40 protein-coding genes, 3 tRNA genes and 1 pseudogene (2 of these 44 running past the window's edge) are annotated in these 57,671 nt (G+C 59.7%); 20 read left to right on the top strand and 24 right to left on the bottom strand.

Going from position 1 to position 57,671, the window contains the following annotated elements; genetic code table 11:
* Positions 1 to 321, top strand: the 3' end of a protein-coding gene (locus ACAX43_RS20070; protein WP_370710163.1) for an AsmA family protein. 2,160 nt of this gene lie to the left of the window's left edge; only the last 321 of its 2,481 coding nucleotides appear in the window; its start codon lies off the left edge, out of view; the stop codon is at positions 319 to 321.
* A 92-nt stretch (positions 322 to 413) separates the two neighbouring features.
* Here the strand turns inward: ACAX43_RS20070 and ACAX43_RS20065 are convergent, their stop codons facing one another.
* A complete protein-coding gene (locus tag ACAX43_RS20065; protein ID WP_168793740.1) occupies positions 414 to 908 on the bottom strand; it encodes a hypothetical protein in 495 nt (164 codons plus the stop codon).
* Positions 909 to 1,300: 392 nt separating this feature from the next.
* On the opposite strand from ACAX43_RS20065, the gene ACAX43_RS20060 reads away from it, so the two are divergent.
* The 3 genes from ACAX43_RS20060 to ACAX43_RS20050 all read left to right on the top strand — a co-directional run bounded on the left by ACAX43_RS20060 (position 1,301) and on the right by ACAX43_RS20050 (position 5,520).
* Positions 1,301 to 2,911: an ATP-binding protein gene (locus tag ACAX43_RS20060; RefSeq protein ID WP_370710162.1), complete on the top strand. Its 1,611-nt coding sequence runs from the start codon at positions 1,301 to 1,303 to the stop codon at positions 2,909 to 2,911.
* Positions 2,912 to 2,989: 78 nt separating this feature from the next.
* Complete coding sequence (locus ACAX43_RS20055; RefSeq protein WP_370710161.1) at positions 2,990 to 3,481, top strand: response regulator; 492 nt, start codon at positions 2,990 to 2,992, stop codon at positions 3,479 to 3,481.
* 62 nt (positions 3,482 to 3,543) lie between these two features.
* Complete coding sequence (locus ACAX43_RS20050; protein ID WP_370710160.1) at positions 3,544 to 5,520, top strand: response regulator; 1,977 nt, start codon at positions 3,544 to 3,546, stop codon at positions 5,518 to 5,520.
* Between the two features lie 97 nt (positions 5,521 to 5,617).
* On the opposite strand, the gene mscL is transcribed toward ACAX43_RS20050, so the two are convergent.
* The 4 genes from mscL to mfd form a co-directional block, all read right to left on the bottom strand.
* On the bottom strand, positions 5,618 to 6,064 hold the full coding sequence (gene mscL, locus ACAX43_RS20045; RefSeq protein ID WP_370710159.1) for a large conductance mechanosensitive channel protein MscL: 447 nt from the start codon (positions 6,062 to 6,064) through the stop codon (positions 5,618 to 5,620).
* 99 nt (positions 6,065 to 6,163) lie between these two features.
* Positions 6,164 to 7,186 (bottom strand): pyridoxal-phosphate dependent enzyme, encoded by a 1,023-nt coding sequence (locus ACAX43_RS20040; RefSeq protein ID WP_370710158.1) that lies wholly within the window; start codon positions 7,184 to 7,186, stop codon positions 6,164 to 6,166.
* Positions 7,187 to 7,274: 88 nt separating this feature from the next.
* Positions 7,275 to 8,507: an acetylornithine deacetylase gene (argE, locus tag ACAX43_RS20035; RefSeq protein WP_370710157.1), complete on the bottom strand. Its 1,233-nt coding sequence runs from the start codon at positions 8,505 to 8,507 to the stop codon at positions 7,275 to 7,277.
* A gap of 176 nt (positions 8,508 to 8,683) precedes the next feature.
* Positions 8,684 to 12,166 carry a transcription-repair coupling factor gene (gene mfd, locus ACAX43_RS20030; protein WP_370710156.1) on the bottom strand — a complete coding sequence of 1,161 codons (3,483 nt, stop codon included), beginning with the start codon at positions 12,164 to 12,166 and terminating at the stop codon, positions 8,684 to 8,686.
* A gap of 121 nt (positions 12,167 to 12,287) precedes the next feature.
* On the opposite strand from mfd, the gene ispD reads away from it, so the two are divergent.
* Together ispD and ispF are read left to right on the top strand one after the other, a co-directional pair.
* The gene (ispD, locus tag ACAX43_RS20025) at positions 12,288 to 13,001 is read left to right on the top strand and encodes a 2-C-methyl-D-erythritol 4-phosphate cytidylyltransferase (RefSeq protein WP_370710155.1); all 714 of its coding nucleotides are present in this window, start codon (positions 12,288 to 12,290) and stop codon (positions 12,999 to 13,001) included.
* A 45-nt stretch (positions 13,002 to 13,046) separates the two neighbouring features.
* Entirely contained in the window at positions 13,047 to 13,526 is a 480-nt protein-coding gene (gene ispF / locus ACAX43_RS20020) for a 2-C-methyl-D-erythritol 2,4-cyclodiphosphate synthase (RefSeq protein WP_370710154.1), read from the top strand.
* Positions 13,527 to 13,606: 80 nt separating this feature from the next.
* Here the strand turns inward: ispF and ACAX43_RS20015 are convergent, their stop codons facing one another.
* The 4 genes from ACAX43_RS20015 to ompR form a co-directional block, all read right to left on the bottom strand.
* A complete protein-coding gene (locus tag ACAX43_RS20015; RefSeq protein ID WP_370710153.1) occupies positions 13,607 to 14,131 on the bottom strand; it encodes a carboxymuconolactone decarboxylase family protein in 525 nt (174 codons plus the stop codon).
* Between the two features lie 74 nt (positions 14,132 to 14,205).
* A complete protein-coding gene (locus ACAX43_RS20010) occupies positions 14,206 to 14,754 on the bottom strand; it encodes a peroxiredoxin (protein ID WP_370710152.1) in 549 nt (182 codons plus the stop codon).
* A gap of 196 nt (positions 14,755 to 14,950) precedes the next feature.
* Positions 14,951 to 16,300: an ATP-binding protein gene (locus ACAX43_RS20005; RefSeq protein WP_370710151.1), complete on the bottom strand. Its 1,350-nt coding sequence runs from the start codon at positions 16,298 to 16,300 to the stop codon at positions 14,951 to 14,953.
* A gap of 44 nt (positions 16,301 to 16,344) precedes the next feature.
* Positions 16,345 to 17,079 carry a two-component system response regulator OmpR gene (gene ompR, locus ACAX43_RS20000; RefSeq protein ID WP_006048917.1) on the bottom strand — a complete coding sequence of 245 codons (735 nt, stop codon included), beginning with the start codon at positions 17,077 to 17,079 and terminating at the stop codon, positions 16,345 to 16,347.
* A 229-nt stretch (positions 17,080 to 17,308) separates the two neighbouring features.
* On the opposite strand from ompR, the gene ACAX43_RS19995 reads away from it, so the two are divergent.
* The 3 genes and pseudogenes from ACAX43_RS19995 (at position 17,309) to ACAX43_RS19985 (ending at position 19,397) form a co-directional block, all read left to right on the top strand.
* Positions 17,309 to 17,635 (top strand): hypothetical protein, encoded by a 327-nt coding sequence (locus ACAX43_RS19995; protein ID WP_370710150.1) that lies wholly within the window; start codon positions 17,309 to 17,311, stop codon positions 17,633 to 17,635.
* Positions 17,607 to 18,109: pseudogene (locus ACAX43_RS19990) on the top strand (DUF1800 family protein); the annotation flags it as partial. The gene ACAX43_RS19995 and the pseudogene ACAX43_RS19990, both read left to right, overlap by 29 nt.
* Positions 18,110 to 18,152: 43 nt before the next feature.
* Positions 18,153 to 19,397, top strand: coding sequence for a DUF1501 domain-containing protein (locus ACAX43_RS19985; protein ID WP_370710149.1), 1,245 nt, complete (start codon positions 18,153 to 18,155; stop codon positions 19,395 to 19,397).
* A gap of 49 nt (positions 19,398 to 19,446) precedes the next feature.
* Here the strand turns inward: ACAX43_RS19985 and ACAX43_RS19980 are convergent, their stop codons facing one another.
* Entirely contained in the window at positions 19,447 to 20,271 is an 825-nt protein-coding gene (locus ACAX43_RS19980) for a squalene/phytoene synthase family protein (protein WP_370710148.1), read from the bottom strand.
* A 220-nt stretch (positions 20,272 to 20,491) separates the two neighbouring features.
* Here ACAX43_RS19980 and ACAX43_RS19975 point away from each other — a divergent pair.
* Positions 20,492 to 20,578: transfer RNA gene (locus tag ACAX43_RS19975), tRNA-Leu, on the top strand.
* Positions 20,579 to 20,673: 95 nt separating this feature from the next.
* On the opposite strand, the gene ACAX43_RS19970 is transcribed toward ACAX43_RS19975, so the two are convergent.
* The 3 genes from ACAX43_RS19970 to ACAX43_RS19960 all read right to left on the bottom strand — a co-directional run bounded on the left by ACAX43_RS19970 (position 20,674) and on the right by ACAX43_RS19960 (position 22,975).
* Positions 20,674 to 20,967, bottom strand: a complete 294-nt coding sequence (locus ACAX43_RS19970) for a hypothetical protein (protein WP_370710147.1) — start codon at positions 20,965 to 20,967, stop codon at positions 20,674 to 20,676.
* Positions 20,968 to 21,313: 346 nt separating this feature from the next.
* On the bottom strand, positions 21,314 to 21,766 hold the full coding sequence (locus ACAX43_RS19965) for a MarR family winged helix-turn-helix transcriptional regulator (protein ID WP_370710146.1): 453 nt from the start codon (positions 21,764 to 21,766) through the stop codon (positions 21,314 to 21,316).
* A 63-nt stretch (positions 21,767 to 21,829) separates the two neighbouring features.
* Positions 21,830 to 22,975 (bottom strand): glycerate kinase, encoded by a 1,146-nt coding sequence (locus ACAX43_RS19960; RefSeq protein WP_370710145.1) that lies wholly within the window; start codon positions 22,973 to 22,975, stop codon positions 21,830 to 21,832.
* A 525-nt stretch (positions 22,976 to 23,500) separates the two neighbouring features.
* On the opposite strand from ACAX43_RS19960, the gene tig reads away from it, so the two are divergent.
* From tig to ACAX43_RS19920, 8 genes are all read left to right on the top strand, one after another.
* The gene (gene tig, locus ACAX43_RS19955) at positions 23,501 to 24,847 is read left to right on the top strand and encodes a trigger factor (RefSeq protein WP_370710144.1); all 1,347 of its coding nucleotides are present in this window, start codon (positions 23,501 to 23,503) and stop codon (positions 24,845 to 24,847) included.
* A 193-nt stretch (positions 24,848 to 25,040) separates the two neighbouring features.
* Entirely contained in the window at positions 25,041 to 25,694 is a 654-nt protein-coding gene (gene clpP, locus ACAX43_RS19950) for an ATP-dependent Clp endopeptidase proteolytic subunit ClpP (RefSeq protein ID WP_007182010.1), read from the top strand.
* 183 nt (positions 25,695 to 25,877) lie between these two features.
* Positions 25,878 to 27,149, top strand: a complete 1,272-nt coding sequence (clpX, locus tag ACAX43_RS19945) for an ATP-dependent Clp protease ATP-binding subunit ClpX (protein ID WP_370710143.1) — start codon at positions 25,878 to 25,880, stop codon at positions 27,147 to 27,149.
* A 203-nt stretch (positions 27,150 to 27,352) separates the two neighbouring features.
* Positions 27,353 to 29,779: an endopeptidase La gene (gene lon, locus ACAX43_RS19940; protein ID WP_370710142.1), complete on the top strand. Its 2,427-nt coding sequence runs from the start codon at positions 27,353 to 27,355 to the stop codon at positions 29,777 to 29,779.
* Positions 29,780 to 30,111: 332 nt separating this feature from the next.
* Entirely contained in the window at positions 30,112 to 30,384 is a 273-nt protein-coding gene (locus tag ACAX43_RS19935; protein ID WP_115099896.1) for an HU family DNA-binding protein, read from the top strand.
* A gap of 123 nt (positions 30,385 to 30,507) precedes the next feature.
* Positions 30,508 to 30,583: transfer RNA gene (locus ACAX43_RS19930), tRNA-Val, on the top strand.
* A gap of 34 nt (positions 30,584 to 30,617) precedes the next feature.
* Positions 30,618 to 30,694, top strand: a tRNA-Asp gene (locus ACAX43_RS19925).
* A gap of 86 nt (positions 30,695 to 30,780) precedes the next feature.
* Entirely contained in the window at positions 30,781 to 32,718 is a 1,938-nt protein-coding gene (locus tag ACAX43_RS19920; protein ID WP_370710141.1) for a SurA N-terminal domain-containing protein, read from the top strand.
* A gap of 138 nt (positions 32,719 to 32,856) precedes the next feature.
* Here the strand turns inward: ACAX43_RS19920 and ACAX43_RS19915 are convergent, their stop codons facing one another.
* Both ACAX43_RS19915 and ACAX43_RS19910 read right to left on the bottom strand, forming a co-directional pair.
* Positions 32,857 to 33,198, bottom strand: a complete 342-nt coding sequence (locus ACAX43_RS19915) for a hypothetical protein (protein WP_370710140.1) — start codon at positions 33,196 to 33,198, stop codon at positions 32,857 to 32,859.
* A 118-nt stretch (positions 33,199 to 33,316) separates the two neighbouring features.
* A complete protein-coding gene (locus tag ACAX43_RS19910; protein ID WP_370710139.1) occupies positions 33,317 to 34,021 on the bottom strand; it encodes a GDSL-type esterase/lipase family protein in 705 nt (234 codons plus the stop codon).
* On the opposite strand from ACAX43_RS19910, the gene ACAX43_RS19905 reads away from it, so the two are divergent.
* Positions 34,020 to 34,706 (top strand): ABC transporter ATP-binding protein, encoded by a 687-nt coding sequence (locus ACAX43_RS19905; protein WP_370710138.1) that lies wholly within the window; start codon positions 34,020 to 34,022, stop codon positions 34,704 to 34,706. The genes ACAX43_RS19910 and ACAX43_RS19905 overlap by 2 nt on opposite strands.
* An 89-nt stretch (positions 34,707 to 34,795) precedes the next feature.
* Here the strand turns inward: ACAX43_RS19905 and pgi are convergent, their stop codons facing one another.
* The 3 genes from pgi to ACAX43_RS19890 all read right to left on the bottom strand — a co-directional run bounded on the left by pgi (position 34,796) and on the right by ACAX43_RS19890 (position 39,829).
* A complete protein-coding gene (gene pgi, locus ACAX43_RS19900; protein WP_370710137.1) occupies positions 34,796 to 36,418 on the bottom strand; it encodes a glucose-6-phosphate isomerase in 1,623 nt (540 codons plus the stop codon).
* A 314-nt stretch (positions 36,419 to 36,732) separates the two neighbouring features.
* Complete coding sequence (locus tag ACAX43_RS19895; protein ID WP_370710136.1) at positions 36,733 to 38,337, bottom strand: NAD(P)H-hydrate dehydratase; 1,605 nt, start codon at positions 38,335 to 38,337, stop codon at positions 36,733 to 36,735.
* Positions 38,338 to 38,530: 193 nt separating this feature from the next.
* Positions 38,531 to 39,829, bottom strand: coding sequence for an FAD-dependent oxidoreductase (locus ACAX43_RS19890; RefSeq protein WP_370710135.1), 1,299 nt, complete (start codon positions 39,827 to 39,829; stop codon positions 38,531 to 38,533).
* Positions 39,830 to 40,191: 362 nt separating this feature from the next.
* On the opposite strand from ACAX43_RS19890, the gene purL reads away from it, so the two are divergent.
* Positions 40,192 to 44,277, top strand: a complete 4,086-nt coding sequence (gene purL, locus ACAX43_RS19885) for a phosphoribosylformylglycinamidine synthase (protein ID WP_370710134.1) — start codon at positions 40,192 to 40,194, stop codon at positions 44,275 to 44,277.
* 227 nt (positions 44,278 to 44,504) lie between these two features.
* On the opposite strand, the gene ACAX43_RS19880 is transcribed toward purL, so the two are convergent.
* From ACAX43_RS19880 to ACAX43_RS19855, 6 genes are all read right to left on the bottom strand, one after another.
* Positions 44,505 to 54,647 (bottom strand): cytotoxic necrotizing factor Rho-activating domain-containing protein, encoded by a 10,143-nt coding sequence (locus tag ACAX43_RS19880; RefSeq protein WP_370710133.1) that lies wholly within the window; start codon positions 54,645 to 54,647, stop codon positions 44,505 to 44,507.
* 541 nt (positions 54,648 to 55,188) lie between these two features.
* Entirely contained in the window at positions 55,189 to 55,968 is a 780-nt protein-coding gene (locus ACAX43_RS19875; protein ID WP_370710132.1) for a peptidylprolyl isomerase, read from the bottom strand.
* Positions 55,969 to 55,979: 11 nt separating this feature from the next.
* A complete protein-coding gene (locus ACAX43_RS19870; RefSeq protein ID WP_370710131.1) occupies positions 55,980 to 56,294 on the bottom strand; it encodes a BolA family protein in 315 nt (104 codons plus the stop codon).
* A gap of 1 nt (position 56,295) precedes the next feature.
* Positions 56,296 to 56,826 (bottom strand): septation protein A, encoded by a 531-nt coding sequence (locus tag ACAX43_RS19865; RefSeq protein ID WP_370710130.1) that lies wholly within the window; start codon positions 56,824 to 56,826, stop codon positions 56,296 to 56,298.
* Between the two features lie 243 nt (positions 56,827 to 57,069).
* The gene (msrB, locus tag ACAX43_RS19860) at positions 57,070 to 57,492 is read right to left on the bottom strand and encodes a peptide-methionine (R)-S-oxide reductase MsrB (RefSeq protein ID WP_370710129.1); all 423 of its coding nucleotides are present in this window, start codon (positions 57,490 to 57,492) and stop codon (positions 57,070 to 57,072) included.
* Positions 57,493 to 57,530: 38 nt separating this feature from the next.
* Positions 57,531 to 57,671: the end of a YdiU family protein gene (locus ACAX43_RS19855; RefSeq protein ID WP_370710128.1), read on the bottom strand. 1,416 nt of this gene lie beyond the right edge of the window; only the last 141 of its 1,557 coding nucleotides appear in the window; its start codon lies beyond the right edge, outside the window; its stop codon occupies positions 57,531 to 57,533.

The following is a 57,671-nucleotide window of genomic DNA, read 5'->3' as shown; positions in this document are numbered from 1 at the left end:
GACGTGGGCGTGAATGCAGCCGCGCTGGCGCTACGGGGCGGTGCCGCGATTGGGCTGGGATTGATCAATCCGTTGGCGGCGCTGATTCCGTTGCTCGCGCCTAGCAATAACAAGTCGCTGCCGTGCGGGCAGTTGCTGTCGCAGGTTCGTCAAGCGCCGACTGCGCCGCCGCCGGGCGTTAAGGAGCGGCCCAAAGCTGCCATTTCTCTCGACGGTGCGCCGGTGAATAAGTCTTCGGCCGGCGCTTCGTCGCCGGCCGCGTCTGAGAAGAAGCCAGCCGTGATGTCACCGGCTAGTGCGGCTGAATATAAGGGGAGTTGATGTCGCGCAGCCGAAAGAAAATCGACGGCTGCCCAACGCCGCAGGCGCGCACACAACGGGGCTGCCAAATAAAACCAGACGAAGCGAAAGACCTACCTCAATGAGCGCGGAGCGGCATCCCCAGCCGCATCCTGCCGGCGAACCCCACGCCTCGCGCCGCCGATCCGGGTGGCACCAAACTCCGTCAGGATTTTGCCTCTAGCCCGGCTGGCAAAGACCAAAAAACCAAACCCGTCGGCCTCATACCAATAGCCGCCATTTTCGAGCCCGTCGAGCGGCTGTTCCAACGCATTCGTGATGGATTCGATACAACGCCGCCGCAATTCAGCGGGGGCGGGATAAGGTGGCTGCGCCCCCCGCACACTGCAGAGGAGCACATCGAGTCCTGGCAGCACATGCGCATAGAGCACCGGTTCGTCCTGGGCGCGAGCGCGCGCAATTTTGGTGTCGAGCTGACTGAACGGCTTGAAATGCCGTAGTACCGCGAGGAACGACTCATCGCCGTCCACCTTCGCGCGTCTACGCTTTTTCGGGAAGGACATAAAAATTCGCCTGAAAAAGAATTGCAAGAAACGCAGCGTCCTCATGCGACAACTCCCGGCTTCGCGCGCCGCACGTCGATCTTTTATAGCATACGACAGGGCCGGATTCACGGTGATTCGACGCCTGCGCCGCCCCACCGCCTCCCGCACGAATCATGCCGAACCGCCTCGCCGCGCGCTTTCGCTTCCCAGCACATCTGTCTCCATCATAGACGCACGCGTCGACGAAAAAACACCTCGTACCAATAAAAAAGTCTTTTTTATGTGGGCGGGCGCATCTTGTCGCTACGTTGAAATATCCTACGTTCACGTCGATAATGGCCCGTCCGGCTGCGCTGCGGCTTGCTCGTCTGTCCGGCGCCGCAACCGCCCGCCTGCATGGCGAACGCGACCGGACCGTGCGTGCCGCCGAGGCTTGAACGACCCTTCGGGCCAACATGAAACTATTCACCAAGGGTCTGCTGCTGATTGCAGTGCCGAGCGTGGTCGAGCTGGCGCTTCTGGGCGTCGTCTTCGATACCCAGGAGCAAACAGCGCAGGCCGCGCAGTGGGTCAGCAACAGCAAGCAGATCCTCTATCAGTCGTCGGCCATTGTCGATCCGATGCTGCGTCAGGCCGCGCGGGTTCGCACGGGTATGATCGTCGGCGATCCGTCGTTTATCGACCGCCGTACCGTGTGGGTCGATCTCGGCGACCGGCTTTCGAATCTTGAAACGCTGGTGGCGGACACGCCGCCGCAGGTCGAGCGCGTGCGCGAGATGCAACGGGCGATCGACGCCTATCGCGCGCAGGCCGCCACGATCTCGCAGGCGTTGCATGAAGGACGCAACCTGAAGTCGTTTGCCGCGCTGGAAACCGGGGCGCTGCCACAGCAGATCGCGCTGTTTCGCGATGAGCTCGCTGCGTTCGGTAACGAGGCGTTGCGGCTCGACGCCGAACGCGGCACGGCTCTGGCACGGCGCCGTGAACGCCAGCAATACGCGCTGATCGCGGCAGTGTTGGGCTCGATGCTGATCTGGGCGGCCACCGCGGTAGTGTTTGCGCGCAGCATTGGCAGGCGGCTGGAAGTGTTGACGGGCAACGCGGAGCGTCTAGGCAGCGGGCGACAGCTCGCGGTGCCGCTGTCCGGTAACGACGAAATCGCCGCGCTCGATGCGGTGCTGCATCACACAGGCGCACGCCTGCGCGAAGCCGAAGGCGAGCAGGCCATGCTGAAAGCGCGGCTCGAAGCGCGCGCGCGGGAACTGGCGGGCGTCAACGAGGCGCTGCGTCAGGAGACACAAGACAACGAAATGTTCATCTACAGCGTGTCGCACGATTTGCGCTCGCCGTTGGTGAATCTGCAAGGTTTTTCGAAAGAATTGCAGGTATCGTGCGACGAACTGGACAGCATCGTCGAGGCCGCCAAACTGCCGCAGGCCGAGCATCGACGCATGGTGCATATCCTCGACGGCGACGTGCGCGAGTCTCTGCAATATCTGCGCACCGCGGTGACGCGGGCAGCGGCGATCATCGACGCCCTATTGCGGATTTCGCGGGCGGGCCGGCTCGAATACCAGTGGCAGCGAGTGAGCGTCGGACGGGTGGTGGGCCGGGTGGTCGACGCGTTGCAGGACGCGATCCGGCAACGCGCGGTGGTGGTTACTGTCCGCGATTTGCCGCCCGCATGGGGCGACCCGGGCGCGATCGAACAGATTTTCAGCAACCTGGTCGGCAACGCGCTTAATTATCTCGATCCGGCGCGCAATGGCTGGATCGAGATTGGCGCGCTGGCGCCGGAACCGGGCGACGAGACGGAGCCGCGCGCGTTGCGCACGCGCACTTATTACGTGCGCGACAATGGCCTCGGGATTCCCGCCGCATATATGTCGAAGGTGTTCCGGGCGTTTCAGCGCCTGCACGGCGACGTCGCAAACGGCGAAGGCATTGGTCTCGCGGTGGTGCGGCGTATGGTAGAGCGGCACGGCGGCCGCGTGTGGGTCGAGTCGGCGGAAGGCGCGGGGTCGACCTTTTTTGTCGTGTTGCCGGAACAGTCTGCGCGAAATTGAGCTGAATTAATCGCGAGAGGCAACGGTTTGGGCAGCCGTAAGCGCGATGAAAAAACGACGTGTCAGCATGGAGGGCATATGAGTCAGGAAGAAACGGTCAGTATCGTGCTGATCGAAGATGACGACGGCCACGCCACGCTCGTCGAGCGTAATCTGCGCCGTGCCGGTCTTTCGAACGGTTTCGTGCGCTTTCGCGACGGCCAGCAGGCACTCGATTACTTTTTCGGCCCGACGCCCACGGACGCTACCGGCAGTCCTGCCGCCACCCCTCATCCTTCTCGCGAAGATCTGACGAATTTCGTCGTGCTGCTCGATCTGAAAATGCCGCGCGTGGATGGCTTCGAGGTGTTGCGGCGCCTGAAGGATTCGCCACAGACAGCCGCAGTCCCGGTGATCGTGCTGACCACGACCGACGACCCGCGCGAAATCGCGCGCTGTTACGAACTCGGCTGCAACGTCTACATCACCAAGCCGGTCGAATATGAGGCGTTCATCGAAGCCGTGCGCCGTCTCGGCTTTTTCCTGCAGGTGGTCAAGCTGCCGTCTGGCCCCCGTCTGGCAGCGCCGTGACGCAGGGCTCATGTGACGGTATTCCGAAGCCCATGACGAGATAGCCACAGAGAAGACTCCGCATGAACGAAGACGTATCCCCGCAGCCCGCCGCGTATGTGCTGGTCGTCGATGACGACGAAGGCATCCTGCGGCTCGCGCGCAAGTCGCTCGAGCGCGCCGGCTGCCGGGTGGCGATCTGCGCGGGCGTCGAAGCGGCGCGGGAGCGGCTCGCCGTGGGCGCCCCCGACCTGCTGGTACTCGACTACCAACTCAACGGGCCGGAGACCGGCCTCGACTTCTTTCGCCGCCTGCGCTCGGAAGGCGTGCGGATTCCCGCCATCCTCGTGACCGGTTTCACCGACGAATCCCGCGTGATCGAAGCGTTGCGCGCGGGCGTGTCCGACGTGGTGCCGAAATCCGGTGACTACCTCGACTACTTGCCCGAAGCTGTCGAGCGGGTACGCTCGCAGGTGCGTTTGCAGAAAGCGTCAGACGAAGCCTTGCTGCTGCGGGATCGCGAACAGCATTACCGGACGCTGTCGGAGGCGTTGCCGCACCTGGTGCTGACCTGCAACGCGGCGGGTGATTGCGATTTCCTTTCGAAGCAGTGGTTCGACTACACGGGGTTGGCGGAAAGCAGTTCGTACGGTCTCGCATGGCTCGAAGCCGTGCATCCCGACGACCGCGAGGAAATCCGTCGCACGTGGCTCAAGGCCGTCAATAGCGGCGCGGGCGACTATCGGCACGACATGCGGATTCGCCGCCACGATGGCGAATACCGCTGGTTCGACGCCCGCGCAGTCGCCATGCGCGACGCCGAAGGCAACGTCAGCAAATGGTTCGGCAGTTGCACCGACATTCATGCGCAGCGTGAAGCGATCGAGGAGCGCGAACGGCTGCTCGCCTCGGAGCAGGCCGCTCGCCAGATCGCTGAAGAAGCCAACCGTGCGAAAGATCGCTTCCTCGCCATGCTGTCACACGAATTGCGCACGCCGCTCACACCTGTGTTGGCCGGCGCCGCCGTGCTGGAGATGATCCCGGGTCTGCCCGACCAGGCGCGCGCCAGCGTGCGGATGATCCGCCGCAACGTCGAACTCGAAGCACGGCTGATCGACGATCTGCTCGATCTCACGCGAGTGGCGAATGGCAAACTGCGTTTGTCGCTGGAAACCGTCGACGTGCATGACGTGATGGATAGCGTGCTCGAACTCTTCCGCAGCGAGATTCAGGTCAAGCAGCAGGACGTGCACGTCTACAAGAACGCGCAGCACCACTATGTGCTCGCCGACCGCGCGCGGCTGCAACAGATGCTGTGGAATCTGATTCGCAACGCCGCCAAGTTCACGCCGGACGGCGGCCATATCTATGTGCGCACGCGCGACGAACGCATGCACGTGCAGATATCGGTCGAGGATACGGGTATCGGCATCGAGCCCGACCAGATCGGCAAGCTTTTCAACGCGTTCGAACAAGGCAACCAGAACATGACGCGGCAATTCGGCGGTTTGGGCCTCGGCCTCGCGATCACGAAGGCACTGACCGATGTGCACGGGGGCACCGTGACCGCGCAAAGCCCGGGCGCGCACTGCGGCGCAACCTTCACGATCACGTTGCCGACCGCCGCGGAGCCTGCGGAAACGTCGTCCGTTGCCGCGCCTGATGAGGTGCATCCTCCCGGCCTGCTGGCCATTTTGCTGATCGAAGACCACGTGGATACCGCCGAGGTGATGGCGCAGCTGATTCGCAGCCTCGGTCACGACGTCACGGTGGTGGGCCGTGTGGACGATGCATTGGCCGCCACCCAGTTGCAGACTTTCGATCTGGTGATCAGCGATGTGGGCTTGCCCGACGGCACCGGCCTCGATTTCGTCAAAGCGTTCCGCGAGCATTCGGATGCGCCGGCGGTTGCATTGACCGGCTTCGGGACTGACGAAGACGTGCGCCGTTGCCTGAGCGCCGGCTTTACTTCGCATCTGACCAAGCCTGTCAATTTCGGACAGCTCGAGACGATGATCGAAAGCGCCGTGAATCTGAAGGCGGAGAAGGGCGCACAATAATGCGTCGGCGCATGTTGTGCGCGGCATAAAAAAGCCTGTTGCGATTTTCAGCAACAGGCTTTTTTATTGACCCCGGCTTAGGTGCCGGCTTGAACGCTTATCGCGGTGAGCTCTTCAGCGAATCGCGGATTTCGCGCAGCAACAGAACATCTTCCGGCGTTGGCGGCGGCACGTCCGACGCGGCTTCAGCCGGCTTGCGCAGATTATTGATGAACTTGACCATCAGGAAAATAATGAACGCGAGGATCACGAAGTTGATGGCCACGGTGATGAACGAGCCATAACCGAATACCGCGACGCCCGCTGTCTGCAAGTCTTTGTACGATTCGGGACTGCCTTTGAAGCTAGCGGGAATATCGCCGAGGCGAACGAATTTATTGGAGAAATCGAGGCCGCCGGTGGCAACGCCGACAACCGGCATGATCAGGTCTTTAACAATCGAATTGACGATGGTGGAAAACGCGCCGCCGATAATCACCCCGACTGCAAGATCCATTACGTTGCCCTTGAGGGCAAATTCCTTGAATTCCTTAATCATGCTCATCTATGTGCCTCCCAGAAGTCGATAATCGAATCATACCAACCTCAGAAGGATAGGCTAGTCTTTTGGCCGACAAAGAGAGGATGAGCTTTATTCTGGAAACTATGCCTGGCTATGGCGCGCGCGTTCTATGTGTGCAGCAAAAGTGACCGGATCGGTATTCGTGCCGCACAGTAGAACCCCGACGCGTTTGCCTTGGAGCGTTTCGCGCAGCGGGCCGAGCAGCGCTGCCGTGGCGGCGGCGCAGGCCGGTTCCACGGCGAGCTTAAGTTGTCCGAACAAGGTCAGCATGGCTGCACGCAACTGGTCGTCGGACACGGTGACGAGCTGGTCGATATGACGGCGGCATAACTCGTAGCTGTATTCCTCGGTGTGCGGGGCCATCAGCGAATCGGCGATACCGTGCATGTGGCCCATCTTGACCGTGTGGTTGGCCGCGAAGCTCTTGCCCATCGCATCCGATCCTTCCGGTTCGACACCGTACACATGCACGAGCGGATTGGCGAGCCGCATGGCAGTCGCGACGCCCGCGGCGAGACCGCCGCCGCCGATCGGCACGATCACCGCTTCGAGATCGGGCGTTTGCGTGGCCCATTCATAGCCGAGCGTGGCCGAGCCCAGCACCGTGCGATAACCGTTGTAGGGATGCACGAAATAACGGCCCTCCTCGGCCTCGATACGGCGCACCAGTTCGAATGCTTCGGCGAGGTTTTCCGCGAACACGATGTCGGCGCGATACTGCCGGCACAATGCGACACGTGCCGGATTGGCCGCGCGAAACAGCACGACCTTCGCGCTGATGCCAAGACGCATGGCCGCATAGGCCACCGCCACCGCATGATTGCCGCCCGATACACAGGTGACGCCCGCGCTGCGTTGCGCTTCGTCGAGCGCGAGCAGGTTGGTGAACGCGCCGCGCGCCTTGAAGCTGCCGCCCGCTTGCAGCAGCTCGAACTTGAAGTTCACCACCGTGCCTTCCAGCGACGGAAAGTCGAGCCGGTCGAACACGGGCGTTCGTGTGACCCACGGCGTCAACGCAAAATGCTGCGTGGCGATGTCGTCGAGAGTCGGGATCGGCTCACCGTCGATCGTATGGTCGGTGTGCTGCGGCGTGGCGGTTGACATGGCGTGGGCGGGTTTTTCCTTGATATAAGTAAGACTATTTTTGCGTCAAACGGTTTCAGCGCGCGTGCGCGTCCCTCAACGGGACTTCCTATAAGGCGTCGACCGACATGCTGTGGATGAATTTCTGCAGGAAGTGCTCGCACGCCACAAGCTGATCGAGCGCGACGAATTCGTTGGCTTTGTGCGCTTGCTGGATGTCGCCGGGGCCGCACACAATGCTCGGAATGCCTGCCAGCGAGAACAGCCCGGCCTCCGTGCCGTACGCGACCTTGCGCTTGTCCTGGTCGGCGGTCAAGGCGCGCACGAGTTGCGTGATGGCGGCTTGTTCAGACGAATCGAGCCCGGGCGCCGCGGCGATCCTGGTGATCTCGATGGCCGCCGATGGATGCTCGCGCAACATTTTCGGCAGCAGCGTCTCGCGCGCGTATTGATCGATGCGCGCGAAGATCGGTTCGGGATCGAGCGTGGGCAGATTGCGGAATTCGAACTGGAACTTGCATTCGGCCGGCACGGTGTTGATCGCATTGCCGCCGATGATCGTGCTGGTCTGTGAAGTGGTGAAGGGCACGTCGTACAGTTCGTCGAATGGCCCTTGCTCGCGGAATTGATCGGCCATGTCGCGGATGTAGCAGATCAGACGCGCGGCATATTCAATGGCGTTCAAGCCCTTCGGCGTGAGCGACGAATGGGCCGCCTGACCACGTACGCAACACTGATACGCGTTGATGCCCTTGTGTGCCACGATCGGGCGCATGCTGGTCGGCTCGCCGACAATGCAGCCGTCCGGCTTGACGCCGCGCTTCATCAGGTCGGCAATCAGGAGCGGTGCGCCGACACACCCCACTTCTTCGTCGAACGACAACGCAAAGTGAATCGGCTTGGCAAGTTTGGTCCGCTGCATGTCGGGCACGAGCGCAAGCGCCGCGCCGATGAAGCCTTTCATGTCGCAAGTGCCGCGGCCGTACAACTTATCGCCGCGAATTTCCGGCTTGAACGGATCGCTGTCCCATTGCTGACCGTCCACGGGCACGACATCCGTATGGCCCGACAACACGACGCCGCCATTGGTCTCGCCATCGTGCGCGGGAATCGTTGCGAACAGATTGGCCCATTTGCCGCTTTTGTCGTGAGTGAGCGTCGCTTCGATCCCGACCGCGCGCAATTCGTCACGTACGGTTTCGATCAGACCGAGATTCGGATTGCGGCTCACGGTGTCCATCGACACGAGACGAGTGACCCAGGGAAGCGAAGCAGGAGAGGGAGAATTCGATGCAGAGGCGGGCGTTTGCGGGGATTGCGCTGATTCAGCGACGTGAGACATGACAAGACTCCAGCATTTAAGTCTTTCGATCATACCCAAAAAAAAACCGCCCGTATGCTGCGGCGCGCGTTTGCGCACCGCAGCATGAACAAAAAACGACTAGACGTACCGCGTTTTCCTGGCGGTGTCGATATTTGCACCGACCCTGGTGCCAGCTTTGGCGCAGTACCGGCGCACTATCGCGCAGCGACGGCGGCCGCCGTGCCGCGGCTCGGCGACCCGAGTGCGCGCAACGTCTCTTTCACCGTCGCAACACGAACCGCGAGGTCCGGCGTGCGTGTTTCGATACGCAACTTGTCCTGGCCCGCAAGCTTGATGTGCTTGTGTTTCTGTACCATTTCGATGATCCGCATCGCGTCGATCGGCGGATTAGGGATGAACTGCAAGCCGATCACGGTCTCGCCTGCATCGATCTTCGAAATGCCCAGCGGCTTGGCCGCCAGCCGCAGGCGATGCGTTTCCACCAGCGCATGCGCCTGCGGCGGCAATTTGCCGAAGCGGTCGATCAATTCTTCGTGAATGCTGTCGATCGAATCGTTGTGTTCGCAATTTGCGAGCCGCTTGTAGAGCGACAGACGTTCCTGCACATCGCCGCAGTAGTCCGCGGGCAGAATGGCCGGCGCGTGCAGATTGATCTCGGTGGTCGCGGCGAGCGGTGCCGTGAGGTCCGGCTCCTTGCCTTCCTTGAGCGCCTTCACGGCGTCGTTCAGCATGTCCGTATAAAGCTGGAAACCGATCTCCTGAATCTCGCCCGACTGCTTGTCGCCGAGCACTTCGCCCGTGCCGCGAATTTCGAGGTCGTGCATCGCGAGATAGAAGCCCGAACCGAGTTCCTCCATCTGCTGAATCGCTTCAAGACGCCGTTGTGCCTGCTTCGTCAAACCTTGCGGATCGTGCACCAGCAGATACGAATACGCCTGGTGGTGCGAGCGGCCCACGCGGCCACGCAACTGATGCAATTGAGCGAGGCCGAACTTGTCGGAGCGGTGAATCAGGATCGTATTGGCGCTCGGCACGTCGATGCCCGTTTCGATAATCGTCGTGCACAGCAGGACGTTCGCGCGTTGCGCAACGAAGTCGCGCATCACCCGTTCGAGTTCGCGCTCATGCATCTGTCCATGCGCGACCGCGATGCGCGCTTCGGGCACGAGCGCTTCGAGCATCTGCCGGCGATTCTCGATCGTCTCGACTTCGTTGTGCAGGAAGTAGACCTGGCCGCCACGCTTTAGCTCGCGCAACATCGCTTCGCGAATCACGCTGTCTTCTTCGCGGCGCACGAAGGTTTTGATCGCGAGGCGCTTTTGCGGCGCCGTGGCGATCACCGAGAAATCGCGCAGGCCTTCGAGCGCCATGCCGAGCGTACGCGGGATCGGCGTGGCGGTGAGCGTGAGTACGTCGACTTCGGCTCTGAGCGCTTTCAGCGCTTCTTTCTGACGCACGCCGAAACGGTGTTCCTCGTCGATGATCACGAGCCCCAGCCGCTTGAACTGCACATCCGAGGACAGCAGCTTGTGCGTACCGATCACGATATCGACTGTGCCTTCGTTGATCTGCTGGATCGACGCGTTGACTTCCTTGGTCGATTTGAAGCGCGACAGTTCGGCGATCCGCACCGGCCAGTCGGAGAAACGGTCGGTGAATGTTTGCGTGTGCTGTTCGGCGAGCAGCGTGGTGGGCGAGAGCAGTGCCACCTGCTTGCCGCCCATCACCGCGATGAACGCCGCGCGCAACGCCACTTCGGTCTTGCCGAAGCCGACGTCGCCGCAGACGAGACGGTCCATCGGTTTGCCGCTCGTCATGTCGCCGATCACCGCCGCGATGGCCGCGGCCTGGTCCGGTGTTTCCTCGAAGCCGAAGCTCTCGGCGAACTTCACGTAGTCTTTCGGTTCGAGTGAGAATGCATGGCCTTCGCGCGCGGCACGACGGGCGTATAGATTCAGCAGCTCGGCAGCGGTGTCGCGAATCTGCTGCGCCGCCTTGCGTTTGGCCTTTTCCCATTGACCCGAACCGAGCGAATGCAATGGCGCGCTTTCCGGATCCGCGCCGCTATAGCGCGAGATCACGTGCAATTGTGCGACCGGCACATAGAGCTTGCTGTCGCCGGAATATTCGAGGTGCAGGAACTCGGTTTCGCCTTCGCCGAGGTCCATCGTCACGAGGCCCATGTAGCGGCCGATGCCATGCTGCGAATGCACGACCGGGTCGCCGATCTTCAGCTCGGACAGATCGCGCACCATCGAATCGACGTTGCTTGCCTGTTCCTGACGGCGGCGTCCCGAGCGGCGCGCGAGCGGACCGTAAAGCTCGGTCTCGGTGATGATCGCGATGCCGTCGAGCGGGACGGCAAAGCCGTTGGCAAGGGGCGAAACGCCCAGCGAAAAACGCGCGTCGCCGATGAGCCAGTCCTGGAAGCTGTCGCTCGACGAGGGCTTCAGATGATTGTCGGCGAGCAGTTGCAACAGCGTTTCGCGCCGGCCGGCCGATTCAGTGGCGAATAGCACGCGGTTCGGCGTGGTGTCGAGATAGGCGCGCAGTGCGGAGACCGGATCGTCCGCGTGGCGGTCGATCGCGAGGTTCGGCAACGGCACGGACCAACCGCCGCCCGCGTTGGCGGGCAGGACGAGCCGCGCGAACGGCTTCGCGAAGGTGAAGAAGTCCTCGTCCGACAGGAACAGACGCTGCGGCTCCAGAATGGGCCGGTCGCGATCGTGCGACAGAAAGTTGTAGCGTTGCCTGGTGTCGTTGGTGAAGCGCTTGATCGCCGCATCCAGATCGCCCACGAACGCCAGTTGCGCGCCTTCGGGCAGGTAATGGAACAGCGTTGCCGTTTCGTCGAAGAAGAGCGGCAGATAGTATTCGATGCCCGCCGACGGCACGGCGTTGCCGATGTCCTTGTAAATCGACGCGCGGCTCGGGTCGCCCTCGAAGGTCTCGCGCCAGCGGCTGCGGAAGGCGGTGCGTGCGGCTTCGTCGAAGGGGAATTCACGGCCCGGCAGCAAACGCACGTCTTTCACCGGATAGAGGCTGCGCTGCGTGTCAGGGTCGAACGCGCGGATCGAGTCGACCTGGTCGTCGAACAGATCTATCCGGTACGGCAAGGGCGAGCCCATCGGGAAGAGGTCGAGCAGCGAGCCGCGCACGCAGTATTCGCCGGGACGCACCACCTGGCTCACGTGTTCATAGCCGGCGAGCGTCAGTTGCGCTTTGAGCCTGGCTTCGTTCAGGCGCTCGCCCTGCGCGAAGGAGAACGTGTAGCCCGCCATGAACGAAGCAGGCGGCATCCGGTAAAGAGCCGTGGTGGCAGGCACCAGCAGGATGTCACAGCGGCCTTCACCGAGATCGTGCAGTGTGGCGAGGCGCTCGGAGACCAGGTCCTGATGCGGCGAGAAGGTGTCGTAAGGCAGCGTTTCCCAGTCGGGCAGCAAGCGCACGCGCGCCTCGGGCGCGAAAAAGCCGATTTCCTGCGACAGACGCTGCGCGTCGACGGCGCTTTCGCACACAACGGCCAATAGTGGCACCTTCTCGCGATAGGCGAGATGGTAGCGGGCGATCAGCAGCGCGTCGGACGAACCGTGCGTGCCGTCGAAGGCGAAACGCTGGCCGGCCTTGACGAGCGCGACGGGCGGGGAGTACTGCGATGATGCGGCGATGTCTGACATAGAAGAGAAAAGGCGGCCTCAGGCTCACACGTGATCGGCAAGTTTACGCGTGTCGGGGCGTGGATGCGAAGGACCTATTATAAAATCCGTCGTTTACTTACACTTCGCGGCGTCCGCACTCGTGACTTCCCGTCTATTTGCCCTGATTCCGTGCGCTGGCACCGGCAGCCGTTCCGGCGCCGCGATGCCCAAACAATATCGCACTGTCGCTGGCCGCGACATGTTGCATTACTCGCTGGCGGCTTTCGACGCCTGCAGCGAGTTTGCGCAAACCCTTGTCGTGATTGCCGCCGACGACCAGCATTTCGACGCGCGCCGCTTCAGCGGCTTGCGTTTCGCCGTGCGCCGCGCCGGCGGGACTTCGCGCCAGGCGTCGGTGCTGAACGGGCTGCATGCGCTGGCCGAGTTCGGCGCGCGCGACGACGACTGGGTGCTGGTGCACGATGCCGCGCGGCCGGGGATTACGCCGGCATTGATCCGCGCGCTGATCGGCGCGCTGAAGGACGACGCGGTGGGCGGGATCATGGCGTTGCCCGTTGCGGATACCTTGAAGCGGATCGACGCCGGTTCGTCCGACGGGCGGATTGCCCGCACCGAAGCGCGCGATGGTTTGTGGCAAGCGCAAACGCCGCAGATGTTCCGCATCGGCATGTTGCGCGAGGCGATTGTGCGCGCGCAGGCGGACGGTCACGACCTGACCGACGAAGCGAGTGCGATCGAATGGCTGGGGCACGCGCCCAAACTGGTACAGGGGAGTTTGCGCAATTTCAAGGTGACGTATCCGGAAGACTTCGATCTGGCCGAGGCGATTCTGTGCCGGCCTTCGGCTTCCTGATTTGACGATTTCAATTGAGTTAACGGGCTTGAGGACTTGACGCATATGGATTTCAGAATTGGGCAAGGGTATGACGTGCATGCGTTGGTGCCGGGGCGTCCGTTGATTATCGGCGGCGTGACGATTCCCTATGAGCGCGGACTGCTCGGTCATTCGGATGCCGATGTGCTGTTGCATGCGATTACCGATGCGATCTTTGGCGCTGCCGCGATGGGAGATATTGGGCGGCATTTCTCTGATACGGATGCCAGGTTCGCCGGCGCGGATAGCCGGGTTTTGCTGCGGGAGTGCTTTGCTCGTGTGACAGCGGCTGGGTTTTCTATCGCTAACGTCGATAGCAGTGTGGTTGCGCAGGCGCCCAAGCTGGCGCCGCATATCGAGGGGATGCGGGCTAATATCGCTGCCGATCTTAACTTGCCGATCGAGCGGGTTAATGTGAAGGCGAAAACGAATGAGAAGCTTGGTTACCTTGGGCGCGGCGAGGGCATTGAAGCTCAGGCTGCCGTTTTGCTCATCAAGAACTGATAGGGTTTGTTTAACCCGCTAGGCGTAAAAATCGACGCGCGCAGCAGCAGAATCACGGTCGCGCTGCGCGCGACAAACAACTATTTACCTTCCGCGGCAATGCACTGCGCGGTAGCGTTAATCACTGCCGCGATGCGGCCCACGTCGCGCAGCTGAGTGGAACTCATTCCCTCGGCGACCAGCGTGTCAAAGTGCGATTTCACACAAAAATGGCATTTGCCAATAATGGACGCCGCCAACGCGTACATCTCGAACCGCCGCTTATCCACGCCGCCATGTGACGCATAAGCATTCATCCGCAATTGCGCCGGCTGCGATTTCAAATCTGCGTTATCCGTCATCTCGACGTACGGGTACCAGACGTTATTCATCCCCATCAGCGCAGCGGCCGTCAGCGCGCCGTTCGTCTCCTCGGGCGACAAAACCCCGGCATTGCGAATCGCATCGATAATTACCGTGCTTTTCGCGGCGAACGCCGCCGCCAATGCCACCCCGACCGCGTCATGTCCCTCCAGCGACGAACGAGCTATCGTTCCGTCCAGATTCAGCCGAATGTCTTTGGCGTAGTCGGGCACGCATGCTTTAATCGAAGACAAGAATTCCATTGATATCTCCTATCGGTTTGTCGATAAAAAAGCCCGCTGCTCTTTCAAGCTTTGCGGGCTTCTGACAGCATTGCTTACAGCGTCGCGCCGCCGACTGCGCGATTGCACGGACACAGTTCGTCCGTTTGCAATCCGTCCAGAATGCGCAGCACTTCTTCCGGGTTACGGCCGACGTTCAGGTTGTTCACCGAAACGTGTTGAATCGTATTGTCCGGATCGACGATGAACGTGGCACGCAGCGCCACGCCGGCTTCCTTGTCGCGCACGCCGAGCTGGTCGATCAGTTCGCCCTTCACATCGCCGAACGCGTAGTGGTTCAGCTTGCTCAGGTCCTTGTGCTCACGGCGCCATGCCAGCTTCACGAATTCGTTGTCTACGCTGCCACCCAGCAGCACCGCGTCGCGCTCTTCAAAATCCTTGACCAGCTTGCCGAACTCGACGATTTCCGTCGGGCACACGAACGTGAAATCCTTCGGGTAGAAATAGATGATCTTCCACTTGCCCGGGAACGACTGCTCCGTGATCTCTTCGAATGCCGACACGCCGTTTTCTTCGTGATTGTTGAAGCCCGGCTTGGCCGCAGTGACGGTGAACGCTTCGACTTTATCGCCAACGGTTTTCATGCGAATGCTCCTTCGTGTGATGGAAAAACAGCATGTTGAGGCTACCAGCTCGCCGTAACGAGCACGTTACACGCTTTCGACTATAGCTCTATTGAACTTGTCGTTCAATAGTTTTTAACTAACAATTCGGATGGCTGTTATTCAACGCGGCCGACGGTCGCAGGAAGGGGGCAACGCCCATTCCGACCAGACGCCATCATGCGCCTTTTGCGAGCGGGAACTCGATTGTGACCTCGAGTCCCGGTCCTGGCGTGCGATTGCGCAGGCGCAGTGCGCCGCGGTAACGGCCCACCAGCCGCTGCACAATGGCCATGCCAAGGCCTGTGCCGTTCGCCTGGGTGCGCGCTGAATTCACACGATAGAACGGCCGCGTGACAAGCGCCAGTTGGTCCTCTGGAATTCCGGGCCCTTCGTCGACCACGGACAATTCCACTCGCGAGTGTGACACCCGCGTTTCCAGAATCACATGCGGTATGCCGTCGCCATCGCTCAAGCCGTACTTGCGTGCGTTCTCCAGCAGATTGCCGACCACGCGCCGCATATCGGTCTCGTCGGCCTCGATCACCGCCGAGGGCGCGAGCCGCGTGATCAGCCGCATGCTGTCTTCGCTCGCCATGCGCGCGGCCAATTCTCCCGCGATCACGGAAAGGTCGACCGGTTCTGGCACTCGCTGCACCGGTCGAGCGTAGTCGAGGAATCGGCCGATGATCATGTCCATCTGCTCGATGTCGTCGACCATTGCGTCTTTGGTGGCCTGGTCGGACGGGCTCATTTCGGTTTCGAGCCGCAGCCGCGCGAGCGGGGTGCGCAGATCGTGCGAAATACCGGCGAGCATCAGCGCGCGGTCGGCCTCGAGCTGTTCGAGGTCCTGCACCATCTGGTTGAAACTGCGATTGGTTTCGGCAGCCACGCCCATGCCGCGCTCGGGCAGCGGCTCCGGTGATTGACCTGAGCCGACCTTGCGCGCGGCCATCGCGAGCCGGGCGAATGGTCGGTTCACGAGACTCGTGATGAACGCCGCGCCGAACAGCGACAGCGCCAGCGCGAACACGCCCCAGCCGGCCCATTGCAAGCCGGTCGCGTTGTCCAGCTGATCGCGGTCGAGCGCGACCCAGTAGTCGTCGTCGTCAATCTTGAAGCTGATCCAGACGCCGGGGATGTCGTTGACGCTCTGGGCGATGACCGTGTCGTCGCCGAGGCGGCCGCGAATGTCGTGTTCGATCAGCCGGTTCAGCGACTCGTCAGGCTGCAGTTTGTATTTATCGGTGGTTTCGCGCGGGTACACGCGCACCCCTTCATTGCTCTCCAGATCCTGCAGCAGGGCGCGCCGCAGATCGGGATCGGAATAGAGGAGTGCGGTGCGCGTGAGCTTGACGATGGCAACCAGTTGCAAAGCCACGCGCTGCGCGCGCGGCTCGCGTTCGATCACCCGGAAGCTCTGGAACCACGCGGCGAGACTCACTGCGATCAACAGCGCGATCAACAGAAAGGTCCGCCAGAAAAGGCCGCCGAACGCGAGCGTCAGGAGGCGCCGGTCGATCCGCATGGGCCCTTCTTATCGGAAATCAAAAACGGAAGACGAGAACAAACTCAGGCCGCACCGTCGGGAATAAACACGTAACCCAGACCCCAAACGGTCTGAATGAAACGCGGGCTGCCCGGATCAGGTTCGATCAGCTTGCGCAGACGTGAGATCTGCACGTCGAGACTGCGGTCGAACACTTCGTATTCACGGCCGCGCGCCAATTCCATCAGCTTTTCACGCGACAGCGGCTGACGCGGGTGACGCGCAAATACCTTCAGCACCGAGAACTCACCCGTGGTGAGCGGAATTTCCTGGCCGGCCTTGGTGAGCGTGCGGGTGGCGAGATTCAGCGCGAATTCGCCGAACTCGAAGACCTCGGTGGTTTCGGACGGCGCACCCGGCAGCTCCGATGGCGACTGACGGCGCAGCACCGCGTGAATCCGCGCGACCAGTTCGCGCGGGTTGAATGGCTTGGGCAGGTAGTCGTCGGCACCCATTTCAAGGCCGACGATACGATCGACGTCTTCCCCCTTGGCCGTCAGCATGATGATCGGCGTACGGTCGTTGCTCCCGCGCAGGCGGCGGCAGATCGACAGGCCGTCCTCGCCGGGCAGCATCAGATCGAGCACCAGCAAGTCGAAGCGCTCCCGCACCCACAGCTTGTTCATGGACGGCGCGTTCTCGGCAACATAGACATTGAAGCCCTGTTCACCGAGGTAGCGGCGCAGCAGATCGCGCAGGCGTGGATCGTCGTCTACGACGAGGATTTTTGAAGGGTTTTTAGTTTCCATGGTCGGCATCTTAGCGCGATTAGAAAGCGACGCGCGGTTGCATCATTTATCGGGTTACAGTCAGTTACAAAATTTACCCGCACTGTGGCACGACGTAAAGCACGGGCAGGTAGACTCCTTTACTGAATGCGGCTGTTCGGTGGATACTTCACTCGACTAAAACTCTCGCACCCGGCTCGCTACCGGGGTTTGTATACGCATTTGAGGTAGCCGGTTGCCGCGCCACGAAGGGAACAACATGAAGGGAGGGGTTTGGCCGAATGTGCGCCTAAGCGTGATTGCGCTGTCGGTAGCGGGTACGCTCGCAGGCACACTGGGACCCACGCTCGCCCACGCCCAGCCTTCCACCAACAGAGCGGCGAGCGAGCGCGCGTCCAGGTCGCCTAATTCCAAAGCGAACCGCCGCAATTCGAACCACGACCTCCCCGCATCAGATGTGATGTTGCGCACTGCAGTCCCCCCCGATCTTGATCAGCGTCGTCGTGATGGTCATATGACGCCCGACGAACGGCACCTGTTGCGGCAGCACATCGAAGATGCTGTCCGGGAACTCTATAAACGGTAGCTATTTTCGTGCCTGCTCCGGGCGCGCTCCTCGCGCTGCCGTCGAGCGTGAAAGATTTCGTTGCACTTCCCCCGTCAATTTTGTTCCGCTTGCCGTTGACGACGGCGACAAGACCGTGCTCGGTCAAACCGGCCGGTTCGACGGCGATCAGGTGCTGGACATCTTCCTTGCGCGACCCGAAACCGCGATCTTCGTCACGACCTCGCTCTGGCGCGAGTTCGTTTCCGACACGCCGGACCCTGCTCGCATTGCGCCGATCGCCACGCAGTTTCGCGCGAGTCACTCCGATATCAAGGTCCCGCTGCGCAGATTCGCACGCTTGGGGAGAACCTGTTCTACCCGCCGAACGTCAAAGGATGGCCGGGTGGCACGACGTGGATCAACAGTTCGACGTTGCTTGCACGTAAGCAATTCGTCGAGCAACTGTTTTCCGCGACAGAAGCCGGCGGCCCGCGGCGCATGAGCAATCCGATGTGTGCAAAAGTTGCGGCGCCAGGGCAATCGAACGAGGTGCAGGATGAAACGACGCAGCTTTCTCTCGATAGGCGCAGCCGCCGGCGCGACGTTCTGGTTGCCACGCGCCTTCGGTGCGCAAGCAGCGGCGCAAGGTGAACCGATGAATCGCGGCTACGGCAACCTGCTGATTCTCGTCGAGCTGAAGGGCGGCAACGACGGGTTGAATACCGTGATTCCGTTTGCCGATCCCACTTACTACCAGCTGCGCAAGAACATCGGCATCAAACGTGAGCAGGCGATTCAGCTCGATGAGCGCACCGCACTGCATCCGTCGTTGCAGCCGCTGATGCCGCTTTGGCGGAGCCGCCAACTGGCGATCGTGCAAGGCGTCAGTTATGCGCAGCCGAACCTGTCGCATTTCCGCTCGATTGAGATCTGGGACACCGCGTCGCGTTCGGACCAGTATCTGCGCGAAGGCTGGCTTACGCGTGCGTTCGCGCAGGCGCCGGTGCCCCCCGATTTTGCCGCCGACGGCGTGGTGATCGGCAGCGCCGAGATGGGACCCCTCGCAAACGGCGCCCGCGCGATCGCGCTTGTCAATTCCGCACAATTCGTCAAAGCTTCGCACCTCGCCACGCCTGTATCGCTGCACGAGCGCAATCCGGAGTTGGCGCACATTCTTGACGTCGAGAACGACGTTGTGAAAGCTGCCGACCGTCTGCGTCCCGCACAAGGTCAGGCGCAGTTGAGGACGGTGTTTCCAGGCGGTGCGTTCGGCAGTTCGATCAAGACTGCGATGCAGGTACTTGCCGCCGGCGACGCCCCGAAGGAAGTCCCCTTTGGGGGCACGCCACCAGGACAGCCTCGCAGCGGGCAGGGCGTGGCGGTGATCCGTTTGACGCTGAACGGTTTCGATACGCATCAGAACCAGCCCGGTCAGCAGGCCACGCTGCTCATGCAATTGGCCGAAGGGTTCGCGTCAATGAAGTCGGCGCTCGTCGAACTCGGACGCTGGAACGAAACGCTGGTGATGACCTATGCCGAGTTCGGGCGTCGTCCGCGCGAGAATCAGAGCAACGGCACCGACCATGGCACCGTTGCGCCGCATTTCGTGATGGGCGGGCGCGTGCGCGGTGGGCTTTATGGTGTGCCGCCGGTGCTTGCGCGGCTCGACGGCAATGGCAACTTGCCGGTCGGCGTCGAGTTCCAGCAACTCTACGCCACCGTGCTTGGGCCGTGGTGGGGACTCGACGCGTCCGCGATCCTGCAACAGCGGTTCGAGCCACTGCCGTTGCTACGCGTCTGACGATGGCTTGGGCCTGGTTGGGGCGTGTGGCTGCTGTTGCGTCGCTCGCCTATCTGGCGCGCCATGCGATCCACAGCTTGCGGATCGGCGTCAATGCGATGCGCTGATGCAGCACGTGATAGCCGTCGCGTTCGATTTCATCCAGCAGCGCGAACGCGAGTGCCGCCTGCGCCACCAGGGTGCGCTGAGAGCGGCGCTCATTCGCGGGCACGGCGGCGAGCGCCGCTTGCAACGCATCGCGGGCGCGCTTCGTCTCGAAGCGCATGAGTTCGGCAAACGCGTCGGTATATTTTCGATTGATCAGATCCGCTGCGGTGACCTTAAAGCGCTGCATTTCGTCGATCGGAACATAGATGCGGCCGTGACGCGCATCATGACCGGTTTCGACGACGAACTGCGCAAGCAGCAGCGCTTCGCCGAGCGGTGCGGACCAACGCGACGCCTGTGTGCTGTTTTTCGCCGTGACCCGCGCGACCAGCGAAGCGAAGGTGCCCCCGACGCCTTGCACATAGCGACGCAGATTCGGGTAGTCGAGGTAACGCGCCTGGTCGAGGTCCATTTCGAAACCGGCAAGCAATGTCTGCAACGCCGGATATTCGGCCTTCACGTCGGGCAGATAAGCTGCTAGCGCCTTTGAAACCGGATGCGACGGCGAACCTGAAGCCAGCGCTGCGAGCTCGTTTTGCCACCACGCGAGTTTGGTGCGGCCGATGGCCGGATCGCTAGTCTCCTGAACGGTTTCCTCGAACTCGCGGCGCAGCGCGAACAGCGCGGTCAGGAGTGGTTGGCTTGCTGCGGGCGCCTGCCGAAGCGCGTAGTAAGTGCTCGATCCGGGCGGCGCCGCTTTCTGCTGGCAATATTCGTCGAAATTCACGGGATTGGAGTGTGGGGAAGGGCGGGCGAAGAGGGGCACGGCGTGCGTGTGTTTAGCCAAAAATTGTAGCATCGACGCTTCTCGAACAGATGCGGGGCAAATGCAGACAAGCGCGAACCAATCGGTTAGAATCTCGCGCTTACGCTTTCGGGCGCGTGTATTTTTGTGCGGTCGTGAGCATGCAGGACATCGGGCGGGGCGCATAGCGGCTTGCCCGGCTGCGAGGGTGGCGAAATTGGTAGACGCACCAGGTTTAGGTCCTGACGCCCGCAAGGGTGTAGGGGTTCGAGTCCCCTTCCTCGCACCAATTATGTGTAGCAGAAAACCCCGTTAAGTCTTCGGACTGACGGGGTTTTTTGTTGTCGGTGCGACTTGTTTCGGGCCTCGCTTGGCCCGCAGCGTTCAGGCACCCGGCGCCTGCGATTGCTGTTCCGCTTGTGTGCCGGGCAACTCGGCTTGCGTGGCGCCTTCAAGAAAGCGGCGGGTCGATTCGAACGCCTGCAGCATCGGGTCGGGCCACGGTGTTTGCAGCATGACCGCCTGGTGGTTTTCGAATGCCGACGACAACAGCTTTGCCAGTTCAGGCGAACGCAGATGACGCAGCAGCACGCTGACGGCAATCGCCGTCGCCTGGCTCGCGCCGGCGGTTTGAAGTTCTGAGGCCGTGAGGGCTGCTACCTGTTTGTTGATGTCCACTGAAACTTCCTTGGATGAATGTGGGAGATTGAAGGCTCGGTGGCCGATCCCGAATTTTGACATGGTTGGCGGGTTGCAGCGAACGCGGCCGCTTGGGCGGGCCCGATGCGCTCGGAGTGCTTGATGGCGATCCGGTCAATCGAAGGCGCCGCGATCACTTGGCTCGGCGTACGTTAGCTGCGCCTGAGCGCGTTCAGAGGGGGAGGTACAATTGCGGGGATCACGCAGCGTGACGGGTCGCGCTGCGTGAGGGATCGCATAGGCATCAGTGATCGCACGGGCATCAAGGATCACCCAGCCCCGAGCGATCGCATAGCACGTGCGACTCACCCACGCGCGCCGTTGCTTACTTCTCGCGCGCCGTCATCGTGTTGATGATCTTGTCCAGCGCGTGACCGAATGCGAGCTTCTCCTGTTCGTCGAGGCAGTCGAACATATCGCCGTTCCACTTACGCGCGATCGGCATCACCTTCCGATAGAGCGCTCGGCCCTCTGGAGTCAGCGACACCAGCACGACGCGGCCGTCTTCAGCGCTCGGCTCCCGCTTCACGAGCCCCTGCTTGATCAACGCCTCGGCCGCGCGGCTCGCCTGACTCTTGTCGAGGTTGGCGTGCCGGGCCAGTTCCATGATCGAGAACGGTCCGAACGAGCCCACCGCCGCAATCACCCGCGCCTCAGGCAACGTTACGCCGAGCTTGTCCTGATAGCGTTCGCCGATGCCGCGCTCGGCGAACTTGTTCAGGACGTGAAGACGGTACGTGAGGAACTGTTCGAGTCCGGCTTTGGCGGAGGCCTTCATGGTCTTCCCGTGATGAGTGGAGCGGTCGTGGCGCTGTGATTGTTGCCGCAACGGTCCCGCCGGTCAACGCGCGCCGTATTTCAGGCGTGTCAACTGTTCCGCCTCGTCGGCGAGCAAACGTGCCGCGTCACGAATCGCGACCTCGAGGGTGATCGGCCCGGGGGCCGGCGAGAAGCAGCCGCTGAAGTATTCGGCGAGGCGCGGCAGGGCGGCGGAGTCCACCGCGCCGGAGAGCAGCGTGGCCGGCACGCCCGCTGCCCGCGCATGACGGCAGGCGATAAACGGCGCTTTGCCGTGCAGCGTTTGCACGTCCGAACGCCCCTCGCCGGTGATCAGCCAATTCGCGCCTTCGAGCGCCGCGTCCAAACCGATTTGCCGCGCGACAGTTTCTGCGCCCGGCTCGAACTGCGCGCCCAGCATATGCAGCGCGAAGCCGAGACCACCGGCCGCACCCGCGCCGGGTTGGTCGCGCGCCGTGCGGCCGAGCGTCGCCTCGAGCAGGTCGGCAAAGTGAGCGAGGGCGGCGTCGATCGGGGCGATCTGTTCCGGTTTCACGCCTTTTTGCGGGCCGAACACGGCGGTCGCGCCATGATCGCCGGTAAGCGGGTTGTCCACGTCCGACATGCCGATGAATTGAGTGTCCGCCAGACGGGCGTCGAGCTGCGACACGTCGAGGCGCGCCACGCGGGCGAGTTGCTCAGGCGTCGCATCGAGTTCCTTGTCCTGCGCGTCGAAAAGTTTCAGGCCGAGACCGACCAGCAAGCCGGCGCCTCCGTCGTTCGTGCTGCTGCCGCCGAGCGCGACAAAAAAACGCCGCACGCCCGCGTCGAGCAGTGCTTGAATCGCTTCTCCCATGCCGCGTGTGCTGCGCGCCTCGACCGGTACGCCCATGCCGACCGGATCGGTAATGCCGACAATTTCAGCCGTTTCGATGATCGCGCTGCCATCCGCGAGCAGGCCGGTGAGTGCTTCGCGCACCGGGCCGGCCGCGCCGCGCACGCTCAGCGTGCGGCGTTCGCCACCGCTGGTGAGCATGGCGTCGAGCGTGCCTTCGCCGCCGTCGGCCATCGGACAGATGCGCACGCTGGCGTCGGGCCGGGCGCGCTGGATGCCGGCCGCAATCGCCTGCGCGACCTGTTCCGCGCTAAGCGAGCCTTTGAAGGAATCGGGAGCAATGACGACGACAGGCGAGGACGGCAGATTCGGCATGATGTCTCTGAATGGTTGAAATCGTTGCGAGGGCGGGTGATATGAACAAATGCAGGCGCAGCCCCGAGCGCGTCCGCTAGCTTATCAGCATGGGCGCGCGGACTGAATATGTCGAATGGCATAGCCGGAATCGTCAGCGAGGAAGAGCGGGGACGGAGCGGCAGAAGAAGGCGCGACGGTAGGAAGCGGCACGCGCCGCGCATTGCGCCAGCCGGCTCTGAAGCGCGGGCGCGAAGCCGGCGTAACTTGCCGGGAAACAGGTGAGAAACACGACTGAAAGAGCGTGGAAAGCGGCCCGAACACCGATAAAAACGCACGCAATCATCGAATCCCGGCTAGGCGCGCCAATAGTTTGCTAAAATATTCGGCTCTTTGGACCCAACCGTGCTGCCGGCGGCCTGCAAGCCCGCGGCGCAGGCGCGCAATCGATGCTAAGCGGCGCTAACCGACGCAAACGCGACATCGAAAAAAGCGGCACGGAGAAGATAACTGATTCGCTCGAATAATTTTAGGACGATTGAAGCCATGGCTAACGTTGTTGAAAACCTCGGCAAGCTCGAACGCCGCGTAACGATTTCCCTGCCGAAGGACGCCGTGCAGAAGGAAGTGGACTCGCGCATCCGTCAACTCGCGAAGAACGTGCGCATGCCGGGTTTCCGCCCGGGCAAGGTGCCGCTCAAGATGGTGACGCAACAGTATTCGGGCCAGGTGGAAGCCGAAGTGCTGAGCGACAAGGTCGGCAAGGAATTTTTCGACATCAGCCGCGCCGAAAACCTGCGCGTTGCCGGCCAGCCGAGCTTCGCGCCGAAGGCCGACGCTGCTGAAGGCGACTACGCGTTCGACGCAACCTTCGAAGTTTATCCGGAAGTGAAGCTGGGCGATGTCGCCGCGGCTGAAATCGAACGCACCACCACCACCATCAGCGAAGCGGAAATCGACCGCACGCTGGACATCCTGCGCAAACAGCGCGTGCACTTCCACGCTCGCGGCGAAGCCGGCGAACATGGTGACGGCGGCGCGGACACGGCAGCTAAAGACGGCGACCGCGTGACGGTCGACTTCGTCGGCAAGATCGACGGTGAAGTGTTCCAGGGCGGCAGCGCTGAAGACTTCGCCTTCGTGCTGGGCGAAGGCCGCATGCTGCCGGAATTTGAAAAGGCAGCGTTGGGCCTCGTGGTCGGCGCGTCGAAGGAATTCGATCTGGCGTTCCCGGCGGACTACCACGGCAAGGAAGTGGCAGGCAAAACCGCGCAATTCACGATCACGATGAAGAAGATCGAGTGGCCGCATCTGCCGGAAATCGACGGCGAATTTGCGAAGTCGCTCGGCATTGAAGACGGTGATCTGACCAAGATGCGCGCCGAGATCAAAGACAATCTGGAACGTGAGGCGAAGCGCCGCACGCAAGCTATCGTCAAGAACCAGGTGATGGACGCGCTGCTGAAAATTTCGGAACTCGACGTGCCGAACGCGCTGATCGAACAAGATCAGGAACGCCTGGTCGGCATGGCTCGTCAGGACCTCGAGCAACGTGGCGTGCCGAACGCTGCCGACGCACCGATCCCGGCTGAAATGTTCAAGGAACAGGCTGAGCGCCGCGTCAAGCTGGGCCTCGTGCTGGCCGAGTTGGTCAAGGCCAACGAACTGCAAGCCAAGCCGGAGCAGATTCGTGCCGAAGTCGACGAATTCGCGAAAAGCTACGAAGACCCGAAGGAAGTCGTCCGCTGGTATTATTCCAATCAGCAGCGTCTTGCCGAAATGGAAGCGTATGTCGTTGAAGCCAACGTCGTCGATTTCGTTCTCAGCAAGGCCAAGGTGTCGGACAAGGAAGTAAGCTTCGAAGAACTGGCAAGCGCAACGGCGCAAGCGTAAGCGTCGCTGCAATGGCGTGCCGGCTGTCGGAGCGACGGCCCGCACGCCGTTTTTTTTGTGCTGTGTATGTGCGTTGCGTTCTGCCTGGTGTTGCACAGCGCTCGCCCAATGATCGCGTACTTGAATACGAGCTCGTCGATCACACCTGTCCAGCATCCAATATTTAGAATATTTCCAGACAAGGATCCATTGCATGACCTTTCGCGCCCAAATGCTGGACACGTTGACCTCCCAGTCGTCGCGGGATCTCGAAGCGCAGGCGCTCGGACTGGTGCCGATCGTCGTGGAAACGAGCGGCCGGGGCGAGCGCTCGTATGACATCTACTCGCGTCTGCTGAAGGAACGCATTGTTTTCCTGGTCGGCGAAGTGAACGACCAGACGGCCAATCTCGTGGTCGCGCAGATGTTGTTCCTGGAAAGCGAGAATCCGGACAAGGACATCAGCTTTTACATCAACAGCCCGGGCGGTTCGGTTTCGGCCGGGATGGCGATCTACGATACGATGCAGTTCATCAAGCCGGACGTGTCGACGTTGTGCATGGGTCTGGCGGCCAGCATGGGCGCGTTCCTGCTGGCGGCCGGCGCGAAGGGCAAACGCTTCGCGCTGCCGAATTCGCGTGTAATGATTCATCAGCCGCTGGGCGGCGCGCGAGGCCAGGCGTCGGACATCGAAATCCAGGCGCGCGAAATCCTGTACTTGAAGGAACGGCTGAATCATCTGCTCGCGCACCACACCGGCCAGCCGGTCGAGCGCATCGCGCGCGACACCGACCGCGACAATTTCATGTCCGGCGATGACGCGCAAGCTTACGGGCTGGTCGACCAGGTGGCGCACAAGCGTCCTTGAATCGGTGCAGCCTTGCCCCAAAGCGGGGCAAGGCTGTCATCGGATCAATTGTGAAATAATCAAGACTCGTCCGAGCGCCTGCGGCAAACGCCGTCACATTGCTCACAACCCAGCCGCGCCCAAACTGCGAGGCTGGGGCAAACGGCGTATCATGTAATTAAGTGTCCGGAGGCTCACACATCTATGGCGGACAAGAAAGGTTCTAACAGCGAAAAGCTGTTGTATTGCTCGTTCTGCGGCAAGAGTCAGCATGAAGTCAAAAAACTGATTGCCGGCCCGTCGGTGTTCATCTGCGATGAATGTATCGACCTGTGCAACGAAATCATCCGCGATGAGGCTGCAGGTGCGGGCATTGAGGCGGGCTTGTCCAAGTCCGATCTGCCGAGTCCGCAGGAAATCCGTGAAATTCTCGACCAGTATGTGATTGGTCAGGAACGCGCGAAGAAGATTCTCGCGGTCGCGGTGTACAACCACTACAAACGCCTCAAGCACCTCGACAAGAAGGACGAGATCGAGCTGTCCAAGAGCAATATCCTGCTGATCGGCCCGACCGGTTCCGGCAAGACGTTGCTTGCGCAAACGCTTGCGCGCCTTCTGAACGTCCCGTTCGTCATTGCCGATGCAACGACACTGACGGAAGCCGGCTACGTCGGTGAAGACGTCGAGAACATCATCCAGAAGCTCCTGCAGAATTGTAATTACGAAGTCGACAAGGCTCAGCGCGGCATTGTCTATATCGACGAAATCGACAAGATCAGCCGCAAGTCCGACAACCCGTCAATCACCCGCGATGTGTCGGGCGAAGGCGTGCAGCAGGCCTTGCTGAAGCTGGTCGAAGGCACGATGGCGTCGGTGCCCCCGCAGGGTGGTCGCAAGCATCCGAATCAGGACTTCATTCAGGTCGACACCACTAACATTCTGTTCATTTGCGGCGGCGCATTCGACGGTCTGGAGAAGGTCATCGTCGACCGTACCGAGAAGACGGGTATCGGCTTTGGCGCAAGCGTGAAAAGCAAGCAGGACCGCGACGCCGGCGAAGTGCTGCGCGAAGTGGAACCGGAAGATCTGATCAAGTTCGGCCTGATTCCTGAACTGATCGGCCGTCTGCCGGTGGTGGCTACGCTCGGCAAGCTCGACGAAACGGCGTTGATGAAGATCCTCGTCGAACCGAAGAACGCGCTGGTGAAGCAATACCACAAGCTGTTCAACATGGAACGCGTCGAGCTGGAGATTCGTCCGGCTGCGCTTCAGGCAGTGGCACGCAAGGCGATCCGTCGCAAGACAGGCGCGCGGGGTCTGCGCTCCATCCTGGAACAGGCGTTGCTAGATGTGATGTACGACCTGCCGCAGATGAAAGGCGTTAGCAAGGTCATCATCGACGACAACGTTATTGAAGGCGATGGCAAACCGCTGCTGATCTACGAAGACGCGCCCAAAGTCGCGGGTTCGAACTGATCGGCTTTCGGGTTCTGCAAAAAAAGCCGTTCATGGCAACGTGAACGGTTTTTTTCGTTTATCGTGTGGTCAGGATGGTTGTTTTCACTATGGAGTCACTGAACTTTCGGAGTCACTGAACTTTTTCCCACACGCGGAGGCTTGCAATCTTTTCTGCTGGCCTCACCTATCGAACGAACTGATTCCACTCATGGGGAAATGAAATGTCAGGAACCCAACTCCTTCCGCCGGAACGCATTACGCTCCCGCTGCTCCCGCTGCGTGACGTAGTCGTCTTCCCGCACATGGTGATTCCGCTCTTCGTAGGCCGCCCGAAGTCGATCAAGGCTCTCGAAGCAGCGATGGAAGGCGGCAAGCACATCATGCTCGTCGCCCAGAAAACCGCTGCGAAAGATGAGCCGACCGAAAAGGACATGTACGAAGTAGGATGTATCGCCAACATCCTGCAAATGCTGAAGTTGCCCGATGGCACCGTTAAGGTGCTCGTCGAAGGCTTGCAGCGCGCAAAAACGCTTTCCATCGAAGAACAGGAAACACAGTTCTCGTGCGAAGTCATGCCGCTCGAACCCGACCACGCCGACAGCGCTGAAACTGAAGCGCTGCGCCGCGCGATCGTGTCGCAGTTCGACCAGTATGTGAAGCTGAACAAGAAGATTCCGCCGGAGATCCTGACGTCGCTGTCGGGTATCGACGAGGCTGGCCGACTGGCCGACACGATCGCGGCGCATCTGCCGCTCAAGCTCGACCAGAAGCAGCACATCCTCGAAATGTTCCCGGTCATCGAGCGCCTTGAGCATCTGCTCGCGCAACTCGAAGCCGAGATCGACATCCTGCAGGTCGAAAAGCGCATCCGTGGGCGTGTGAAGCGCCAGATGGAGAAGAGCCAGCGTGAGTACTACCTGAACGAACAGGTCAAGGCGATCCAGAAGGAACTCGGCGAAGGTGAAGAAGGTGCGGATCTTGAGGAACTCGAGAAGCGCATCACGGCTGCCCGCATGCCGAAGGAAGCGAAGAAAAAGGCCGACGCCGAACTGAAGAAGCTCAAGCTGATGTCGCCGATGTCGGCTGAAGCAACGGTCGTGCGCAACTATATCGATACGCTGATCGGCTTGCCGTGGCGCAAGAAGAGCAAGGTCAACAATGACCTCTCGAATGCGGAACGCGTGCTCGACGAAGACCACTTCGGTCTCGAGAAAGTGAAGGAACGCATTCTCGAGTATCTCGCGGTTCAGCAACGTGTCGATAAGGTCAAAGCGCCGATTCTGTGCCTCGTTGGGCCTCCGGGTGTCGGTAAGACGTCGCTGGGTCAGTCGATCGCCCGCGCGACGAACCGTAAGTTCGTGCGTATGGCGCTCGGCGGCGTGCGCGACGAAGCCGAAATTCGCGGTCACCGTCGTACGTACATCGGTTCGATGCCCGGCAAGATTCTGCAAAGCCTCGCGAAGGTTGGCGTGCGCAATCCGCTCTTCCTGCTCGACGAAGTCGACAAGATGGGTCAGGATTTCCGCGGCGATCCGTCGTCGGCTCTGCTTGAAGTGCTTGATCCGGAACAGAACCACACATTCGCCGATCACTATGTCGAAGTCGACTTCGATCTGTCGGATGTGATGTTCGTGGCGACGTCGAACTCGCTGAATATTCCGCCGCCATTGCTCGACCGGATGGAAGTGATTCGTCTGTCGGGTTACACGGAAGATGAGAAGGTCAGCATCGCGCAACGTTATCTTTTGCCCAAGCAGAAGAAGAACAACGGTCTCAAGGAAGGCGAGGTCGATGTGACGGAATCCGCGATCCGCGACATCATTCGTTACTACTCGCGCGAGTCGGGCGTTCGTTCGCTCGAACGCGAGATCTCGAAGATCTGCCGCAAGGTCGTGAAGATGCTTCTGCTGAAAAAGGCGGAAGGCGCGGTGAAGGTCGACGGCAGCAATATCGACACCTTCCTCGGCGTGCGCAAGTACGACTTCGGTCTGGCCGCGAAGGAAAATCAGGTTGGCCAGGTCACGGGTCTTGCGTGGACGGAAGTTGGCGGCGATCTGCTGACGATTGAAGCCGCGGTGATGCCGGGTAAGGGCAATGTGATCCGCACGGGCTCGCTCGGCGACGTGATGAAGGAATCCGTCGAGGCTGCGCGTTCCGTAGTCCGCTCGCGTTCGCGCCGTCTTGGTATCAAGGACGAAGCGTTCGAGAAGCAGGACATCCACATTCACGTGCCGGAAGGCGCGACGCCGAAGGACGGTCCTTCAGCAGGTGTCGCGATGACGACTGCGCTGGTGTCGGTATTGACCGGTATTCCGGTACGCGCCAATGTCGCGATGACGGGCGAAATCACGTTGCGTGGTGAAGTCCTGCCGATCGGCGGCCTGAAGGAAAAACTGCTGGCGGCGCATCGTGGCGGTATCAAGCTGGTGCTGATTCCGGAAGAAAACGTCAAGGACTTGACGGAGATTCCGGACAACGTGAAGAACGCGATCGAGATCGTGCCGGTCCGATGGGTCGACAAGGTTCTCGAGTTGGCGCTCGAGCGTGTGCCCCAAGCGTTGCCGGAAGAAGAGCCGAAGCCGGCTGCGCCTGTCGCCGCGACTGAGCCAGGCAAGGATGCTGGCGCGACGGATGTCGTGAAGCACTAAGGTAGCCAGCGGCGAAGGTTGTCCGCTGTACAAAAACCCGCGGTCTCGGCCGCGGGTTTTTTATTGCGTGCAGTATGCATGAATAGCGCGCGTGGAAAGCACGACATCCCACCTTTTGAGAAAAGAACCGCGGGGTCGCCCGATTGGTTGTGGGCACATCGATCGGCGACAGGATCTGATCAGCGGCGGACCGCTCAAATCAGGCTCAACCCCGCTTGACACAAGGGTTTCGGCCAATTCTAATGAGTCGGCTCGGCATTGTCCGCCAGCCGCGTGATGCCAGGCGCTGCAGAGCGCCGTCACGATTGCCATAAACATTCTCGGGGGTTGGAGTGAATAAAACGGAATTGATCGATCATATTGCACAGCAAGCCGATATTTCGAAGGCCGCCGCAGGCCGCGCACTGGATGCAGTGATCGGTGGCGTCAAAGGTGCGTTGAAGAAGGGCGGGTCGGTGACTTTGGTTGGCTTCGGTACGTTTGCGGTCGGCAAGCGTACGGCACGCACGGGCCGCAATCCGCGTACCGGCGCTGCCATCAAAATCAAGGCTGCGAAGGTTCCGAAATTTAGGCCTGGCAAAGCTCTGAAGGATGCGCTAAACTAATGGGCTTGCTGCTTGATGATTTGCAGATTCGTTGGAAGGATGTGCGGCGAATCTGTGTGGCTTGATGTCGCATCAGGTATTCATCTCAGGCAGCAAAAAAGCAGAAGCACGCTGAATCGAAACGGGTGCTTAGCTCAGTTGGTAGAGCGGCGCCCTTACAAGGCGTAGGTCGGGAGTTCGAGCCTCTCAGCACCCACCAGTTTCAGATTCGGCAGTAGGAAAGCGCAGTATATGGAGTGGTAGTTCAGTCGGTTAGAATACCGGCCTGTCACGCCGGGGGTCGCGGGTTCGAGTCCCGTCCACTCCGCCAGTATCCTCGAAAGGCGAACTACGGTTCGCCTTTTTTATTGCCCGCTGTTGTAAGATCGGGCGTTCTGTTTTTGGCACTCCTCACGCATGCTCGATTTTTTCCGCAATCACAAACGCCTGATGATGTTCATGCTCATCCTCGTCATTGTGCCGGGGTTGGGTTTTGTGGGTATTCAAGGCTTCCGCGGCTTCTTTGACGAAAGTGCGAATGTCGCCAGCGTCAACGGCCACAAGATCACTCGCGCCGAGTACGACAACGCGATGCGTCAGCAACTCGACCGCGCGCGTCAGATGCTCGGCGCGCAGTTCGACATGAAGTCGTTCGATACACCTGAGCGTCGTCGCGAAATGCTCGACGGTCTGATCGAACAGCGCGTGCTGGCCGATGAGACGCAGCGCCTGCACCTGACCGCATCGGATGACGCCGTGCGCCGTGTGCTGCTGAACGATCCGGTGATCTCGTCGCTGAAGAATCCTGACGGCTCGATCGACGTCGATCGTTACAAGCAGTTGCTCGCGATGCAGGGTATGACGCCCGACCAATACGACGAGCGCGTGCGCTACAGCATCGCCACACAGCAGTTGCCTGCCAGCATTCAAGGCAGCGCCTTCACGTCCAAGACCCTCGCGCAGCATCTGACCGAGCTCGCCGAACAGCAGCGCGAAGTGCAGGGTATCGCGTTCCATCCGCGTGACTACGCAGCGAAGGTGCAGCCTGCCGACGCGCAACTGCAGGCGTATTACGACGCGCATCGCAACGACTTCGCCACGCCGGCCACGGCAACGATCCAGTACCTGGTGATGTCGCCGGCCACGTTGGGTGCTGCCTTGCAGCCGGGCGACGCCGACCTGAAAAAGTATTACGACGACAACATCGCGCACTACCGCACGGACGGCCAGGTGCGCGCGAGTCACATCCTGATCGCCGCGCCGAAGGATGCGAGCGCGGCTGACAAGGCCAAGGCGAAGCAGAAGGCCGAAGCGCTGCTCGCACAGGTCAAGGCGCACCCGGATCAGTTCGCGCAGATCGCCCAGCAGAATTCGCAGGATCCGGGCTCGGCGTCGAAGGGGGGCGACCTGGGTTACTTCGGTCGCGGCATGATCGCAGGCGGCCAGGCATTCGACGACGCGGTGTTCGGTCTCAAGAAAGACGAAATCAGCGGCATTGTGCAGACCGACTTCGGCTATCACATCGTCAAGGTTACGGACGTGAAGCCGGCAGTCACGAAGCCGTTCGACGAAGTGAAGGATCAGATCACGAAAGATTTGAAGACGCAGCTGGCGAGCAAGGCATTCACCGACGACTCGGAAGGCTTCACGTCGATCGTCTACGAAAAGGCGAAGAGCCTGCAGCCGGCCGCCGACAAATACAAGCTGCAACTTCAAACGGCCACGGTGACGCCGAAGCCGGACCCGAAGCTGCCGCCTGACAGCCCGCTGAACAATGCGAAGTTCCTTGCTGCCGTGTTCGCAAGCGATGCGGTCACCGCGCGCAATAACACGCAAGCGATCGAGCTCGGCAGTAACACGCTGATCGCGGCGCACGTGACCGATTACAAGGCCGCTAACGTGCCAGCGCTGGACGCCGTCAAGGACGCAGTGCGTCAGAAGGTGATCGCGGTTCAATCGAACGAAGCGGCACATAAGGACGGCATCGCGAAGCTGGCTGAGTTCGAAAAATCGAAGGCCACGACGGGCTTTTCGTCGCCGCTGAAGGTTTCGCGCAACGACGCGCAAGGCATGCCGCCGGTCGCATTGAGTGCAATCTACAAAGCGGATCCGCAGAAATTGCCGGCCTACGTCGGTGTCGATCTGGGCGACGACGGTTATGCGATCTATCGTGTGAACGCTGTTGTTGCAGGCGCACCGATCGATCCTCAGCGGTTGGCTGCCGCACAGCAACAGATCGGACAAGTCGATGCTCAGTCGGAAGCGGAGGCTTATGTTGAAGCGCTGCGTGCCCGTGCGAAGGTGAAGTTCTACGGCTCGCTCGACAGCAGCAATGCACAGGCGAGCGACCAATAAGCTTCGGCTCCAGCGCGTAAGCAAGTAAAACGCGCAAGCACAAAAAAGCCCCGCAAATTTGCGGGGCTTTTTCGTTGGACGAGTGCACTTTCGTCAAACGATTTGCCCGGGAGCGCGGCTCCTTATATCGTCAGTCACTTAGAGGCAAGCGCTGATCGAGCTGGTGGCGTCGCTACCCGCAGCGCCATTCGCGCGGAAACCGACCCACGAACCCGGGCCTTTGTAGGACGGGCGTACCACGGCGGCGGCGCCGTTAGGCGGCTGCTGACCCGGAACGTAGACATCCATCGCCTGGTCGTTAGCCATTGTGTCTTGAGACACGACTTGCTGCTGCGAGCTATCGGCCCACTTTTGCGCGATGCACGCAGCGACGGCCTTCGGCGGTTGCTGGCTTTGACCCACGGATTGAACGCCAGCGGGCGGTTGAGCGGCGCATGCAGAAATTGCCACGGTCAAAGCGATTAACGGTAAATATTTCACGTTATCTCCTCAGAAGTCGCTCAAAATCGAGCCGGGTTACACGGGATTACGAACGTGTCAGAGCGACCTTGCCGATCCGTGTTCCCCAATTACCGGAAACAAGTTGTTAGCGCGCTTTTCAGCGTGGCGAACTTGTTCGAAGGAGTGGCTTGACAGCCGGCCACACGTTGTTGAGTAGCACCGGTTGTGCCTGCTGCGTGGGGTGGATCTGATCTGCCTGAAACATGTCCGGTTTGTCGGCGATGCCGGCCAGCAGGAAGGGCACCAACGGCACCTTCAGCTGCTTCGACAGTTCGCCGTACAAGCCGTGGAACTTCTGCGTATAGTCGGGGCCGTAATTGGGTGGCACATACATGCCGACCAGTACGACTTTCGCGTGGCCCTGTTGAGCCTGCTCGATGATCGTACGCAGGTTGTCTTCAGTCGTGGAGAGGGGCACGCCGCGCAATGCATCGTTGGCGCCCAGTTCGACGATTACGATGCTCGGCTTGAGGCGTTCCATGAGCGCCGGCAGGCGGGCCCGTCCGCCGCTCGTGGTGTCGCCGCTGATGCTCGCATTGGCGACGCTATAATCAATTCGCTCGTCGGTGAGGCGCCGGCGCATCAAGGCAACCCAGCCCGTGTCGCGGGGCAAACCGTACTCGGCCGAGATGCTGTCGCCGAGCACAACGATCACCGGCCTGGACTGCCCCGGCGTGTTGGCTGCATGGGCCGGGAAGGGCAGGGAAAACAGGGTTGCGGCCACGATGGCCGAGCCGAATACCGTACCCAGCGCCGCGGCGCGAGGCGCGATGGCGCGCACTTTCAACCTACGCTTCACCATGCTAAACAAAACTGATCCAGTCATTGAAGTGCGGGGTTTGTGCAAGAAGGTTAAGGATGCAACGGGCGAACTGACGATTCTCGACGATATCGATCTTGCCATCGATGCCGGCAGCAGTGTGGCGATCGTCGGTGCATCCGGGTCGGGCAAGTCTACGCTGCTCGGCTTGCTCGCAGGATTGGACAGTGCGAGCTCGGGCTCGGTTCGACTGCTCGGCCGCGAACTTACCGAACTGAACGAAGACGAGCGCGCCGCGTTGCGCAGCGGCTCGGTCGGTTTCGTGTTCCAGTCGTTTCAACTGATGCCGCATTTGACCGCGCTCGAAAACGTCACCTTGCCGCTCGAACTGCAAGGCGGCATCGGCACGCGTGAGGCCGGGGTGCGTGCGCGCGGTTTGCTGGAACAGGTGGGTCTCGGGCAGCGCACCGGGCACTATCCGAAGCTGCTGTCGGGCGGCGAACAGCAACGGGTTGCCTTGGCGCGTGCGTTTGTCACACATCCGGCGATTCTGTTCGCCGATGAGCCGACCGGCAGTCTCGACGCAGCCACCGGTCACGCAGTGATCGATCTGATGTTCGAGATGAACCGCACGAACGGCGCGACGTTGATTCTCGTCACGCATGACATCGAACTGGCGCGCCGCTGCGATACGACGGTGACGATCGAAGCGGGACGGCTGGCCTGAGGGATAACGCAGGGCGTGCCCCTTATAGCCGTCGATACAAAAGCAAAGCGGGCCGCGAAGGCCCGCTTTGCTTTCCAGCGCCGCTTGTTTTAACGCTTTAACGCTGCACGCGCCCGCGCGATCAACGCCGACGTCGACGAGTCATGCTTCTTTTCATCGACGCTTGCCGACGTCAGATCCGCCTCGACCACCTTGCCGAGGATCTTGCCCAACTCGACGCCCCATTGATCGAACGGATTGATGTTCCATACCGATGCCTGCACCAGCACCTTGTGCTCGTATAGTGCGATCAATGCGCCGAGCGAACGCGCGGTGAGCGCGTCGACGAGCAGTGTGCTGGTCGGTCGGTTGCCCGGGAACACCAGATGCGGCGCCAGCTCCGGTTTGTCCGCGCCTGCGACCTTCTTCGCTTCTTCCAGGGTGCGGCCAAGCATCAACGCTTCGCTTTGCGCGAAGCAGTTCGCCAGCAGCTTCGGATGATGGCTGACGAGCGGATGCTCCGGCGTCAACACGGCGATGAAATCGATCGGCACGATGGTCGGACCCTGGTGCAGCATCTGAAAAAATGCATGCTGACCGTTCGTGCCCGGTTCGCCCCAGGTCACCGCGGCGGTCGGATAGTCGACCATCGCGCCATCCAGGCGGGCAGACTTGCCGTTGCTCTCCATCTCCAGCTGTTGCAGATACGACGGCAGGAAATGCAGCGCTTCCGAATACGGCGCGACCAGATAGCTTTGCGAGCCGAAGAAGTTGCGATACCAGATGCCGATCATGCCGAGCAGCACCGGCAGATTCTTTTCGAGCGGCGCGTCGCGGAAATGCTGGTCCATCTCGTTGGCGCCGGCGAGCAGTTCGCCGAACTGCTGCGGACCGATCGCGATCATGATCGACAGACCGACCGCCGACCACAACGAATAACGTCCGCCGACCCAGTCCCACATCTCGAACACGTTCTCTTTCGCGATGCCGAATTTGACCACTTCCGACGGATTGGCCGACACGCCGACGAAGTGTTTTGCCAGCGCGTTTTCCGGGCAGCCTTTTTCGACGAACCAGTCGCGCAGCGAGCGCGCATTGGTCATCGTTTCGAGCGTCGTGAAGGTTTTGGAGACGATGATCGCGAGCGTTTCTTCGGGATCGATCTGTTGCATCACGTTATACAGATCGGCGCCGTCGACGTTCGACACGAAGTGCGTGGTGATCTCCGGCGTGGCCAGATGATGCAGCGCATGCACGACCATCTTCGGCCCGAGGTCCGAGCCGCCGATGCCGATGTTCACGACGTAGCGGATCCGCTTGCCGGTGTGGCCGGTCCACGCGCCGCTGCGCACCTGATCGGCGAACGCGGCCATCTTCGCGCGCTCCGCCTGGATCTGCGCGTAAAACGGCGCCTTCGGATCGGTGGCGCGCAGCGCGGTGTGCAATGCGGCGCGGCCTTCGGTAGGGTTGACGACGTCGCCTGCGAACATCGCATCGCGACGCTTCTCGACGCCGGCTTCGTGCGCGAGTTGCACGAGCAGTTTCAGGGTTTCGTCGGTGATGCGGTTCTTCGAGAAATCGGCCGCGAGACCGCCGCCCGCGAACGCAAAGCGCTCAGCACGGGTAGGGGCGGGATCGTTCTCGGGGGCGAACCAGTCGCGCATGTGCGCATCGCGAATCTTCTCGTAATGCGTTTGCAGCGAGGACCAGGAGGGGAGCGAGTTCTGCGTCATAGCGTCCGTCTAACGAAGGGGCACGAAGAAAGGCGCGCGCGTGAAGCGCTGCCGAGGATGATGCAACGATGCGGTTAGAGCGATGCCGCGCGGCCGGGTTCGTGGTGGGTTGCGGTGAAACCTTGGGTGCAACTTCGCGAGCCGGCTTCGAGATGAAACCGCTCGCAGAAGTTTCGCCGCAACCCTCGATGAATCTGACGCGCGGCGCAGTCAATCAGTATAACGGCGTTGCATGACAGGCGGCAGCGCTTTGAGCATCCCATGCAGACTGTGGGAGGGGGCGCCCCGCCTGGCGTGCCCGTTTGGAGGCTTCCTTAATCCGCAGTCGGATAGAACAGGCGATTCAGCAAGGTCCGCACCATCGGCGCCAGTTCGCCCGCCGTCAAACCCGCCGGCCCGTGGCCTTGCGCGCTCAGCGTGTCGGCGGCGAGGCCGTGCAGGTACACGCCTGCCAACGCTGCTTCGTAACGCGGCACGTGCTGTGCAAGCAGGGCGCCGATGATGCCGCCGAGCACGTCGCCCGTACCGCCGGTCGCGAGCGCGGCGTTGCCGGTTGGATTGATCGCGAGGCGGCCGTCCGGCGCCGCGATCACGGTGCCGGTGCCTTTCAGCACGACCACGCTGGCAAAGCGCGCGGCCAGCGCGCGCGCTGCGGCGAGGCGGTCGCGTTGCACGCCAGGCGCGTCGGTGCCGAGCAACCGCGCGGCTTCGAGCGGATGCGGCGTTAGCACGCACGGATCGCCTTGCACGCCACGCGCGGTGACGTCGGCGGCCAGCGACGGGTCGTTCGAAATGAGGTTCAGCGCGTCGGCATCGAACAGCTTGGGTACGTCGAGCGTTAGCACGTCGTGCATGACACGCGTAGCGCGTTCGCGATGACCCATGCCGCAGCCGACGGCGAGGGCGTCCATTTTGTCGAGCGGCAGATCGTCGACGGCGTGCAACATCAGTTCGGGGTGCGGTGGGTCGTAGGGCGGAGCGCCTTCGCCGAGCAGGGCGACATGCACCTTGCCCGCGCCGGTGTAGAGCGCCGCGCGCGAGGCGAGGATTGGCGCGCCGCACATGCCGGTGTCGCCGCCGACCACGGCCAGGCTGCCGAAGGTGCCCTTGTTGGTGGCGAAATCGCGGGGTGGCAGGAAGGTGGCGAACAGCTCAGGCGCGTTGAGTTGTACGGCCGTGCGGGCGCTGCTGTCGATGCCGATCGGCGCGACGGTTACCGAACCGGCGAGGTCGCGGCCTTGTGCGGTGAAAAGGCCCGGTTTGGCGCCGATGAAGGTGATCGTGTGGGTGGCGTGAACTGCGGGGCCATCGTTTTGGTTTTCACCTGGGCCTGGGCCCACCACCGTGCCTGTGTCGCTGTCGAGGCCGCTCGGGGTATCCAGTGCCAGGACGCCGCCTTTCAGGGGCTTTGCTTTCGTTCGTTGCGAGAGTTGGCGGGCCACGGTCGCGAAGATGCCTTCCAGCGGCCGGGTCAGGCCTATGCCGAACATGCCGTCCACCAACCACGTGTAGTTGTCCAGCGAGGCGGGCGGTGTCGTGGTGATCGCGACGCCTGCGGCGCGAGCCGTGTCTAGTGCCCAGCGGGCGTCGTCGGGCTTTACTTCGATCGGCATGCAGAGATCCACGGCGATGCCCGCCTTGTGCAATTCCGTGGCGAGGACCAATGCGTCGCCGCCGTTGTTACCCGGCCCGGCTATCAGCCATACCTTCTGTTTCGATTTCTCGATCGATGTGTCGCGGGTAATCTGCTCTTGCAGGAAGCTCGCGGCCGCTTTGCCTGCGCGGGACATCAGGGTGTGGGGTGGCAGCGCCGCCGCCGCCTGAGTTTCCAGAATCCGCAGGTCGGCTAGCGTGAGCAGCGGCAACGCCCGGGCGTGGGGGCTGATGAGCGTCGGGAGCGTGGTCTCAGGCACTGTCATAGCGAGGCTTGGAGTTCACCTTTTGCGAGGCGAGGAGGCTTGGGAATTCACATGGTAGTGCCGATACGCCCCGTGTGCGAGGGTGCTGGTCTTTGTTCGATTGGTGATGGTCTTATCGGCGTTGCTGCTGCGCGGGGCGCAGCCTCCCTTTTCCTCGCGCTTCTTTCGGCCCGCTCGAGCGCGGGCCTGCCATTTACTGGAATCGATCCACGCGCAGCGCCGCCAAGGTGTCGGCGGGGACGTCGGGCGTCTTGCCCGTCACCAGATCGGCGATCAGTCTGCCCGACCCGCACGCCAGGCCCCAGCCTGCAGGCCCGTGGCCGGCGTTCACGAACAGGCGGGGATGCAGCGCGTTGCCGATCACCGGCAAACCGTCCGGCGACAGCAGTTTTACGCCTTCCCACGGCAACGCCGCGGAGATCCGGGCGGCGCCCGGGATCCAGTCGTGGGTCGCCTGGCCCAGCAGCGCCAAGGCTTCCTTGGTCAGCGCTTCGCCCAGCGGCTTGTCGATCTGGCCGGCACTCTGCAAGACCGCACCGCCCGCGATCCGCAGGCGATGATTCATCCGGCTGATCGTGATGCGCTTGACCGCGTCCACGATGGCGACGTGCGGTGCGCATTCTTCATGCGCAATCGGCGCCACCAGGTTATGCAGCCGTAACGGGTGCAGCGGCAGCCGCAGCCCCAGGCGTTCGAGCAGCGGCAGGCTGCCGTGACCCGCGGCCACCACGATCGCGTCGGCGTGGATCACGTCGACTTCGTGGGAACGGGACGTTGCGCCCGGCCGGGGCGCCAGTTCCACCGCGGCGCGCTGGCCGTCGAGGCGAATCGCTTTGACGTCGCTGCCCAGCATGAATTGCACGCCGCCCTGCGTATCGAGGGTCTGCTTGATCAGCTTTGCAAACAGCGGGCAATTGGCCATGCGCTCCTGGTCGAACAGCACGCCGCCGGCGAATTCCGGCTCGGTGCGTACGGAATGTTCGAACGTGGCGCATTCGGCGGGCGTCAGCACATGATGCGGTACGTCGTATTGGCGCAGCAGTTCGAGCGCGGTTTGCGTCTGCTGCCATTCCTGCTCGGCACGCACCAGATAAAGCAGGCCGCTCGTCTGCTCGAATTCCAGCCCGAAGCGCGCTTCCATGTCGGCCATCGCCTCACGCGATGCGTCGATCAGCGGACGCAGCCGCGCGTATTGGCGGCTGAATGCCTCGGGCTCCTGCAAAGCGGCCAGTTGCCTGACGAACTGGCGCGCCGGTCCATTGAAGCCGGTCTTGCTGATCACACCGTTTTTCGCGCCCTGACGGCTCGCCATGAAGGTCGGGCCGAACCAGACGTCGAGCGGCGTGGGCAGCACGGTGCCGCCATGGCCATAGGTCGCGCCCTGCGCGACGGTTGCGTGGCGTTCGACGACGCATACCCGATGGCCGGCCGCGCGCAGTTGATAAGCGGTGGCGACGCCCACAATCCCGCCGCCAATGACGATGACATCCATGTTCTGATTCGAATTGCCGGCGGGACGCCGAAAACGCCGAGGTCCCCGTTAAGCGTGGCATGCGGCGCGTCGCCCGGCATTGCTCGGGCCGCTCGCGCCGATCTGATGAAAGGGCGAATGATAGCAGTCAAACGAATGGCGCGGCCACGCGAGCGCCATGCCGCGCGCCTTGGCGCGGCGCACCGGAGGGACGGCAGTCATCCGCCTGAAAACTGCCTCGCAGCCGCCTGGCACCCCACCAAAACCCTGGTGCGAAGCCCGCTGGAGGCGCGTTCCCGGGGTATAATCCCGGACTTCCTTTCCGCCTCACGTCGCCTTCACGCGCGACTCATCGGCATCATTAGCGACGCAACGTCAAGTCCATGGCCCACTTCTCGTGTTTCCCCGGCGCTTCGGCCCTTTCCGATTTCCGTCAAACCCGCCTGCTCGACACGCTTACGCGCATCGATTCCAACATCACGGGCGTGCGCGGACAGTATCTGCACTTCGTCAACGCCCAGACGCCGCTTTCCGCGGAAGACAACGCAAAGATCGAAGCGCTGATGCACTACGGCGATCCGCTCGAGGAAACCAGGGAGCGCGGCACGGTTGAAACGTTCCTCGTGGTGCCGCGCTTCGGCACGGTGTCGCCGTGGGCCAGCAAGGCAACCGATATCGCTCACCTCTGCGGCCTCACCCAGGTGCGCCGCATCGAGCGCGGCGTCGAGTACGCAATCACGCTGAAAAGCGGCCTGCTGGGCGGCAAGAAGGCACTCTCCGACGAAGCCCGCACAGCAGTCGCTGCGGCGCTGCACGACCGCATGACCGAAAGCGTATCGCCCTCGCGCGATCACGCGCTGCATCTGTTCGACGAACTGCCGGCCAAGCCGCTGCAAACCGTCGACGTGCTCGCCAACGGCCGCGGTGCACTGGAAGCGGCGAACGCGGAACTGGGCCTCGCGCTCGCCGACGACGAAATCGACTACCTTGTCGACGCCTTCACGAAGCTCGGCCGCAACCCGACCGACGTGGAACTGATGATGTTCGCGCAGGCCAACAGCGAACACTGTCGCCACAAGATCTTCAACGCGGATTGGACGATCGACGGCGAGAAGCAGGACATCTCGCTGTTCAACATGATCCGCAACACCGAGAAGCTGAACCCGCAAGGCACGATCGTCGCGTATTCGGACAACTCGGCGATCATGGCGGGCGGCATCGCCGAACGCTGGTTCCCGCGCACGCCGGCTGAACTCGGCGCAAACGAGTTGCCCGAGCACTACCGCCGCAACGTCGAATTGACGCACACCTTGATGAAGGTGGAAACACATAACCACCCGACCGCGATCTCGCCGTTCCCCGGTGCCTCGACCGGCTCGGGCGGCGAAATCCGCGACGAAGGCGCGACCGGTCGCGGCGCGCGCCCGAAGGCAGGGCTGGCGGGCTTCACGGTGTCGAATCTGGAATTGCCGGGCGGCGTCGAAGCATGGGAAAACGCCCGCGATGCGGCGCAGCCGCTGGCGCATCGCAATCCGGAAGACAAGCACGAAGCGTACGGCCGTCCTGACCGCATCGCATCGCCGCTGCAAATCATGATCGACGGCCCGCTCGGCGGCGCCGCGTTCAATAACGAATTCGGCCGGCCGAATCTGGGCGGCTATTTCCGTGCGTACGAGCAGAACGTCGCGGGTCTGGTGCGCGGGTATCACAAGCCGATCATGATCGCGGGCGGCATCGGCAATATCTCGGACCAGCACACGCACAAGCGCGATCTGCCGGAAGGCTCGCTGCTGATCCAGATCGGCGGCCCGGGCATGCGCATCGGCATGGGCGGGGGCGCCGCCAGCTCGATGGCGACCGGCACCAACACCGCTGAACTCGACTTCGACTCGGTCCAGCGCGGCAATCCGGAAATCGAGCGACGTGCGCAGGAAGTGATCAACGCGTGCTGGCAGCTCGGCGAGAAGAATCCGATTCTGAGCATTCACGACGTCGGCGCGGGCGGCCTGTCGAACGCGTTCCCGGAAGTCGTGGACGGCGCCAGCAAGGGCGCGATTTTCGATCTGCGCAAGATCCAGCTGGAAGAGAGCGGCTTGTCGCCGCGCGAAATCTGGTCGAACGAAGCGCAAGAGCGTTATGTGCTGGCCATCGCGCCGGCCGACCTGCCGGCCTTCGAGGCGATGTGCAAGCGCGAGCGCTGCCCGTTCGCGGTAGTCGGCACGGCAACGGCCGAACGTCAGCTGAAGGTGATCGATTCGGAATCGAATGACGGCGCCGCGCATGAGCCGGTCGACATGCCGATGGAAGTGCTGCTCGGCAAGGCGCCGCGCATGCATCGCGAAGTCAAACGTGTCGAGACCAAACTTGAGCCGGTGGATGTCACCGGCATCACGTTGCCGGAAGTCGCAGTCAGTGTGCTGCGTCACCCTACGGTCGCCAGCAAATCGTTTCTGATCACGATCGGCGACCGCTCGGTGGGCGGCACGACCGCGCGTGACCAGATGGTCGGTCCGTGGCAAGTGCCGGTGGCCGACGTCGCGATTACGACGATGGACTACGCGGGCTTCCGCGGCGAAGCGATGACCATGGCCGAGCGGACGCCGCTCGCCGTGATCGACGCGCCGGCGTCGGGCCGCATGGCGGTCGGCGAGGCGGTCACCAACATCGCGGCGGCGCCGATCGCGTCGCTCGACAAGCTCAAGTTGTCGGCAAACTGGATGGCCGCGTGTGGCGCACCAGGCGAAGACGCCGCGCTGTACGACACGGTCAAGGCGATCGGCATGGAACTGTGCCCGGCGCTCGGCATCAGCATTCCGGTCGGCAAGGATTCACTGTCCATGCGCACCAAGTGGGAAGACCGCGGCGTTGCCAAGGAAGTGGTCGCGCCAGTCTCGCTGATCATTTCGGCTTTCGCGCCGGTCGAAGACGTGCGCCGCCACCTCACGCCGCAACTGCGCCGCGCAAGCGACGTGGGCGACTCCGTGCTGATCGCGATCGACCTCGGCCGTGGCAAGCATCGTCTGGGCGGCAGTATTCTCGCGCAGGTCACGCAGCAGGTCGGCGATACGGTGCCGGATGTCGACGATCCGGAAGATCTGAAGCGTTTCTTCATGGCGATCCAGGCGCTCAATAGTGACGGCAAGCTGCTCGCGTACCACGACCGCTCGGACGGCGGTCTCTGGGCGACGGTGTGTGAGATGGCGTTTGCAGGTCACGTCGGCGTGTCGCTGAACGTCGACATGCTGGTGCTCGATCCGAACCACGAATCCGATTACGGCGACGCGAAAGACTGGGCGAAGCAGACCAGCGGCCGTCGCGAAGACCGCACGATCCGCGCGCTCTTCACCGAGGAACTCGGCGCCGTGATTCAGGTACGCGCGGCAGACCGCGACGCGGTGCTGGTCGCATTGCGCGAACACGGTCTGTCGGCGTGCTCGCACGTGATCGGCAAGACCAACGAACGCGACACGATCGAAATCTATCGCGACGCGAAGAAAATCTACGACGCACCGCGTACCGAATTGCATCGTGCGTGGAGCGAAGTGAGCTGGCGTATTTCGCGTTTGCGCGACAATCCGGCTTGTGCCGATGCCGAATTCGACGCGCTCTCTGACGCTGCCGATCCGGGCATCTCGCCGGTCCTGACGTTCGATCCTTCGGAAGACGTCGCCGCGCCATTCCTCAACAAAAGCGCACGTCCGCGTGTCGCGATCCTGCGTGAGCAGGGCGTAAACTCGCACCTCGAAACCGCCTATGCATTCGACCGCGCCGGCTTCGACGCACACGACGTGCACATGAGCGACCTGCTGGCCGGCCGCGCCAACCTGGCGGATTTCGCTGGCGCGGTGGCGTGCGGCGGCTTCTCGTACGGCGACACGCTGGGTGCCGGCGAAGGCTGGGCGAAGGCGATCCGCTTCAACTCGCAACTCGCCGATATGTTTGCCGCGTTCTTCGGCCGCGAAGATACGTTTGCGCTTGGTATCTGCAACGGCTGCCAGATGATGAGCAGCCTCGCGTCGATGATTCCGGGCGCCGAAGCATGGCCGAAGTTCACGCGTAACAAGTCGGAGAAATTCGAAGCGCGCTTCTCGCTGGTCGAAGTGCAGGCTTCGCCGTCGATCTTCTTCGCCGGCATGGAAGGCTCGCGCATTCCGGTGGCGATTGCGCACGGCGAAGGTTATGCGGACTTCTCGCAGCAAGGCGATGCGTCGAAGGTGGCTGTGGCGATGCGTTACGTCGATCACCGTGGCGAGGCAACGGAGCAGTATCCGTTTAATCCGAACGGGTCGCCGAACGGCATCACGTCGGTCACCACGCCCGACGGCCGCTTCAGCGTGCTGATGCCGCACACCGAGCGTGTGCATCGGGCAGTGCAGATGAGCTGGCATCCGGAAGGCTGGGGTGAGGGCAGCACGGACGCAAGCCCGTGGCTGCGCGTGTTCCAGAACGCACGCCGCTGGCTGGGTTGATTAATAGCGTGTGATTGGGAGCAGGCCGTCGCGAGGTGACGTGGAGGCCTGACGACCGCGGAAAAATGCGGAGTGCTCATCGGCCAGGTCCTCAACTCCCAGGAACTGAATCAGATCGGCATTGTTCCAGGGAGTTCGACAACCACCAAACGTCTTCCCATCACTTGCCCCGGCTGCCTCCGAACAATTCTGCAGCCGCGACCCACTCGATTTGAGTGGGAACTACGCTACGCCCCGGGTTTTTTCGGTTTGGCGCCACTGCTGGCCTGCACCGGCGGCGCCTCTTTCGCATAAAAATCTATCTGCACTTCTCCATTTTGCTTTTGCACGAGTGCATAGGCACGCCCTTTTCCTTGCGGTAGTTGCGCGTAGTCGACCCATTTGGCCGTCGCTCCCGCACTTACACTCCCTGGGGAGCTATCTGACAATTGCCCGGAATAGGCAACGAAGCTCTGTTTGTATCCTCCCAGGATCTCGCGCAACGCCCGATGACCGAGCGAGTCTCCGCCCTCATTGACAAGCACTCCGGCGTCGGAAATTTTAAGACCTGGTATTGCTTTCCCTCCCATGGAACGATAGGCCTGATAGATACCTGCCACGCCTTGCTGGCTGGGTTGCCAGTTCGGATCGCCGGCTTTGTGGCCCGCGTGGAAGACATAAAGAAAGCCATCCTCGGATGATGCGAATGCAATGGTGGACCCACCGAGTTCGCCGCCCGATATGATTAGGGGATGATCTTCCTCCAGGTCATTCAGATTGATCCGAATTGCGGCGGTTTCCGATTTTTCACCTCTAATTTCGATTACTGAGAAATCGTTATCGAGAAAGTGCTCGCGCCCCCATGTTCCTGACCAAACGTCGCATTTTAGCGACGTGGTGCTGCCGCCTTGCCACGTATCCAGAAAATCAGAAAATTTTCCATTTTCAAGGGAAAATTTTTCTGCTTTCGGCAAACCGGGCGTAAGCGCATCAAAGTTCACTGGAATCCGGCTGGATGATGTTTTATACAATAATCCGTTCTGAATCAGCGGCGTCATATCACGGCCAACGAGCTGGCCAATGGCCGTTCGAGTTTTCAGGCGAATCGGGCCGCCTTTGTTGTGGCCTTTGAATTTCCATTCAAGTGGCAAGTTATTATCGGCTATTAATTTATTGTATTCGGGAATAAAATTTCTGTACCAGGGGGATCTGTCGTCGAGGTTTGACAGAAGCACAGTCAAAAATGCCAGATTATCGGCATTGTAAAACGCGCGACGAAAGGATCTTTCTCGACGGTCCATCAGTTCATCGCGTGACAGATCATGTTCTTTCATGATTTCATGAACGTCGTCGCCGAACAGCCATGGATCTCTTAATATGATAAGAGGCGAAATATCCAAAGAGCCGTCCCGAATTATCGGGTATGCAAAATCATACGCAGTGGAAGAAACCGCGTGATAAGATTCATGAATTAGAGTGCACCCGAGAAAATTCTCGAATTCACTTAAGGTAAAGCGCTTTCTGAGAGAAACATCGGCCAACGCATCGACAGATACAGTGATGGGTGGCAGACCATCTTTCCAATTTGTCAATGCTGAATTAACTTTCGTGCGCATAAGTATTTGTTTTGGATCAAAATAGCCTGCCTTGTAAGAGATGTCGTTTATGATGTCAAGTTCATTTAAGAATTTTTGAATTTCATTCAAGCTGAAGCGGTAAACTTCTTTCACTACATCGTTATGTCTTCCAAAAAATATGTCCATTGCGGCATCGACTTTTTCTGTATTTTTTCGACCGAGGGCTTTGAGCGCGCCGTCAATATTATTCAGTGCCTGCTTGCGCCCGCGTCTTACAAGTGAGCGCATCTCCTGACTCTGAGTTTCGCTCAAATTAATAAGATGACTAACCTTGCCGGCGCCAGAAAACGGACTGCCTCCTTTTTCGATGGGTATATCTAAATGTGTCACCCAGTGCCCTGTATCGTCTAATTTGACCGGCACCGCATGACCAAATCTTCCCGGGTCCAATGGATTGACGACGCGCCAGGTGCGGGCATCATCGTCCCAGCGCACCTCATACGGATTATTTTCTTCCTTGATATAATATTTCCACTCGTCAGGGGACTTGCTGGTCCCCGCCACTGGAACGGAATAGATACCTTCAAATCTGTCTCCTGCGTCGCCAGGCTTTTCCTGGTTTAATGAAACGTCCTCGCGTCGCCACTGCATTTCGAGTTTCCCATACGGCCCGGCCGGGGGAGCGACGACCGGCTCAATCTTCGGATCTGATTTCGGCTTTTGTTTTGAGCTGACTGTCTGAAAAATCGCGCGTAATAACGACCGTCGTGCATCCTTCGCAGCTTTCAGCGATACGTCCAACCCGTAAAATTCAAGATCGTTCATCTCTTCCAGCCCGAATGCGCTTGCAATGTTTTCAGCGCGTGGATTTCTAGCCTGCATTGAAATATATTTCGTGCCGGACTCTGCAAGAGATTTCTTTGCAGTGTGGTAACCCAGAAATCGGTCAGCGCCTTCTATTCTGTATCTCTCTAACTCTTGCAGGTTCCATTCTGCGCCGTGCCGGATTGCGTAATCTACGAAGTCCTGCTCGTTTCTCAATTGCGTGAACGGATGTGCAACCATTGTATCAAGGTGAAGTATTTCATCTTTTTCGAGCACATGCAGAACGAGGGATAAGCCGTAGGCACTAGGGTTTTGAGTATTAAAGTTATTCTTGTCGATCAGGGCGTAAAGGTTCTCATTGTAGTTCAGGTCTGAATGGCGAATTAAACGTTCACACATCTCAATGCCGAGATGCGCGTTTTTTACAATATTCCGTCCTTTTTCGAGCCTGCCTTCAATGGAATAGGCTATCGCCATGTCGTATATTTCATGATATAACGTTGAATACTCGGACAGAATGTGATTGAGTTCTACCTCGCCAAATAAATATTTAAGGTCAGGAGCCCTGACTACTGAAAAGCTGGGATTGGTTATATAATTTCCAGTGGAAGGATCATATTTTTTAACTGATATTTTATTAAATAAACTATTTTTAAGTGCATGTGCTTCCAGGGTGATTACCTTGCCGATCATTCGCTTTCCAGGATTCCTTTCCAGACGCATATCGCCTGAAACTTCACCCCGGATTTTTCCATGAAGGTCTTCCATTCGGCCGAGTAGCCCGCGTAGGAATTGATAGTTGGTAATTTCGTCTACTTTGGTTTGCTGTATGCGAATATTCATCTGGTTTTTCGGCTGCTTCAAGCGGTATTGATCGAGTATGGACCTCTCCGTTCTCAGATCATTACCGAGATACGGACCCGAGTATTTCGCCATCTCAGTGCGGATGCGAGCCATGGCCTCTTCAAGCGACGACATCGCCGCGGGATCGAAATGCATCAAACAGTATCGATTGGTCATCTCGTTGAAGAAGTGGGACTGACCAATTTCTTGGGGAGCATCGTTGGCATCGAGAAAATCCGGGATCGTTTTGGGATCTTCAATCAATCTGAAGAAGGTGATCTTATGCCGATTTTCACTCTGCCACCTTTTCAATGGACCCACACCGGCTACCGCGGAGCCGTTTCCATAACGCGCAGGCCTCAGCGTGATGACATCAGCGGGCTCATCTGGAAACTCCGCCTGTATCGCGTAATTTGTCGCAGGATTTTCGTCATAAAAATTTTCATACCTTTTTGTCATTATAATTTTTGATTTAATATTTTTCTCAATCAAGAATGCCTGGATTTTTTCTGCGGCGACGGAAGGAGAACCGGTCAAGGCGTCGGCGAATCCTCTCTCGGTCATTACTGTATTCCATTTTGCGATGCGCTCCATGGGCAGGGAAGGGAGCGTTTCTACGGGATTTAAATCAAGATAGCCTCGCTGATTTCTGCTCGCTCCGATGTCGATTATCAAATCGGTATTGATGGCTTCGGTAACTTCCGACGCTTTCATAAGCGTCCACGAAGGTTTATTCAAGACAGTCCAATCGGGGTCAGAAAGTTCTGAAGCCATGTTTTTGCCGACAGGTCCTGTTTTTACGAGGTCGGTCAAGGAATCGAAACTGTTTATATCGCGGATCAATATCACGTGGTCCGGAAATGAAGAAATATACCGCGTTCTCCATGATGAATCAGTTGCACAAATGGGATCGTTAATTCCTTGTGAAGAAAATCGGCCCGCAGCGATATCTGCAAGGTATGTTCGCCCATTTGTTTCGATAACAGGTGCATAATGTTGAATAATATTATCCGATTCTTTTGATGGCCATATAACCGCGATTCGATATCTTACGTTATATCCGTTGGCTAAAAAGTATCTGCCGGCGGCCTCAACGGCCTTGAGGTGATCAGGGTTTAAAACTCGAATATGAGAGCTAACCTGTTTTCCAGATTTAGCCAGTAGATCCATGATCTGGCGTATATCGGAGGTCGCAAATTCGGATCCTTTGCCGTCTTCAGCACCGGGTTGCCATGGTTTGGGCTGACTCGTGTCCACGTTGCCCCGGTATTGAGCTCTGCCGATAATACTAACGTGATCATTATCTTTTCGTGACAGCAAGCAGTACGCATTTCCGGAACTTTGGATGATATTTATATCACCCTGGGCGTGATTGTAATTAACTAAATCTAACGAGGAAGAAGATGCGGAGTGACGCGTAGGAGGTTTCGCCCCAGGCTGGGCGGACAGATCGAAATCTGGGTCCAATACCGTAAATCCACTTGTACGAGGGTTTTCGGCATAAATAACCATAGTCTTGTCAAATTTCCTGCTAAACCAGAGCAAATCCGGTTTTTGGACAGATACCGGAATGGATATTCTCATTTCTGTGCGAGTCGCAAGAGAATTGTGGGTCTCGAATAATCGTCGAATTGCGATATTGTCGGAGGCCGGATCAGCGGAGTTGCTGCCTATGTCTCCAAGGCGATAGAAATAGGCACATGCATCTGCTTCGTCGATGCCGACCAGAAACGTCCCGTCCGACATCTCTCCTGACGTGACCAGCAAGGGCCGATCTGGAGCAATATTCTCGAAGTCCATGCGAACGCCCACAGCTGAATCCGGGGACTCCCGAAGAAGGATAACTTCGGTGTTTGCGTCGATGCTCGAATGACCGCCGTAACCAAACGGAGCTAATGGTTGGCGGTGGAACTCGATATCTCGGGCGATTCCCTGTTCCATGGATTCAAAGGCCAAATGGCGGCCCTCGTCCCCGAGTGACGAAACGGCTTCAGGCGAGGCAATAGCATCAGTTCGGCTGTACCTGAAGGGCGTCTCGATCCTGGTGATTGCACGGGAGGGGCTCAGTTCAATAGCGCCTTCATCGTTCAATGCGCCAAAATCGGCAGAGGGTGTTGGCTGCTTGGGCTCGCCTGGCGCCGCCGCATCGACATCAGGCAATTTTCCTGTACCCAATGGCGTTTCCTTGGCGTAACTATACGAATATTCATAATATCGAACGTCATTTTGATGTAACGATACCAACAGGCCTCGCGCCTCCGCGGGTTCCGGTATGCCAGATTTCGCTACATCGTGGGCATCCTGACTTAACGTTTTAATCTCTGGGTTTGGAAATGTTTTTGGTTTTACTTTTTTAAATTTTAAATCGAATTTGAATTTCCTGACATTTTTGTAGAGTGATTTCGTGAGAGCGCGGAGTGGCAGCGGCTCCCAGAATGCAAAGATCTCGTAACCGGCAATGGCAAGAATGCGGAGTGGGAAAAATGCCAAAGTTGATCCGACTTCGGCCCATACTGCCATATACAATGCAGCTCCCCGGAGGCCCTTCGCGAGATTTTTAAGTAGAGAAGCACGCAAAATTTTTGCGCTCCCCGCAGTCAGAGCCCCAGCTGGAAAAGCTATCGCTGTCAAAGTGAGAACGGCGGACACCACCTCCAACGAAATTTCCCCGGCTGACGGCGTGTAGTCTGGGTCGTGGTCGAGCCGGTATAACATATCGAATCCCGGTATCAATGAGGTAATATATTGCCACCATTCCCTGTTATATTTTGCTTCTTTAGCCTGCGCCATCAGAGTTAGTAACGCATCGTTTGTCGCTTCGTCCACGATGGTTAGCAGGCTTTTTCCGTTAAAATTACGCCTGGCGTCTCCATTTAAATGCAGATAAGCGTTCTCGAAGCTATTTTCATTAATTATTGACGCATTGCCGAAGATTGGCCGGACTATAAATGTAATCATATTTTGTCCTATCCACAAAGGATGTATTCCAGCCCTGTCGAGAAGGACCTGGTCGATAAAAGGACCTATGTAATCAATTTTTAAAGTCCCTTGCTCCTGGGATATATCTCTGAGTCCGGGATTCTGGTTCATCTGAGCCGCGGTGGACGATCTCACTACGCAGGATCCGCCGAGAGTGGAAATTACTATCCAGTCTTGTGTGGGCATTTCGCAAAATATCAATTCGCCGGCCTTCCCATAGATCGTTATGGAATTGGAAAAACCACCGAACGAATTTAAAAATTTCCCTAATAGGTCGTCTCTGGAAGGTTTTGGAAAGCGCGGGGTTTTGGGCCTCATATATAGGGTCATTTTAACTACCCTGAGCGGTTTTTCGGTGAGCATCAGATATGGATGCATACCATATTCTGAAAGCGCAAAGTAGCTTATTGATTTTGCGACAGCATTGTGATATTTTGATTTGAATTCGGAAAATTGCCTGTAATATTCCGTGTCATCGGACGTCTTGTCGCTAGTGGCAATATTTCTGACGAAATTCGCGCCTTCGGTGGCCACGCTTCCATATCGATTGCTTATTGGTGAGCTATCGATTGCTCGCTTGAAAGCGAGAATTAGTTCAGCGGGGTTGTTGGCATTTTGGTGAAGATTGTTAATGTCAAGTCCGATTAGTGCCTTGTAAAATATGGCTTCCGCCAGTGAAATGAAAGTCGTCATTTCGGGGCTTGATGCTATTATCAAGGAGAAATTATCTAGATAATCTACGTCTGATAGGTCGCCGAGAACGGACGGGTTATCTGAGTCTGCCGGCCGCGGACGTTTTCCGAGCATCTTCAGGGCAGCCTTGACTGCTAATACTCTGGCATAGAAAACGGTGGCATCTCCGAGCTGGTCGGAAAGCGTTGAGAGTCGTGGCTCAATTTTCTGTAGTATCGGCTTGATCTCGTTCAGGGCGCCAAGAAAATTGTGAGAAAGTTTTATGTGATCTTCAAGATAGTGAACTGCATAGCGATATTCAGCGAGTTTTTTCTTGCTGCGTTCGAGACGTTCCTGATCACGTGGACCTCTAAATTTATATATTTCTTCTTTTTCCTGTTTGATTTTGTCTGCGATGGACTGTCTGGCCGCGGAGATCGCTGTTTCGGGAATTCCAGATTTTTCTTTGAGAAATTGGGTGGTCGCGTCATCCCATGCGGAAATGGCCGTTCGCACGCCATTTGCGACTTCGACAGGTACGGTAGTGTTGGAGTCGTAGCCTAGTCGTGTGTTTATATGGTCATCCAGAGCTTCAGTGAAAATTGCATTTTCGGGAATTTCGATCGGCAAGCCAAAAATTGATTCCAGTTTTGCGATCACTCCTTCTTTGCTGTCGAAGTGAAGACCTCTTCGTTCACGAAGGATGAATGTTTCGTACGTCTTTATTTTTATCAGAATTGACTTGAGGCGCCGTAGTTTTTCAGATGCGTAGTTATCGACTGGATCGATTTCCCTGATGATCGAATAGAGTTCCGGGCCGTATGGATCTTCTGAAGAGCGGTAACGCAATGGAATTCCAACATCCCTTATATAGTCGCCCCATGCGCTGCGTACGGCAGTTTCGTACGTTGCCTTTTCGCTTCCCGCAGTCTGGTTTTTATTGTCTGGCGCAAAAACTGCAACCAATGCATCTTCGAAAAATTGATGATCGAATTGGGTTTCCATGAAGTATTTAACGCTTGCCAGGTTTTGCCCCTCAAGATATAACCATCTGAAATTCGGGGTTTGCATGTCAGCGTTGGTGTCATGATATTCCTGACTCAGGGGTTGAGCGTCTGCCTGTAAAATCTCGAAGTCAGGATCGTCGCCGTCTTTCGGAATGGTTAGGCCCAATTGGACAAAATACGCAACGATACTGGCAATCGTGACGATAGACACGGTACCGACAACCACCGCCTGCCTGCTCGGGGGGCAGAGGCCGCCTAACAGGCAGGGTGCGGCCGCCGCTGCCGCAGTGGCGATTGGAAGTGCAATGAAGGGTCTTGTTTCTGGTGCGTCGGAAGAAGCGGAGTCTTGTGGGGATGACGCGAAGTTTTCTTCGGCTTGGGTTAAAGATGTGCTGAAAGACTCGGGACTCGATTCAGGCACGTTGTTAGCGGCCTTAAAGATCGCATCCGGCTCATCTTGCCCGCCAATGGCGCTGGCTGGCAAGGAAGCCGTTTCCAGAGCGGCTTCGCGTCTCCTTTCAGCCGCATAGGCTCTCAACCAGGCCTTATGGGGTTCTTTCATTGTCTGCCTGTGCAGCTTCTGCCAGGCTTTATCCTCACGACTCACGGCATTGGGATCGTCGTCCACTGAGCAGACAGGTTCAACTACTGTGGCCAGGCTGGTGGGGGGCTTCGCATCGACCACCGCTCGCAGGACTGCATATCCCTGTACCGCCCGTTGCAGTTTGCCGATCACTCCCGCCATGGCCTGGCCAAGCGGGGTTTCGGGAGGCTGCATGTCGTTTTCATAAAGGAATCCGTTTGGCGGGTAAACTGCCGGCCCATGGAGAACCTTGGAGACGAGTGGGTTGACTGCCTGCCGCTTGACAAAATATCCGTAGTACGAAAAGAGTGCGACAAGCCCGACACCCATGTAAATGTTTTCTCGCTGGCTCGTCAGGCATTCGGGAGTTACGCCGTCCAGCACCTCGTCGATATACCGTTTCGTCTCTTCGGCGATGGCAAATAGAAGCGATTGCGGGGAAAGCAGCTGATAGGGAAGCGCCAGTAGCACCTGGACGAGTCCACCCAGCACATCGCGCTGCTTCAAGGCGCTCACCAGGTTGCATACCGTTGTGCCCGCAGCGGCGACGACGCTCGCCATGGGCGAGACTTTCGCCAATGCCCAATATCCAAACGACAATAATCCGCTGTAGGCGAGCCACCCGCTGAGCTGAGATCCGGCGGAAAAAAGCACCCGCTGAAATTCGGTGTGGCGGGCATGCGGAATGGGACGGTATTCAACGAGCGGCGTACTCCATTTGACTTTTGTCGGCGTGCGGAGCAATGCCGCCATTTCATCCCGGTCCGATTCGGCCAGCCCCGCATCCTGTGCGGTTTGAGGCAGCCAGTCGGCATCGCAGGCAGCGTCCTCGAAACCATCGGGGATGAGAACCGGCGACAACGCCTTCAATACGTCATCGGCACCCAGAGCGCGAAAAATCTCCTGCCGTTCCCTGTAGACACGGCTCGCCACGGCTGCGGGGCGACTTATCCGCTCACCCGCCCGCTTTGCGATATCGGCAGCGGTACGGAAGAGGCCGTTTTCCGGCGTCTCCTGGTCGATGCCTGACGCACTGCGATACGGGTTGGCGAAGGGTGTGAGGCGCCGGACCCGTTTCTGCGGGCGGGACGCTTCATTGGAGCCGGCTTGGTGTGGTTCAACCGCGGGCTTTTCTCGCTGCTCCCCCGGTTGCACCAGCCAGTCGGCGGTAGCCGATGCATCAAGGAACTGATCCGCGTCCCTTTCGTCGGCCTCTCCCTGTAATCCCTGGAGCACCCTGAAATGTTCAGGTATTGCGCCAATGCCGTTTCCAATCGCGGCATCCCGCGCACTCAACGATTCACGCTTCGGATCGCCGGGCGTCTTGCGGACCTCGTAGCCGCTGCGCGGTTGACTTCGTCGAGCAGCCGGGCTGCCATCGTCGCCCAGCAGAATCGCCTCTAACTCGGGATGTTTGCGTAGGTGGTCCCGGATCTCGCGACGGAAGTAATCAGACGCCTCCCGTTCATTTACAGGCACGCGTCCCCGGAAAATCCGCTTGACCGCATCCAGATTCCCGCACGCTTGCAGCGCCTTCCAGATGGCGGCGAAGAAACAGTTTCCGTCTGGGCGAATCCAGACTCTTTGACCATCTATAAGCGCCCAGTAGTGGCCCCCCATCACCTCGATACACACATCGCCAACGCTGTGCGCTGATGCACCAAAAGACGCATGAGTTCGACCGTTCCAGACGTGAAGCGCCAACCCGCCATCCTTCCAGCATGGAAGTTCAGAAACCAGAAAGGGCATGGAATCCGCCAGTTCAAAATTCCACTCGCCATTGCAGCCGATGCGCTCCACCTGATCGGCCCACCTCGATTGCGCAACATCGGGTTGCTCGACGGCGTCATCGTGCCGGGGTTGCTTCTTTTTGATCTTCGAATCGTTCTCTGCGTAGCTGCGCATAAGCCACCTCGGAATCGGACAGTTGTTTTTAATCAGAACCGTGCGTTGCCCGGCTCAATTGCATGTTGCGTGTTTTGTCGATCGGATATGCACTGTTTCATCTCAGTGACGCTAATGCGATATTATTTTTATTTCTGAAACGTGCGAATCAATGACAATACCGGGAAACTAGCGGGGGGTATTAGTGCTGTCAACGGCGTAACCACAAGATTTATCTGTGTGTGTCGATTTGAAGCAATTGAGTATGCTCATCAAGCTAGTCCGCACTAAATAACCGGGGGGGCCTCGTGCGGCGGAGCTTTGAAGCGAAAATGGTGTTGTGAGATTTGCAGGAACCTGGCACGTTACTGCAAAACGAATTGTTCAAGACGGACAATCCAGAGGACGGCCTGATATCGACGAAATTCCCGTCGGGGGCTGTGTGAGATATGGGGTGGTTTAGGGGATCGGCGAGGACGCGCGGTCGAAAAAAACCGCCCCTTATAACTGCACTCGCGTGCAGTTATAAGGGGCGGTCAGCTTCAGCGTAGCTAAAAAACGCTTACTGAATCTTCGCGTTCTTACGCAGACCTTCTTCGAACGCCTGCAGCTTTTCCTGCTGGATCTGCTGCACGATCTGCGGGCGCACCTGTTCGAGCGTCGGTGGCGTGACGTTGCGCACGTCGTCGACACGGATGATGTGCCAGCCGAATTGCGTATGGACCGGCGTGTCGGTCATCTGGCCTTTCTGCAGATGCGTGGCCGCGTCTGCGAATTCAGGTACGTAAGCCTTTGGGTCCGACCAGTCCAGGTCGCCGCCATTCTTGCCCGATCCCGGGTCCTTCGAGTATTGCTTGGCCAGATCTTCGAAGCTTGCGCCAGCCTTGATCTTCGCGATCAGATCCTTCGCTTGCTGTTCGTTGTCCACCAGGATGTGGTGCAGGTGATATTCCTTGCCGCCCGCGTCCTTGACCAGTGCGTTATAACGTGCGGTGACTTCGGCGTCGGTCGGCGTGTTGTTCTTCACGAAGTCTTCGATCAGCGCGCGCAGCACAACGGTTTGTTGCGCGACGGCGATTTGCGCCTTGATGTCGGGACGATTCGGCAGGCCGCGACGCAGCGCTTCCTGCATCAGGATTTCGCGGTTCACGAGCTCTTCGCGCACGGCCATTTGCAGTTGCGGCGTGTTTTGCTGGCCTTGATGAACCAGTTGATCGATCAGCGCGTCGGCGCGCGCTTTCGGAATCGGCGTGCCGTTCACGACGGCGATGTTCTGTGCAAATGCAGGTGCGGCCGCAAATGCAGCCAGCAATACCCAAAGGCGGGTTTTCTTCAAGGTCATCGGAAGTTTTCCTAGCGAGGCAACAAAGCGAATTCTTCGGGCGTGTAGGCCGTGATTGCAAGGGCATGAATGCCGCGCTGCATGGCATCGGCCAGCGCATCATACACCATGCGATGCCGCGCCACGCGGGCCTTACCGGCGAATGCGGCAGCCACGATCGTGACACTGAAATGGCCGCCGGCGGAGGCGCCGGCGTGGCCCGCGTGCTGCGCGCTATCGTCCGTGATCTGGATCGAGGCGACCGGCGCGAGCGCCGCGGTGAGTCGCGCCTCGATCAGTGCGACGCGCTCGGCGGTGGTGGCGTGCATGAAACCGTCGCTAGTCATGTCATTCTTCCTTCATATACTTCGACAGCCACAAACTCTGTCCGACGATGAATACCAGGAGGAATCCGGTGGCGCCGAACAGCTTGAAATTGACCCACTGGTCGGTCGTGTAGTTATACGCGACGAACAGGTTGACCAGTCCGAGCAGCACGAAGAATATCGCCCAGACGATGTTCAGCTTGCCCCAGATCGCGTGCGGCAGCGTGATCTGCTTGCCCATCATCGCTTCGATCAGGTTCTTGTTGAAAGCCAGTTGCGAAACGATCAGCGCGACCGAAAACGCCCAGTACAGCACGGTCGGCTTCCATTTGATAAAGGTGTCGTTGTGCAGCACGAGCGTCGCGCCGCCGAACACGGTGACGACGCCGAGGCTCACCCACAGCATCGGATCGACCTTGCGGTGGCGGAATGCCACCCACGCGATCTGCACCAGCGTGGCAATGATCGCCACTGCCGTCGCCGTGAAAATGCCCCATATCTTGAAGGCGACGAAGAACAGGATGATCGGGAACAGATCGAACAGGAATTTCATTATCTGGTCGGGGATTCGGAGAGTGGTCGGAGAATGAGCGGCGCGATGCGCCCCTGGTGGGTGGCTGGTTCAACCCGCCGCGGCGGCCTGTGCGCGGCGCTAGCCGTTCACACCGTGCCTGCCGGCGCCGGGTTGTCCTGTTTGCAAGCAGGTTGAAGGGTGTCGTGGCCGGCGGGCAGTGTGTGACACACTTTGGCGAACTTGGGCGCCCCCGGCCGGCAACGCGCCGGACTCCGCGCTGCGTTACTTGGGCTCGAATTGTAACGCAGCCGAATTGATGCAGTAACGCAGACCGGACGGCGCCGGTCCGTCTTCGAACACGTGGCCCAGATGCGCGCCGCAGTTCTTGCACTGCACTTCGATGCGCAGCATGCCGTGCGCGCGGTCGGTTTTTTCGGCGATGACTTCGCCGTTGATCGGCTTGAAGTAGCTCGGCCAGCCGCAACCGGCATCGAACTTGGTGTCCGATTCGAACAGCGGCGTGCCGCAGCACACGCAGTCATAGATGCCGCGGTCCCAGTGGTCGTGATAGCGGCCGGTGAAGGGACGCTCGGTGGCCGCGTGGCGCGTCACCTGATATTCGATGTCGGAGAGCTGGTTGCGCCATTCCGCGTCGTCTTTCTGCACGGCGGGGGCGTCGGTATTGAGGTCGTCGGGCTTGTTCATGGTCGGGGTTCCTGTCTCGAGATTGTTTTGGGGGCGCGTCACGAAGAGCAACTCACTTCCAGCGAGCTCGCCCAATCCGGCGGCAGCCCCGCATAGGCTTCGTTTTCCGGTTGTTCATCGAACGGGCGGCGCAGCACTGCCGCCAAACGTTCCACTTCGGAGAAGTCCTTCTCTTTCGC

The sequence above is a fragment of the Paraburkholderia sp. IW21 genome (assembly GCF_041321145.1).
GTDB lineage: Bacteria > Pseudomonadota > Gammaproteobacteria > Burkholderiales > Burkholderiaceae > Paraburkholderia.
The sequence above is the reverse complement of the archived record's forward strand: the minus strand, read 5'-3'. Positions and strand labels throughout refer to the sequence as shown.

Bases quoted from the DNA above. Each gene is read 5' to 3' on its own strand.
- ACAX43_RS20065 (WP_168793740.1), bottom strand. From the start codon at position 908: ATGAGGACGCTGCGTTTCTTGCAATTCTTTTTCAGGCGAATTTTTATG.
- ACAX43_RS20060 (WP_370710162.1), top strand. From the start codon at position 1,301: ATGAAACTATTCACCAAGGGTCTGCTGCTGATTGCAGTGCCGAGCGTG.
- ACAX43_RS20055 (WP_370710161.1), top strand. From the start codon at position 2,990: ATGAGTCAGGAAGAAACGGTCAGTATCGTGCTGATCGAAGATGACGAC.
- ACAX43_RS20050 (WP_370710160.1), top strand. From the start codon at position 3,544: ATGAACGAAGACGTATCCCCGCAGCCCGCCGCGTATGTGCTGGTCGTC.
- mscL (WP_370710159.1), bottom strand. From the start codon at position 6,064: ATGAGCATGATTAAGGAATTCAAGGAATTTGCCCTCAAGGGCAACGTA.
- ACAX43_RS20040 (WP_370710158.1), bottom strand. From the start codon at position 7,186: ATGTCAACCGCCACGCCGCAGCACACCGACCATACGATCGACGGTGAG.
- argE (WP_370710157.1), bottom strand. From the start codon at position 8,507: ATGTCTCACGTCGCTGAATCAGCGCAATCCCCGCAAACGCCCGCCTCT.
- mfd (WP_370710156.1), bottom strand. From the start codon at position 12,166: ATGTCAGACATCGCCGCATCATCGCAGTACTCCCCGCCCGTCGCGCTC.
- ispF (WP_370710154.1), top strand. From the start codon at position 13,047: ATGGATTTCAGAATTGGGCAAGGGTATGACGTGCATGCGTTGGTGCCG.
- ACAX43_RS20015 (WP_370710153.1), bottom strand. From the start codon at position 14,131: ATGGAATTCTTGTCTTCGATTAAAGCATGCGTGCCCGACTACGCCAAA.
- ACAX43_RS20010 (WP_370710152.1), bottom strand. From the start codon at position 14,754: ATGAAAACCGTTGGCGATAAAGTCGAAGCGTTCACCGTCACTGCGGCC.
- ACAX43_RS20005 (WP_370710151.1), bottom strand. From the start codon at position 16,300: ATGCGGATCGACCGGCGCCTCCTGACGCTCGCGTTCGGCGGCCTTTTC.
- ompR (WP_006048917.1), bottom strand. From the start codon at position 17,079: ATGCCGACCATGGAAACTAAAAACCCTTCAAAAATCCTCGTCGTAGAC.
- ACAX43_RS19995 (WP_370710150.1), top strand. From the start codon at position 17,309: ATGAAGGGAGGGGTTTGGCCGAATGTGCGCCTAAGCGTGATTGCGCTG.
- ACAX43_RS19985 (WP_370710149.1), top strand. From the start codon at position 18,153: ATGAAACGACGCAGCTTTCTCTCGATAGGCGCAGCCGCCGGCGCGACG.
- ACAX43_RS19965 (WP_370710146.1), bottom strand. From the start codon at position 21,766: ATGAAGGCCTCCGCCAAAGCCGGACTCGAACAGTTCCTCACGTACCGT.
- ACAX43_RS19960 (WP_370710145.1), bottom strand. From the start codon at position 22,975: ATGCCGAATCTGCCGTCCTCGCCTGTCGTCGTCATTGCTCCCGATTCC.
- tig (WP_370710144.1), top strand. From the start codon at position 23,501: ATGGCTAACGTTGTTGAAAACCTCGGCAAGCTCGAACGCCGCGTAACG.
- clpP (WP_007182010.1), top strand. From the start codon at position 25,041: ATGACCTTTCGCGCCCAAATGCTGGACACGTTGACCTCCCAGTCGTCG.
- clpX (WP_370710143.1), top strand. From the start codon at position 25,878: ATGGCGGACAAGAAAGGTTCTAACAGCGAAAAGCTGTTGTATTGCTCG.
- lon (WP_370710142.1), top strand. From the start codon at position 27,353: ATGTCAGGAACCCAACTCCTTCCGCCGGAACGCATTACGCTCCCGCTG.
- ACAX43_RS19920 (WP_370710141.1), top strand. From the start codon at position 30,781: ATGCTCGATTTTTTCCGCAATCACAAACGCCTGATGATGTTCATGCTC.
- ACAX43_RS19905 (WP_370710138.1), top strand. From the start codon at position 34,020: ATGCTAAACAAAACTGATCCAGTCATTGAAGTGCGGGGTTTGTGCAAG.
- ACAX43_RS19910 (WP_370710139.1), bottom strand. From the start codon at position 34,021: ATGGTGAAGCGTAGGTTGAAAGTGCGCGCCATCGCGCCTCGCGCCGCG.
- pgi (WP_370710137.1), bottom strand. From the start codon at position 36,418: ATGACGCAGAACTCGCTCCCCTCCTGGTCCTCGCTGCAAACGCATTAC.
- ACAX43_RS19895 (WP_370710136.1), bottom strand. From the start codon at position 38,337: ATGACAGTGCCTGAGACCACGCTCCCGACGCTCATCAGCCCCCACGCC.
- ACAX43_RS19890 (WP_370710135.1), bottom strand. From the start codon at position 39,829: ATGGATGTCATCGTCATTGGCGGCGGGATTGTGGGCGTCGCCACCGCT.
- purL (WP_370710134.1), top strand. From the start codon at position 40,192: ATGGCCCACTTCTCGTGTTTCCCCGGCGCTTCGGCCCTTTCCGATTTC.
- ACAX43_RS19880 (WP_370710133.1), bottom strand. From the start codon at position 54,647: ATGCGCAGCTACGCAGAGAACGATTCGAAGATCAAAAAGAAGCAACCC.
- ACAX43_RS19875 (WP_370710132.1), bottom strand. From the start codon at position 55,968: ATGACCTTGAAGAAAACCCGCCTTTGGGTATTGCTGGCTGCATTTGCG.
- ACAX43_RS19870 (WP_370710131.1), bottom strand. From the start codon at position 56,294: ATGACTAGCGACGGTTTCATGCACGCCACCACCGCCGAGCGCGTCGCA.
- ACAX43_RS19865 (WP_370710130.1), bottom strand. From the start codon at position 56,826: ATGAAATTCCTGTTCGATCTGTTCCCGATCATCCTGTTCTTCGTCGCC.
- msrB (WP_370710129.1), bottom strand. From the start codon at position 57,492: ATGAACAAGCCCGACGACCTCAATACCGACGCCCCCGCCGTGCAGAAA.